Raw genomic sequence first — 56662 nt, forward strand, 5'->3', positions numbered from 1 at the left:
CCCGCCGTATCGGGTCCACCCCGACCGCCGCGTTCACCATCGCCAAGCTGGCCTGGGTCGCACACCACGAACCCGCGGTGCTGGACCGGACGGCGGCCATGCTGCTGCCGCACGACTACCTGACGCACTGGCTCACCGGCCGGCGGGTCACCGACCGGTCCGAGGCGTCGGGCACCGGGTACTTCGACATCAGCACCGGCGAGTGGATCACCGACTACCTCGACATGGCGGCGGGCCCGCGGGACTGGGCCGGCATGCTGCCGACGGTACTCGGCCCGTGCACGCCGGCGGGTCTGCTGCGCAGTACCGCCGCCGAAGCGCTGGGCCTCGACGGCGACATCCTGGTCGGCCCCGGCGGCGGCGATCAGCACACCGCCTATCTCGGCCTGGGTCTGCGCGACGGCGACCAGTACATCGGCATCGGCACGTCCGGCGTCGTCGCCACCGCCTCGCGCACACCGGTTTTCGACGAATCCGGCATGGTCGACGGGGTCGCTGACCTGACCGGCGGTTACCTGCCGCTGGTCAGCACGCTCAACGCGGCGCGGGTCAGTGACGTCGCCGCCCGGCTGCTCGGTACCGATCTGCCCGGGCTCGCCGGGCTGGCGCTGGCCGCCGGGGACACACAGGGGCCGGTGCTGGTGCCGTTCCTCGACGGCGAACGCAAACCCGACCGGCCCGACGCCCGCGGCGCATTCGCCGACCTGACGTCGCACACCACCCGCGAGGAGCTCGCCCGGTCCTTCGTCGAGGGTCCGCTGCTCTCGCTGATGAGCGCCCGCGACCACCTGCTCGACTGCGGAGTCGACGTCAGCGGCGCGGCGACCGCGGTCGGTGGCGGCACCCGCTCGGCCGCGACCCTGCAACTGCTGGCCGACCTCCTCGGCGAGGAGGTCACCGTCCTCGACGCCGACGAGGCCACCGCCCGCGGCGCATGCGTCCAGGCCGCGGCCGTGGCCACCGGGGCCGACGTCGCCGGCCTGACCGACCTGGCCAAGCGGTGGCAGCCCGAGGTGCGCCACCGGGTGGCGCCGCGGCGTACCGGGCGTGACCTGGGCGCGCTGCGCGCGCGCTGGGCCGAACTGGCCGCCTCACCGCTGCTGGACGCGGGGGACCGGTCGTGACGGCCCCCGCCGCGCTGGCGTCGTGGCACCACGACTACCCGGGGAAGCTGGCCGGAAGCCTCTATGCCGTGGCGCCCGGACAGCGCATCGCCACCGCGCGCGCGATGGCCGAGGCCGGCCTCGACATCCACCTCGACGTGATGGCCGCCGCCGAGGGACTGCCCGCCGGGGTGAGCCCGACCGAGCTGGCCGGCATCACCGAGACGGTCGGCCCGGCGGTGGCCGACGTGCACCTCATCGGCTCGCCGGACTTCGTCGACGCCACGCTGCCCGGCGTGCTGGCACACCGCCCGGGCAAGGTGTTCCTGCCCTGGGCCGCGTTCACCGACCACCGCGCCGCGCAGATCCGGGACGCGGGCAGCGCGGCGTGGATCACGCTGTGGCAGGAGTGGAACGGGATCACCACACCGCACTGGCCGGCCGCCGTCGACGGGGTGCTGGTGATGCTGATCGAACCCGGCACGCGCGGCCGCTGCCGGCTCGACCGGCTGGCCATCGTCGCCGCGTGTGCGGCCGAACTACCGGTGATCGTCGACGGGGGCGTCACCGAGGACATCGCGCCGCTGTGCCTGACGGCCGGCGTCGCCTCGATGGTGGTCGGGCGCGCCCTGCTGCCATCCTCAGGAAAGGAAGCGACATGACAACAACAGTCGACGGCACGATGCGGGCCAGCGTCATGACCGGGCCCGGCACCCTGCGCATCGAAGAGCGCCCGGTGCCCACGCCCGGACCACACCAGGTGCTCGTCGAGGTGGCCGCGGTCGGGGTGTGTGGCTCGGACGTGCACTACTACCGGCACGGCCGGATCGGGGACTTCGTCGTCGAGGACCCGATGATCCTCGGCCACGAACTGTCCGGGCGCATCGCGGTGGTCGGCGACGGCGTGGACCCGGGCCGGGTCGGCCAGCGGGTCGCCGTGGAACCCCAGCACCCGTGCCGTCGTTGCCGGCAGTGCAAGGCGGGGCGTTACAACCTCTGCCCGGAGATGAAGTTCTACGCCACCCCGCCGATCGACGGGGCATTCTGCCGCTACGTCCTCATCGACGACGACTTCGCCCACGCCGTCCCGGACTCGATGTCCGACGACGCCGCCGCACTGCTCGAACCGCTGTCGGTGGCGATCACGACGATGCGTAAGGCGGGGATCGTCCCCGGGTCGTCGATCCTGATCGCCGGCGCCGGCCCCATCGGGGTCATCTGCGCGCAGGCCGCCCGCGCTTTCGGGGCCTCACGCATCGTCGTCACCGATCTGGTCGCGTCGCGCCGCGAGAAGGCGCTGAAGTTCGGCGCCACCGAGGTGCTCGACCCCACCGTCGTCGACGTCTCGGCCATCGAGCCCGTCGACGCCTTCGTCGACGCCACCGGCGTGCCGGCGGCCGTCGTCAGCGGCATCAAGGCCGTCGGGCCCGCAGGCCGGGTAGTGCTGGTCGGGATGGGCGCCGACGAGTACGCGCTGCCGGTCAGCCACATCGCCAACCTCGAGATCACCGTCACCGGCGTGTTCCGCTACACCGACACGTGGCCCGCGGCAATCCATCTCGTGCAGTCCGGCGCCGTCGACCTGGACGCCATGGTGACCGGCCGCTACGACCTCGAGCACGTGGCCGAAGCCCTCGACAGCGATACCGACCCTGCCAGCCTCAAGTCGATTGTGAACCCCTCATGACGCGTAACAACCCGTTCGACCTCTCCGGCCGCACCGCCCTGGTGACCGGCGGTAACCAGGGCCTGGGCCGGGCCTTCGCCTTCGGGCTCGCCGAAGCCGGTGCCCGCGTGGCCATTTCGGGCCGCAGCGCCGAACGCAACGACAAGACCGTCGCCGAAGCGGCGGCCGAGGGCCTGACCCTGCACCCGATCACCGCGGACATCACCCGGCAGGCCGACGTGGACCGGATGACCGCCGAGGCGATCGATGCGCTCGGCCACCTCGACATCCTGGTCAACAACGCCGGCACCTGCTACCACGCCGAGTCCTGGGACGTCACCGAAAAGCAGTGGGACGACGTCTTCGACCTCAACGTCAAGGCGCTGTGGGCGTGTTCGCTGGCCGCCGGCGCGCACATGCGCGAGCGGGGCAGTGGGTCGATCATCAACATCGGCTCGATGTCCGGGATCATCGTCAACCGCCCGCAGATGCAGCCGGCCTACAACGCCTCCAAGGCCGCCGTCCACCACCTCACCAAATCGCTCGCCGCCGAATGGGGTCCGCTCGGCATCCGGGTCAACGCCGTGGCCCCGGGCTACTGCAAGACCGAGATGGCCCCGGTGGACCGCCCGGAGTTCAAGCAGCACTGGATCGACGACACCCCGATGCTGCGCTACGCGATGCCCGAGGAGATCGCGCCGAGCGTGGTGTTCCTGGCCAGCGACGCGGCATCGTTCATCACCGGTTCCGTGCTGGTCGCAGACGGCGGGTACACCGCATGGTAGAGACCGCCGCTCTCAACAGACGCGTCGTCGTCAGCGCGCTCGATGACATCACCATCGAGACCGTCGACGAGGAGCTGCCCGGCGCCGGCGAAGCGCGGGTGCGCACCAGCATCGTCGGCATTTGCGGTTCGGACCTGCACGCCGCGTGCGGCCGCCACCCGTTCATCGACCTGCCGTACCGGCCGGGTCACGAAGCCGTCGGCGTGGTCGACGCGGTGGGTGAGGGCGTCGACGCGTCCTGGGTCGGCACCCGCGTCGTGGTTGAACCGAACCTGGCCTGCGGCCGGTGCGCGCAGTGCCTCGCCGGGCGCTACAACATCTGCAAGGACCTGCTGGTGCTGGGCTGCCAGACCCCCGGCGCGCTGGCCGACTCGTTCACCGTCGCCGTCGACCGGTTGATCCCGCTGGCCGACGACTTCGACGACCGGCACGCCATCCTGGTCGAGCCGCTGGCCACCCCCGTGCACACCGTGCGGCGGGCCGCCGAGGCGGTGGGCGACCTCGCCGGCCGCCCCGTCGTGGTGATCGGCGCCGGCCCCATCGGGCTGTTCGTCCTGCTGGCCGCCCGGCACGCCGGGGCCAAGGTGGTGGTGGCCGACCTGCTGGCCTCCAAACGCGAGCGGGCCGAACGGCTCGGCGCCGCAGGCACCTTCGATCCCGCCGCCCCCGACGCCGTCCAGACCGCGCTCGAACTGCTGGGTGCTCCGGCGGCCGTCGTGATCGACTGCGTGTCCCGTGAGTCGTCCGTGGCCCAGGCCGTCGATCTGGTGGACAAGGGCGGCGCGGTGATGATCGTCGGTGTCGCCGAAGGGGCCACCCCGGTGCCGCTGGGTCTCATCCAGGACCGTGAGCTGGCGCTGATCGGCAACCTGATGTTCGTGCGGGAGGATTTCACCGCCGCCATCGACCTGCTCGCCTCCGGCGCCGTGCCCATCGACGAGATCATCAGCGCCGAGTTCGAGATCGAGCAGTCCGCACAGGCGTTCGCCGCCTCGGCCGATCCGGAGAACGTCAAAGTGCTCGTGACCGTCGGGGCCACAGGAGGTGGGGCATGACCCAGGCACTGCTCGAATGCGCCGGCATCGAGAAGAGTTTCGGCGGGGTGCCGGTGCTCAAGGGCATCACGTTGAACCTCGAGCCCGGCACGGTGACCGCGCTCGCGGGGGAGAACGGCGCAGGCAAGTCGACGCTGATGAAGATCATCAGCGGTCAGTACACCGCCGACCACGGCACCGTCACGGTCAAGGGCGCCCACCTGACGGCGGGCAACACCAAGGATGCGGTCAAGCACGGGGTGGCCATCGTGCCCCAGGAGCTCGCCTCCATCGAGGACATGACGGTCTACGAGAACCTGTTCGTGGGGCGGGAGATCAAGACCGGCCCGTTCCTCAACCGGCGGGCGATGATCGACGAGGCCCGCGACGCGCTGGCGGTGTTCGGCGTGGCGATCGACCCATCGGCGCGAATGGGCAGCCTGCCCGTCGGGCTGCGGCAGATCGTCGAGATCGTCAAGGCCGCCCGCACCGGCGCCCAGGTGGTGATGCTCGACGAGCCCACCTCGGCGATCTCCGAACGCGAGGTCGAGGGCCTGTACAAGATCGTGCGTCAGCTCAAGGAGCACGGCGTGGCGATGGTGTACACCACCCACAAGATGGCCGAGATCCGCGCCATCGCCGACCGGGTGGTGGTACTGCGCGACGGTGGCCTGATCCTGGACAAAGGCATCGCCGACGTCACCGACGACGACATCGTCACCGCGATGATCGGCCGCGAACTCGATGCGTTGTTCCCCGATCGGCCCGAACCCGGTGCCGAGACCGTGCTCGAGGTCCGCGACCTTCAGGTCGAGGGCGCCTCGGGTCCGGTGTCGTTCACCGTCAAGTCCGGTGAGATCGTCGGCCTGGCGGGGCTGGTCGGCGCCGGGCGCACCGAACTGCTCGAGGCGATCTTCGGCGCCCGGCATTCCTCGGCCGGCGAGATCACGGTGCGCGGCAAGCTGGTCAAGCGCAATCATCCGGCCGCCGCCATCACCGCCGGGATGGCGATGGTGCCCGAGGACCGCAAGTTGTCCGGCGTGGTGCTGTCGATGAACGTGCTCGACAACGGTTCGCTGCCGCGGCTGTCGTCGTTCTCCGTCGCAGGCTGGCTGAAGGGCAAGTCCCGCACCACCGCCGTCTCCGACGTCATGAAGTCGGTGCGGCTGCGCAGCCGCGGCCTCGGCCAGGAGGTCGGCACGCTGTCCGGCGGCAACCAGCAAAAGGTGGTGCTGGCCCGCTGGCTGACCGGCACCGTCAACGTGCTGCTGCTCGACGAACCGACCCGCGGCGTCGATGTCGGCGCGCGCAGCGAGATCTACCGCATCATCACCGAGTTCGCCGCGCAGGGGATGGCCGTGGTGATGGCCTCCTCGGACATGCCCGAGGTCGTCGGCCTGTCGCACCGCGCGTTCGTGATGCGGGGCGGTGCCCTGGTCGGCGAGCTCGACCGCGACGCCCTCGACCACCCCGAGGTCCAGGAGTCGGTGTTCCGCATGGCCACCGCGCTGGACACCCGAACCGACAGCACCGCCCAACCGACCGAGAACGCACAGGAGACGACGACGTGACCACCCAACTCAACAAAGACGGCAAGGGGTCGGGCGGCGCCACCACGGTCGCCTCCCCGATGACCGGCGAACCGGTGAAGCTGTTCTCCCGGGACTGGTTCGCCGGCCTGGCGCTGCGTTACGCAATGGTCATCATCCTGCTGATGGTCATCGCGTACTTCAGCTACCGCAGCGCCCGGTTCTCCACCATGGACAACCTGGTCACCATCCTGGTCGCCGCCGCACCGTTCGCGCTGATCGCGCTCGGGCAGACACTGGTCATCCTGACCGGCGGCATCGACCTGTCGGTGGGCAGCGTGATCGCGGTGTCGGCGATGGCCGGTGCGGCGACCGCCGCCGCCAACCCGGGTCAGGTGTGGATGACCGTGACGGTGGCGATGCTGGTCGGCCTCGCCGTCGGCGCCCTCAACGGGATCCTGGTGTCCCGGTTGAACGTCCCACCGTTCATCGCGACGCTCGGCACACTGACCGCCGGATCCGGCATGGCTTATGTGATCGGCGGCGGCGCGCCCATCAACGGGCTGCCCGCGGAGTTCGGCTCGATCGCCAACACCAAGATCCTCGGCCTGCAGATCCCGGTGCTGCTGATGATCTTCGGCATCATCGCGCTGGCCATCATCATGAAGCGCACCACCTACGGCATGCGCGTCTACGCCGTCGGCGGCAACCGCAACGCCGCCGAGATCGCCGGTATCAACACCAAGAACGTGCTGTTCAGCGTCTACGCGTTCTCCGGTCTGCTGGCCGGCCTGTCCGGCGTGATGCTGGCCTCCCGCGTCATCTCCGGACCTCCGAACCTGGGACAGGGCTACGAACTCGATGCGATCGCCGCGGTGGTGATCGGCGGCGCCAGCCTGATGGGCGGCCGCGGCTCCATCTGGGGAACGGTGCTGGGCCTGTTCATGATCCAGACCCTCAACAACGGCCTCGACATCCTGGTGGTGCCCGCCTATTGGCAGAACGTGATCATGGGCGCCCTGATCGTCGCCGCGGTCGCGATCGACGTGTGGTCCTCCAAGCGCCGGACATGACCACCCACGCAGCTGTTTCACCCACACCGGAAATCAACGAGAGAGAAGGCACATGAAACTGGGGACAAAGACGTTCGCCATCGCCTCCGCGGCCGTGCTCGGCCTGGGGCTGACGGCGTGCGGCGCGGGTGACACCGCGGCCAACGGCGACACCACCCGCATCGGCGTCACGGTGTACGACATGAGCTCGTTCATCACCGCCGGCAAGGAGGGGATGGACCAGTACGCCAAGGACAACAACATCGAACTGATCTGGAACTCGGCCAATCTCGACGTGGCGACCCAGGCCAGCCAGGTCGACTCGATGATCAACCAGGGCGTCGACGCGATCATCGTCGTTCCGGTGCAAGCCGATTCGCTCGGCCCGCAGGTCGCCTCGGCGAAGGCCAAGGGCATCCCCCTGGTTCCGGTGAACGCGGCACTCGACAGCCCCGACGTCGCCGCCAGCGTGCAGCCTGACGACGTGGCCGCCGGCGAGCAGGAGATGCAGATGATGGCCGACCGCCTCGGCGGGCGCGGCAACATCGTCGTGCTGCAGGGTCCGCTGGGCCAGTCCGGCGAGATCGACCGCACCAAGGGCATCAACAACGTGCTCGCCAAGTACCCGGACATCAAGGTGCTGGCGATGGACACCGCGAACTGGAAGCGCGATGAGGCCGTCAACAAGATGAAGAACTGGATCTCCGGTTTCGGCGACCAGATCAACGGTGTGGTGGCCGAGAACGACGACATGGGCCTCGGTGCCCTGCAGGCGCTCAAGGAGGCCGGCCGCACCGGTGTCCCGATCGTCGGCATCGACGGCATCGAGGACGGCCTGAACGCCGTCAAGAGCGGTGAGTTCATCGGCACCTCGCTGCAGAACGGCACCGTCGAGCTGTCCGCCGGCCTGGCCGTGGCCAACAAGCTGGCCAAGGGCGAAGAGGTCAACACCAAGCCCGTCTACATCATGCCGGCCATCACCCAGGAGAACGTCGACGTCGCCATCGAGCACGTCGTCACCAAGCGGGCCGACTTCCTGGCCGGCCTCACCGAACTGACCAACAAGAACCTCGAGACCGGCGACATCGCCTACGAGGGCATTCCCGGTCAGACGCAGTCCTGATCAACCGAACGAGAGAATGAGTGACCATCCGATGAGACTGACGAAGAAGATCGGCGTCCTGGCCGCGGCCGGCGCGCTGGGCATGGGCCTGACGGCCTGCGGCGCGGGTGACACCGCGGCCAACAGCGACACCACCCGCATCGGCGTGACGGTGTACGACATGAGCTCGTTCATCACCGAGGGCAAAGAAGGCATGGAGACCTATGCCAAGGCCAAGAACATCGAGCTGGTGTGGAACTCGGCCAACAACGATGTCGCGACGCAGGCCAGCCAGGTCGACTCGCTGATCAACCAGGGCGTCGACGCGATCATCGTCGTTCCGGTGCAGGCGGATTCGCTGGGCCCGCAGGTGGCCTCGGCGAAGGAGAAGGGCATCCCGCTGCTGGCCGTCAACGCCGCGCTCGACACCCCCGACCTGGCCGGCAACGTGCAGCCCGACGACGTGGCCGCCGGTGAGCAGGAGATGCAGATGATGGCCGACCGCCTCGGCGGCCGCGGCAACATCGTGATCCTGCAGGGCCCGCTGGGCGGTTCCGGGGAGATCAACCGCGGCAAGGGCATCGACAATGTGCTCGCCAAGTATCCGGACATCAAGGTGCTGGCCAAGGACACCGCGAACTGGAAGCGCGATGAGGCCGTCAACAAGATGAAGAACTGGATCTCGTCGTTCGGCAACCAGATCGACGGCGTGGTCTCGCAGAACGACGACATGGGTCTGGGCGCCCTGCAGGCACTCAAGGAGGCGGGCCGCACCGGTGTCCCGATCGTCGGCATCGACGGCATCGAGGACGGTCTGAACGCCGTCAAGAGCGGTGAGTTCATCGGCACCTCGCTGCAGAACGGCACCGTCGAGTTGTCGGCGGGTCTGGCCGTGGCGAATGCGCTGGCCAAGGGCGAAGAGGTCAAGACCGATCCGGTCTACGTCATGCCGGCCATCACCCAGGAGAACGTCGACGTCGCGATCCAGCACGTCGTCACCGAGCGGCAGAAGTTCCTCGACGGGCTCGTCGAGCTGACCGAGAAGAACCTCGAGAGCGGCGACATCGCCTACGAGGGCATCCCCGGTCAGACCGAAGCGCAGTCCTGACGGTTCCCCCCAGACGGCGGGGCCGGTCACCATTGCCTCGAGCTGGTGACCGGCCCCGCTTTCCATGTTGAGCTTTTGGCGAGGCGCTAGCAGCCCAGCGGCCGCCGGGCCAGCTCAAGCACCTCCTCGGTGGTGGGCGGGCTCTGCGGGTGGTGCGACAGCGACCACGGCGCCCGGATGCGGTGAAACGCGTTGCCTTCCAGCGCCACATAGAAGTTGCCGGCCCGCAGCTTGCTGATGTCGGGGACGTCGCCGCCCTTGGCGCGGGCCATCTCCCGCGCCACGGTGATCTGGGCGGGCGCGTTGAGCAGTCCGTAGAACTGGGTGGCGGCGTTGCCCGGGATGAAGTTGTGCAGGCCGCGCGGGGACTGGGTGGCGAACACGAGCCCCAGGCCGTACTTGCGGGCCTGCGACACCAGCGCCAAAGTGCTTCTGGTGCAAGCGGTGTAGCGGTCCGATGGCGCGAAGTTCTGCGCCTCGTCCATCACCAGCAGACCGCCCAGCGGGCGGTCTGCGGCCGGGTGGCGTTTGATCCAGGAGAACAGCGCCATCTGTAACTGGTTGACGAACCCTTCGCGCTGCTGATCACTGGTCAGCCCGACCATGCTGATCACCGACACCCGGGCCCGGCAGCCCGGCGACGGCGTCAGCAGCAGCCCCGGGTCGACGGGGTCGCCGTGGCCACCGAACATCGGGTCGTTGACCATTGCCGCGTGCAGGTTCGCCGACAGCTCGGCGGCCAGCTTCGGCGCCTTGGGCAGTTCGCTCACCCCGTCGGGCAGTTCGGCGAGCATCCCGATGAACCCGGGCAGCGTGGCGGGGGACCCGCGACGGGCTTCCTGACGCGCATGATGCCGCAACGCTTCCCGCAGCACCGCCCGCGACTGGTTGGCCTTGGCGGTGTTACCGGCGATCAGCGCGCGCGGCTCGAGCGCGCCCACCGCGGAGTCGACGGCCTCCTCGAACTCGTCGTGGTCGTCGAGCACCCCCGCGAAGTCGGGCAACGGCTGGAACGACAGCGGGCGCCCGGCGTTGCGGCGCGGCGTCCACACCACGACCTCGGTACCCGCGTGGTACTGCTCGGCGCGGGCTTCGTCGGCGGTGTTCCAGCCGCCCGGCGGCGTGGGCCACCGGTCACCCAGCCGCGACAGGTCGTTGTTCGGGTCGAGCACGATCGCCGACACACCGCGCAGTGCGCACTCCTCGATGAGCCGCCGGATCATCACGGTCTTGCCCGAACCGGAGCCGGCGAAGATCGCGGTGTGCTTGCGCAGCGCGGCCAGGTCGACCGTCAGCGGACGGTCGGCGGTGTCGAAGCCCAGCGGCACGTCGCGGGGGGAGTCCTCGACGCCGGCGTAGGCGGGCAGGCTCGAATCATGTTGTTCGACAACAGGTTCGTCAACCGTCGTGTCGCCGCCCCTCGGGAGTGGGCCGGCCACCTCACCGAGCGCCTCGCGCAGGAACGCCACGCCGTGGGCGGGTCGGCGTTGCTGCAGCCACTCCGGCAGGTCGGGGTGGTTCTCGTCGAGCAGATCGCGCAGTGCGGTGAGCGTGCGGAGGTCGGCCTCGCTCATCGGCAGCGTCCGCCCACCCGCGGCCTCCACCTCGGCGATCAGGGCCGCGGTCTTCGTGCCCGACGGCCAGCGGCCGTTGCGCAGCAGCACCAACCGGCGTCGGTCCGGGTCCGATCCGATACCTGTTGCATCCCAGGCTTTCCTGATGCGGTTCTGCACGGCGAGCGGGTGGGAATGCGCGATCGCCCGGAACGCCCAGTGCCGCTCGTCGTCGGTGGTGGCGTCCAGGCTCTGCCGCAACCGGGCGTGCAACACCACCCGGGTGCCGGGCGGTGAGTCGATGCGGAAGCTCTGGCCGTCGTCGCCGCGTTCGGTGATCCAGGCCTCCAGCCCGGCGGCCAGCAGCGCAGGCATCGCGGTGTCCTCGCCGTCGGGGTCAAGAGGGGCGGCCACGACCGCCTGGCGGGTGTAGGCGGCGAACCGGCGATCCAGTTCACTGACGTCGACCGGGCCGTCGTCGGCGCCCTTGTCGTCGATGCCCTTGTCGTCGGTGTCACGGGGCGTCTCGTCGGTGAGGTGGGCGAGTTCGACCAGCGAGCCACTTCGCAGGCAGTCGCGGATGTGTTCGTCGGCGCGCTGCAACAGCCGGCGCGGCGTGTACTCGGGGGCGTCGTCGAACGCCGACGGCAGGATCGGCCACGACGGGTAGGGCGGGGTGAATCCACTCGCGTGGTAGCCGGCGGCAAACCTGCGCTCGAGGATCGCCCGGCCGACGTCCGCGCTCGGCAGCCGCTCGAGCACCCGGGTTTCGCGGAACCGGTCGGACACGGTCGCCGTCGCCCGTTCCCGGATCAGCTCCCACACGCTCGGCAGGCACGCCACCACGGGCACGGTGCGCCGCATCGCCTCCTTGATCGCCATCAGGCCATGGGCGACGTGTTCGAGGTCGCGGTTGTCGCCGGACTCGGGAGCCTCGGTGCGAGAAGCGGATTGGGCGAGCAGCGTGTCGATCTGGTCGACGCCCAGCACCGCAGGGCCGGCCAGTGCCACCAGCCGCGAGATGTCGCGCACGGTCTCCTGCGGGGTCTTGCCGGCCACCCGCAGACCCCATTCGGCGCGATCCTCGCCGCCGGCGTCGTCGCTCGAGGTCAGGTAGGCCTCGCCGATGTCCTGCAGGCCCATGTCGGTGGCGCCCAACAGGACCAGCGCCCGCAACGTGTGCCGGTACTCGCGGGACTCGCGGTGTGCCTTGACCATCGCGACGACGAACTCGTCGAGGATTTCCGGCGTCAGGTCCTCGTCGCCGATGACCGCACGGCGCGCCGCCCGCGAGATGTGCGCGATCGACGACAGCCGCCAGAGCAGGTCCTTGAGTTGGGTCTCGCGTTCGGCGCCCGGCCGGCCCAGGCTCTCCAGGATGCCGCCGCGCGCGGACTGCCAGAAGCTCACCGCGTCGAGCAGTTCGATCATGAAGAAGAATCCGCCCGCCGCCTGCACCCGCTCGCGCACCTGACCGAGCAGGTGCGTCTTGCCGGATCCGGCGCGGCCGCGGATGACGACGCCAAGCGGCTTGGCTCCGGGGTCGCGTTCCGCGTCGCCGTACGCGGCCATCACGTCGGCCAGCGCATGCTCGTGCAGCCCGCCGATATGGGAGCTCTGGGCGTGCCAGATGTCGTCGAGGCTCATGACGAAGTTGAGCCGCAGGGCGGTGAGCGCGTCGTGGTGTGTGGATTCCATCAGGCTTCGATCGCGATCAGGTGGTTGTCCTCGTTGCCGATTCGCACCGCTGCCGCGCGGTCCGCGCCGGTCAACGTCTTTTGGTTCTCCTCGGGGATCAGGCTCACGCCGGGTGTCCGCTCCAGCCGCAGCAGCGCCGCGTCGAGCGCTCCGCGGCCCACGTCGGCCAGCTCGTCGCGCAGCGCCGCCAGGCCGACCCAGCCACCCGCGCGCGACGCCAACCGGCCGTATGCGGCACGGATTCGGCCCTCGACGTCGTCGCCCGGGGCTTGGTCGGAGGCGGAGTCGACCGGCGTGGCGACAGAGTCCGGCGGCGCAGGGGCGAACACGTCGGCCGGCGCGAGATCGGCCCGGTCGAAGTAGCGGCCCAACCCCTTCATCAGCGTGTAGAGCGCCTTGTTCTGCCCGCGCACGCCCAGCGGCGGCTCGGTGCCGAACAGCTCCCGGCACAGCCGCCAGCCCTCGTCGGTGAGTTCGAGCACCATCGGCGTGCCCGACGACACCTCGATCAGCTTCTTGTCGCGGAGCCGGTCGCGGTAGGACTTCTTCAGCTCGGGGCCGAGCGTCTTCAATTCGGGGTTGGGCACCGGCCGGCATTCGGCCATCAGCACCAGCAGCACCGCCTGTTCGGTGCCGGTCAGCTCATCGGGGGCCACGGTCACGCGGGTCGCCTCTCTGCTGTCGTCGTGCGCTGGATCTCCGTCGTGCATTCAACAGTGCCTCGATAGTGCCCAACACCCGGACGGGGTCGTCGGCCACCTCCTCGTTCGTGAAGCGCAGCACGGCGAATCCGTCGAGGGTGAGCGCGTTGTCGCGGCGGCGGTCGTCGGCGTACTTCAGCGCGCCGCGGTGGTCGGGGCCGTCGATCTCCACGACACAGCGTTCGTCGGGCCACATGAGGTCGACCCGGATGAGCGGTACCAGCGGATGCCCGCTGCGGGTCTGGTTCCACTGCCGGCCGACCGCCCAGTCACAGCGAGACAGCGCCCGCTCCAGCGCCTGCTCGGCCGCGCTGGCCGGGTGCGGGCGGCCGACCGGCGCGGGGAAGTCGGCGGCCGGTCCCGGCGCGCCGGCGCGGGAGAGCCCGGTCGCCACCGGCGGCGCGGTCAGCGTGACGGTGCCGATGCGGTCGACGTCGGCCAGCGCGTCGGCGGCCAGCCACACCCCGACGCCGCCGTGCTGGGTCAGCCACTCCAGCGCCGCGGCGATCCGCTGCTGATCCACGGATTCGAGGTCGGACGGGCACTCGGCGAGCAGGACGAGCGCATCGCGTCCGTAGGCGTCGGCCAGGATGCGCACCAGGCCTCGCGTCCGCGTGTCGGGATCGAATCGCGACAGACACGGTTGCGCGCACAGCGCCGCATCGGCCATCGCGGCGAGGTACGGGCCGAAGTGCGCGCTGTGAGCGGCCCGCCGGTGGGCGAGCATCCGCAGCACCCGACGGTCGTGGTCACTGGCCGAGGACAGCAGCTCGGCGTCGGGCAGCCAGGCCGGGAACAGCGCGCGGGCGACCTGCTCGAGGCGGTCGAGGGCAGCGTCGACCACGGCGGCCGTGGTGGGGAGGCCCGGCGGCACCCGGTAGCGGATCACCACCGGCGCCCCGGGCGGCTGCGGGTGCAGCACGACCGCGAGCTGTTCGAACGTCACGCCGGCGATCCGCACCACCCGGTCGACGGGCAGGCCCGGGACAGCCGGCCCGGCTGCTGTCCCGTCGGGCATCGGCTCTCCCGGTGTGGTGACCGTCGGCTATCCCGTGGCCGTGGTGGTCGTGGGCGGTGCGATGGGGGCGCCGGGCGGCACCTCGGTGTAGGTGGGTGTGAAGCCCTCGGTGGAGAAGCTGAAGCCGCGGCGGGTCAGCTCACTGAGGCACGACACCCCAGAGACCTCCTGGATGTTGCAGCGGAATCCGGCGGCGGCGAGCACCTGGTTGAACTGCAGCACGTTGGCCGGTCCGGGGTCCGGCGTGAACGGGGTGTCCGCGAGGGCGAGGAACATCGGGTCACCCTCGCGGCCGATCACGACCGCATTGGGTTCGGTCTCCTCACCGGCGGCGTCGAGCACCGTCTCCGGCGCTCCGGTGACCCCGAGGCCGCCCCCGTCGGTGGCCTGGCAGCCCGCCTGCACCCGCGGGATGATCGCGCAGTCCCATCGGCCCGACGGTGTGGTGAAGAAGTAGCGCGTCAGCCCGTCCACCGGGGCGGCGAAGTAGAACGCATTGACCAGGTTGGTGGTGTTCAGCGGCGGCGGGGCGGGCGCTGGCGGCGGCCCGGACGGGGTGGGTCGGGGCTCGTCGGTGTTGACCACGACGGGACCGCCGCAGCCGGCGAGCACCATCGCGGCGGCGACGGCAACGGTAATCCGGGTCAGCACACGCATAACGGTGTTCAAGGGTGCCGCAACGCCTTCGGGCGGCCGCAGGCGGGTCGCGTTCAGGAGCCCATCAGGGTGCGCAACGTGTGCGCGTTGCGCACAGCGTGGCCGCCGAGGTCGTTGTTGAAGTACACGAGCACGCGACGGCCCTCGCCGTCCCAGGCGCGGACGCGGTCGGCCCACCACTGCAGCGCGTCGTCGGGGTAGTTGCCCGCGTACATCGAGTCCTGGCCGGGCCCGTGCAGGCGGACGTACACCAGGTCGCTGGTTGCGACCGGCTGACAGGGCAGCCCGGGCCCGCTCATCACCACGTACGCGGCGCGGTGGCGTTCCAGGAGGTCGAACACCTCGCGGGTGTGCCACGAGTCGTGCCGGAACTCGACGGCGACGGGGATCCAGTCCGGCATGAGCGTGAGGAAGTGCTCGAGGCGGGCGTCGTCGCGTTCCAGGGCGGGGTGCAATTGGACGAGCAGGGCTTCCCGGCGTTCGCCCAGTGCGGTCCAGCAGCGTTCGAACCGCTCCACCCACGGCTCGGGGTTCTGCAGCCGGCGGTAGTGGGTGAGGCCGCGGTGCGCCTTGACCGACATCGTGAATCCCTCGGGCAGTCGCTGCCGCCAGCCGGCGAACGTGTCGTCGCGCGGCCAGCGGTAGAAGCTCGCGTTGAGCTCCACGGTGTCGAACGCCTCGACGTAGCGGGCCAGCCGCTTGGCCACCGGCGTACCCGCGGGGTAGAGGACGTCGGTCCAGTGGTCGTAGGACCAGCCGGACGTGCCGATGCGGATCATCGCCGGCCGGCGTCGCGGACCCGGTCGCGCACGTCGTCGTCGAGCGACACGCGCACCAGCGCCGCCGCGAGCTCGGCCGTCCGCTCGCCGGCCATCCGCTGCAGTTCCTCCGGGTCCCCGGGCAGTCCGAGCGAGGTGGCGGTCGTGGTCGCGCGCTCGTCGAAGTACGGCCGCACCCAAGTCCAGGTGTCCTGCACTTCGCGCAGAAAGATGTCGGCCCCGGTGTCGCCGATGCCCTTGAACCGCTTGAGCAGTCGGGTGACCGTCGCGACGTCGCGCGATTCGCCGAGCCGGCGCAGATCGCCGCCGTAGTCGTCGTGCACGGCCCGGGCCATGTCGGTCAGCCGGGTGGCCGAGCTCTCGTCGTAGCGGGCGTATCCCGCCCGGCCGAAGGCGTCGATCATGGTCCTGCGGTCGGCGCCCAGCACCGCGTCGGGCGTGCGGAGTTTCCCGGCGAATACCTCTCGGGCGGCCCGCACCGCGACACCGGCGTCGATCGGCTTGCTGGCCAGCATGCACAACACCAGCAGTTCGAACAGCGGCATGGGTTTGTCGTCGAGGTGGATGCCCGCCTCCCGGGCGTAGGTGGTGCCGGCCTCGTCCAGAAGGCGGCGCACCGTGCCCTTCTGCTCCGTCGTCGCCATGGTCTGCGAGTTACCCGGGTGGCGGCGCGGCGAACCGGCTCACTTGGGCGGCAGCGTCTTCGCGTACCCGACCCCGCGGTCGACCCAGCTGCGCAGCTGCCGCGCCGTCCGCACGCCGTCGCCGGCCACGCGCAGCCACCCGCGGGTCTCGCGGCCCGACATGATCATCGGCTCGACATGGTCGCGCGCCACCAGCGTCTCGGTGTCATCGGGCGGCACGCGCACCAGCAGCCCGCCCTGACCGCTGGCCGCGACGGCCAGGTGACCGTCGATCAGGAACGCCAGTCCACCGAACATGCGCTTCTCGGTCAGGCCGCGCTCGGCGGCGACGAGTTCGCGGATGCGGTCGGCGAGGTCGGCGTCGTAGGCCACGCCCCATTCTGTCCCGCCGAGCAGACACAGACTCGCGTTCTGCGGCCGCGGATCGCGCGGGTGTGTGTCTGCTCGCGCTCAGTCGGCGTCCGCGGAGACCGACCAGTCGCCGACGCGGGCGTAGTTCGAGTCGTAGATGTCCTGTTTGTCACCGGGTTCGAGTTCGGTGAGGTCCTTCATCGCCCCGCCCCAGTACCGCAGGATCCGGCCGAGCTCGGCGTTGGCGTCGGCGTCGTCGGGCAAGTTCACTTCGAGCACGAATCTCACATGCGCTACATACCCCGAAATTGCGCTGAGGGTCGTGATCCGGCACAGATCACGACCCTCGGTGCGATATTCGGCCCGTCAGGCGGCCGCGGTCACCTCGGCCGCCGGTTCCAGCGCCTGCGCGACGATGTCGGCCACGTCGGTCATCGGCAGCACCTCGAGCCCGTCGAGCACCTCGGCAGGCACGTCGTCCAGGTCGGCCTCGTTGCGCTGCGGGATGAACACCGTCGACAGTCCGGCGCGTTGCGCGGCCAGCAGCTTCTGCTTGACGCCGCCGATCGGCAGCACCCGCCCGTTCAGCGTGACCTCACCGGTCATGCCGACGTCGGAGCGCACCTGCCGCCCCGTCGCCATCGACACCAGCGCGGTGACCATCGTGACACCGGCCGACGGCCCGTCCTTCGGGACGGCGCCCGCGGGCACGTGCACGTGGATCTTGCGGTCCAGTGCCTGGCGGTCGACGCCCAGTTCGGCTGCGTGGCTGCGCACGTAGGACAGCGCGATCTGCGCCGACTCCTTCATCACGTCGCCCAGCTGACCGGTCAGCTGCAGGCTCGGCTCGCCCTCGGTGGACCCCGCCTCGATGTAGAGGACGTCGCCACCCATGCCGGTGACGGCCAGACCGGTCGCCACGCCGGGCACCGCGGTGCGCTCGGCCGACTCCGGGATGAACCGCGGCCGGCCGAGGTAGCCGACCAGGTCTGCCTCGTCGATCGTGATGGGCTCCTCCGAGGCGGCCAGCTTGGTGGTGGCCTTACGCATCGACTTGGCCAGCAACCGCTCGAACTGCCGCACCCCCGGTTCGCGGGTGTAGTCGGCGGCGATCTTGCGCAGCGCGTCGTCGGTCACCGTGACTTCGTCCTCGGTGAGCGCGGCCCGCTCCCGCTGCCGGGGCAGCAGGAAGTCGCGGGCGATGGCCACCTTGTCGTCGGCGGTGTAGCCGTCGATCTGCACCAGTTCCATCCGGTCCAGCAGCGCCTGGGGGATGTTCTCGATGACATTGGCCGTCGCCAGGAACACCACGTCGGAGAGGTCGAGGTCCAGATCCAGGTAGTGGTCGCGGAACGTGTGGTTCTGCGCCGGGTCCAGCACCTCGAGCAGCGCGGCCGCGGGATCGCCGCGGTAGTCGCTGCCGACCTTGTCGATCTCGTCGAGCAGCACGACGGGGTTCATCGAGCCGGCCTCGCCGATCGCCCGCACGATGCGGCCGGGCAGCGCGCCGACGTAGGTGCGGCGGTGACCGCGGATCTCGGCCTCATCGCGCACGCCGCCCAGGGCGACGCGCACGAACGTGCGGCCGAGTGCGCGGGCGATCGATTCGCCCAGCGACGTCTTGCCGACGCCGGGCGGGCCGGCCAGCACCATCACCGCGCCGGAGCCGCGACCGCCGACGACGGCCATGCCGCGCTGGGCGCGACGCGCCCGCACCGCCAGGTACTCGACGATGCGGTCCTTGACGTCGTCGAGGCCGTGGTGGTCGGCGTTCAGGATGTCCCGGGCGGCCTGCAGATCGGTCGAGTCCTCGGTGCGCTGGTTCCACGGCAGGTCCAGCACGGTGTCCAGCCAGGTGCGGATCCAGCCGCCCTCCGGGCTCTGCTCGCTGGACCGCTCCAGCTTGCCGACCTCGCGCAGCGCGGCCTCGCGCACCTTCTCGGGCAGGTCCGCGGCCTCGACGCGGGCGCGGTAGTCGTCGGACCCCTCTGGCTCACCTTCACCCAGCTCCTTGCGGATCGCGGCCAGCTGCTGACGGAGCAGGAACTCCTTCTGCTGCTTGTCCATCCCCGAGCGGACGTCCTCGGCGATCTTCTCGTTGACCTCGACCTCGGCGAGGTGCTCGCCCGTCCACTCGATGAGCACCCGCAGCCGCTCGGCGACATCGGGCGTCTCCAGCAGCTGGCGCTTCTGCACCTGGCTGAAGTAGCTGGCGTAGCCCGCGGTGTCGGCCAGCGCCGACGGATCGGTCAGCTGGTTGACGAAGTCGATGATCTGCCACGCCTCGCGGCGCTGCAGCATCGCCAGCAGCAGCTTCTTGTAGTCGGCGGCCAGCGCGCGCACCTCGTCGGTGATCTCGGACTCGGTCGCCTCGGTCACCTCGACCCACAGCGCGGCGCCGGGGCCGGTGGTCCCGGTGCCGATGTGCGCGCGGGTGGTGCCCCGCACGACGGCCGCGGTGCCACCGCCGCCGGGAATGCGCCCGACCTGCACGATGGTCGCGAGCACGCCGTGAGTGGGGTAGCGGTCGTCGAGCCGGGGCGCGATGAGCAACTCGCCGGAAGCGCCGGGGGCGGCTGCTGCCTGAGCTGCTTCGACGGCGGCGCGGGCCGCGTCGTCGAGTTCGATCGGCACCACCATGCCGGGCAGCACGATCGCCTCGCTGCTGAATAACACCGGCACTGATTTGGCTTCAGCCATGTGATCCTCCAAAGTTCAGTCGCATCGACTCAACCTTGGTGTGCAGTGGTTTGTTCCCCGGCTACATCCTGGGTGGTGCGCCGCCGCGCCGGGGGCGGTCCAGCCACCGCGCCACGCGCGGTTCACAGACGGCGAGCACAGTCGCGACAACGAACCACAGCACCGACAGCACGACGGTGGTGTGCCAGGCGTCCAGGGAGTAGCCGTCGAGGTCCTCGCGGTGGAAGAACGGGCCGACGATGCCGAACTGAATGGCCGGTGCCATCGCGATACAGGCGGCCAGGCCGGTGGTCGCACCGAAGGCCGCCCGCAGGAACACCGAGCGGGGCGTGCCGCCCGGCGGTGCGGCGCGGTGGTGGGCCAGCAGGATGGTCAGCAGCATCAGCCCGACCACCACGGCCAGCCCGTCCCACTCGCCGTCGCCGAAGATGAACGCCACCGCGCCGGCCACGGTGGCCAGCGCCAGCGCGCCGGGATCGACGCGCGGATGCTCCTCGTAGCGGGTGCGGTGGTCCTCGACAGCCATGGCGTCACTGTAAGGGCGGGTCACCGCCCTTCGGGCACAAAGCAGGGAGCCTGCCGCGGGGGTGACGGCAGGCTCCCTGGTTGTGGGTGGCTCTATGCAGCGCCCTGGGCGCCCAGCACCCGCTGGATGTCCGGCTTCATCTGCTGGAGCTGCTGGCCCCAGTAGCCCCACGCGTGGGTGCCGTTGGACGGGAAGTTGAACACGCCGTTGGTGCCACCGGCCGCGATGTAGTTGTCGCGGAAGGTGATGTTGGTCCGCAGAGTGAACCCTTCGAGGAACTGGGCGGCCATCAGGTTGCCGCCCGTGGCGCCGGCGTCGAGCTCCGACGGGGTGCCGGTGCCGCAGTAGATCCAGACGCGGGTGTTGTTGGCGACCAGCTGGTTGATGTTGACCATCGGGTCGTTGCGCCGCCAGGCCGGGTCACTGCTGGGGCCCCACATGCTCTCGGCGTTGTAACCGCCCGAATCCTGCATGGCCAGCCCGATCAGCATCGGCCACCAGCCCTCGGAGGGGTTGAGGAAGCCCGACAGCGAGGCCGCGTAGATGAACTTCTGCGGGTGGTAGATGGAGTAGGTCAGCGCGGTGCTGCCCGCCATCGAGATGCCCACCACCGCATTGCCGTTGGGCGACACACCGCGGTTGGCCTCCAGCCACGCCGGCAGCTCCTGGGTCAGGAACGTCTCCCACTTGTAGGTGTAGTCCTGCCCGTTGCCGCGCGAGGGCTGGTACCAGTCGGTGTAGAAGCTGGACTGCCCGCCGACGGGCATCACGACCGACAGGCCCGACTGGTGGTACCACTCGAACGCCGGGGTGTTGATGTCCCAGCCGTTGTAATCGTTCTGCGCACGCAGACCGTCGAGCAGGTACACCGCGTGCGTGCCGCCGCCCTGGAACTGGACGCGGATGTTGCGGTTCATCGACTGGGAGTAGATGTCGAGGTATTCGACCGGCAGACCCGGCCGGGAGAACGCACCGGCGGTCGCCGCACCCCCGGCGAACCCGATGAGCCCGGGCAGCATCGTCGCCGCGACCGCGATCACCGCCAGCCGGCGTCTCCACGTCCGAACCGCTGCACCGCCGAACCCCTTGAGGAACGTCATAACGGCAACCCACCCACCTTTCTTCGCATGCCACAAGCAATTGCCGTCGCTTATCGGTCACCATGAAACACGCGCAACTTCTGTCACACGGGTACCAACACGGGGATGGCGTATCGCGGTCTGCTAACGATTGGGCTGCGCGCCGTTACGAACCGGACGACGACCCGCTGCGGCCCGTCAGTCTGCGCCGATGGCGGCCAGCGCCCGCCGGACCTCGGCCTTGCGCTCCTCGATGGCACGGCCGATGTCGTTGAGCAGCAAGGGCTTCCGAGATACCAGCTCTTCGAGATGCGCTCGCTCGACCAGTACCACGGTGACCTCGCCGACGGCGTAGGCGCCCGCGCTCACGGGTTCACGGCTCAGCGTGGTCTGCCCGAGGAAATCGCCGGGTTCCAGGACGCGGATCGGCACCACCGTGCCGTCATCGCCGACGGCCACCAGGCGGATCAGGCCGTCGACCACGAACGTCATCCGCCGCGGCACCTCGTTGGGGGACTGCACGGTCTCGTCGGCGCCGTAGCGGGTGATCCTGGTGTGCGGCAACAATTCCTGCTGGTCGGTGTGGGACAGCCGCAGCGTCGGCGCGATGATGCGCAACGCCTTCTCCAGGCGCTCAGCGGTCGCGAAGTCGTCGGCAGCCTCGTCGAGGTGAAGTTCGGCGCGCCTGGCGGCGTACCAGATCCAGCGCAGGAATGTCGACCTCGCGGTGAAGTCGTCGGCGGGGGACCGCAACGGGATCGACGTCGCGTACCCGGTGGCGCCGGTGCGCACCGAGGCGGGCGCGGCGTGCCCGGCCAACTGGGGAAGCCGACCGGCCACGGCCGTCAGCACCTCGCACACCGCGTCGGGCGGATCCTCGCGCGCGAACACGGTGGTCACCGTGATCGAGTGCGTCCCCGGCGGCCGACTCAGGTTCGTGAACGACGCCGCCGCCAGCACCGAGTTCGGCATGATCTGCAGGCCGCTGCCGGTGTCGATGTGCGTGGCCCGCCAATTCACCTCCACCACACGGCCTTTCGCCGACGGCGTGTCCACCCAGTCGCCGAGTTGGAACGGCTGCTCGAACAGCACCAGCAACCCGGAGATGATCTGACCCACCGAGTTCTGCAGCGCCAGCCCCAGCACGATCGACGACACCCCGAGCGCGGTGAACAACCCGCCCACGTTCGCGCCCCAGATGTAGGCCAGGATCAGCCCGACGCCGATCGCGATCAGCGCGAAGCGGGCGACGTCGAGGAAGATCGACGGGACCCGCCGCCGCCACGACCCTTCCGGCGCCCCCTGGAACAGGGTGGCGTTGAGCCCGGACAGCAGGAGCACCAGCACCACGAAGCCGAAGACGGTGGCCACGACGCGCACCGGCGTGGTCTCGCCGGAGATCTGGTTGGCCCCGACCAGCAGGACCAGCAGCGCCCCCAGCGGCAGGATGTAGGTGCGCAGCAGATACACCGGCCGGGTCAGCGCGCTGCCGCGCCGGCGCAGCGCGTTGTGCACCTCGGTGAGCGCGACGAGCAGCAGCGGGAAGCCGACCGCGACACCGACGGCCCAGTAGAACCAGTTGTCCTCCCACACGGTGTTCACGACTGCCGTTCTGCCAGCCGCCAGATCGGTTGTTCAGCGCCGTCGATGAGGATGTCACCGGCCGGGGTGAAGCTGCGGCTGTCCCGCATCACCTCGTAGATCTGCGCGGTGACGTACACGCCGGGCTGCGGTGACCCGCTCTTGACCTGGTAGGCGAGGTTCACCGCGGCGCCCCACATGTCGTAGGCGAGGCTGTTGCGGCCGACCAGTCCGCTGATCACGGTCCCGGTGTCGATGCCCGCGCGCAGGGTCAGCGCGCTGCCGGTCTCCCGGTTGAACCGCGCGACGATGCGCGCCATCTCCACCGCGAAGTCCACCGTGCGCCGGACGTTGTCGATCCGCGGCACCGTCAGACCGCAGCTGGCGAGGTAGCCGTTGTGCAGGGTGCGGATCCGCTCGACGCCCAGATTATCTGCGGCCGCGTCGAACTGGCGCACCAGGGTGTTCACCATGCCCAGTGCCTCATCCGACGAGAGGTCGGCGGTGACCTCCTCGAGCCCGACGAGGTCGGCGAAGATCACCGTGACGTTCTGGTGGTCCTGCGCGATGGTCTCCTCGCCGTCGCGGTAGCGGGCCACCACCGGTTCGGGCATCAGTGAGAGCAGCAGCCGGTCGTTCTCGCGGCGCTGCTCGGTGAGCAGTTCGTCCTTGATCGCGAGGTTGCGGCTCATCTCGTTGAACGCCACGGTGAGATCACCGAATTCGTCGCGGGACTGCACCGGAAGCGTGACGTGATAGTCGCCGGCGCTGATCTGCTGCGCACCGGCCTCCAGCCGGCGCAGCGGCCGAACGAACAGCCGGGCCAGCAGCATCGCGGCGACACTGACCACGAAGATGATCGCCGCGGTGGACAGCACCAACCTGCGGGTGAACGCCGACACCGGCGCGAACGCCTCGGCGGTGTCGATCTTGGCGACGATCGACCAGTTCAGCCCGGGCAGGTTCACCGGCGCATACGCCTGCAGCGTCTCCTGCCCCAGGTAATCGGTGTCGACGATGGTGCCGGTCTGGCCCCGCTGGGCCTCGCGGGTCGCCTCGGTGGCCACCGGCTGCACGAGGGTGGTGCCGCCCTGACGCAGGGACTGGTCGGCCACCTGCGGCGGCGTGCCCGCGTCGACGACGTCGCGGCGGAACTGGTCGGGATACTCGAGGAACAGCCGCGAGTCCGACCGCATGAGGTCGTCGGGCCCGACCAGAAAGGTCTCGCCGGTGCGGCCGAGACCCGCTCCCTCCCACTGCTTGTCGAACGTCATCAGCCGGTTGATCTTGGAGATCGGGAACTGCAGCGCGAGCACGCCGTCGACCTGCCCGGGTGAGCGGACCGGGGAGACCAGCCAGGCGGTCGGCTCGTCGGCGGGGATGTAGTCGCCGAAGTCGGTGACACCGACGTAGTCGACGGCGTTGGAGGCCATCGCCTTCTGGTAGGCGCCGCGCAGGTCCCCTTCGCGGTAGGGGCCGGTGACGACGTTGGTACCGAGGTCCACGCCCTTGAACGCGCTGTAGACGACGGTCCCGCGGTCGTCGATCAGCAGTGCGTCCTCGAACCCGAACAGCAAGACGATCTGGCGGAAGAAGTCGTTGAACCGGGCATTGGCTGCCGACCAGGCGCTGCCGTCGCGCGCGTCGTCCATCCGGATCGAATCGTTCCAGTCGCGAAACGGCGCGGTGTAGAGCGCCTGCAGGTAACGCTGCGCGTTGGAGGTCGGGATCAGGGCCCGCGCGTCGAGTTGCTGACCGGTCTGCTCGCGTTTCGCGGTGGCGAACTGGCCGGTGTAGTAGTCGTCGAGCGACTGCTGCTGCTGCGGGCTGACCGGCGCGTCGCCGAGTTCGGCGAACGCGGTGGTGAACGCCGCCATCGCCTCTGTCGTGGTGGCGCCGCGTGTGTAGACCAGCAGCGAGTTCTTCAGGTCGTTGAACTGCGCCTCGAGCTGGCGGGCCTGTGACCCGCGGATCTCGGTCAGCGCGTCGAACACCGCCGCCCGCAGCGACGACCGGCCGGACTGGTAGCCGATGAAGCCCACCACGGCCGCCGACAGCACGCTGGTGAGCAGCAGCATCACCAGCAACTTGGACTGGATGCTGATGCGGGAGAGCAACGGGGCACGCATGTTCCGCAGCCGGCCCAACGGTGCGGAGTGGTCGTGTGGCGGCTCGTCGCCGGTGGCGGGCTGACCCGCCGGTGGGCCCGGCTCGACGCGCGTCGTCATCGATTCCCTTCCGGCTGCACGCCTCCGGCGGGCCCGAGCCAGCAACGACACTAGCGGCAAATCCGGCGGCCAGCGAAGTATTCCGGCGCGGATGGGTACCCGTCGACGATGACCGACAGCCGCGCCGATCCGGATGACCTCCAGCGCTTCGTCGACGCCCAGGACCCGGTGTACGACACGGTGTTGGCCGAGCTGCGCCGGGGGCGCAAAGAGACACACTGGATCTGGTTCGTGTTCCCGCAACTACGCGGGCTGGGGCGCAGCGCCACCGCCGCGCACTACGGCATCGCCTCGCGCGAGGAGGCGGCCGCGTACCTCGCGCACGAGGTGCTCGGCCCGCGGCTGCGCGAATGCACCAGGGCGGTACTGGACCTCGAGGGCCGCTCGGCCCGGCAGGTCTTCGGGTCGCCCGACGACGTCAAGGTGCGGTCCTCGATGACGCTGTTCGCCCGCTGCACCGACGACAACGCCGACTTCCTGGCCGTACTCGACCGGTTCTACGGCGGCGAGCAGGACCCGTTGACCGTCCAGCGGCTCGAGTGAGGCCGCCTCAGGCGGGGCCGACCACCAGCCAGCCGTGTGGTGGCACGCTCACCTCGTCGGCCTCCTCCTGGGGTGGCGCGCCGGAGCCGGCCAGCACCCGGCCGCGGCCTAGCCGGGTTCCGGCCAGCGTCACGGTCAGGGGGGTGTCCTCGAGGTTGAGCGCCACCAGCAGCGCGTCGTCGTCGCGGCGGGTCTCGTACACATAACTGCGGTTGTCCAGCCGCACCGGTGTCGTCGTGGCGCGGTGCAGCCAGGGGTGCCTGCGCCGCAACCCGATCAGGAACTGGTGGCTGCGGTAGACGTCATTGTCCCGGGGCGCTTCGGCCGCGGGTCCGAATTCGGGCCGGACCGCGTCGTCCCCGCCGGCCCTGTCCTCCTTGACGCCGAGGTAGCCGAACTCGTCGCCGGCATAGATGCTGGGCACCCCGCCGAGGGTGAACAGCAGCACCAGCGCGTGTTCGAGGTGGCGCGGGTCGGTCAGGCGGCTGGCGATGCGCGTCACGTCGTGGTTGCCGACGAACGTCAGCGGTGCGAACGTCGCGAGCAACTCGTTGTGCCGGATGAGCGCGTGGTCGAGTTCGTGGAAGTTGCCGTCGTTGAGGCTGCTCCACACCGCCTTCCACAGCTCGTACTGGGTGACCGAGTGGAATCCGGCGGCGACGCGGGCGGCGTAGTCGCCGTGAATCACCTCACCGACGAACCACGCGTCGGGGTGGGCTTCCCGCACCCGCGGCAGCACCTCGGCCCAGAACCGGTCGGGGACGGCGTACGCGGCGTCGAGCCGCCACCCATCGGCGCCGCGGGCCAGCCAGTGCGACATCACCTCGACGGTGTAGTCGACGACGTCCGGCTCGCGGTGGTTGAGCGCGATCAGCTCGCCGTGCCCCTCGAAGGTGTCGAACTCGCCGTGGCGCCGGCGGAACCACGCCGAGGACGGGTGGTCGGGGCCGCCGTCGAGCGCCTCGCGGTAGCGCGGGAAGTCGGTGCCGACATGGTTGAAGACGCCGTCGAGCAGGACCCGGAGGCCGCGCCGGTGCGCTTCGGCGATCAGCGTGTCGAGGTCCCCGTCGTCCCCGAGACGGGGGTCGACGCGGTAGTGGTCGGTGGTGTCGTAGCCGTGCGTGCGGGAGGCGAACACCGGCCCCAGCGCGATACCCGAGGCGCCGAGCGCGACGGCGTGGTCCAGCCAGTCGACGAGGCGCAGCAACCGGTGCTCATCGGGCGTCGGCGCCGGGTCGGCCGGGAACGCGCCGACGAAGCCGAGCGGGTAGACATGCCACCAGATCGCGTGCCGCACCCAGTCCGGTTCGCTCATGAGCCGAACTTCGCCTGGTAGAGGGCCTTCATCTCGTCGGCGAACTCCGGCGCAGGCCCGTCGGTGGGCACGTCCGGCGCGACGACCGAGATCGGCAGCGTGGCGACCGGCGGCGCGGGTGCGCCCCATTCGGCCAGCCATTCGCGCAACTGCAGCGAGGAGGTGGCGTAGACGATGCGGCCCAGGCCGACCCACGCGTGCGCCGCCGAACACATCGGGCAGTGCTCGCCGGAGGTGTAGACGGTCGCGGCGGCGCGCTCGGCTGGCGGCAGGTTCTCCGCGGCCCACCGCGCGATCGCGAACTCGGGATGGCGGGTGGCATCACCGCCGCTGACCCGGTTGTGGTCTTCGAACCTGCGCTGCCCGTCGCGGTCCACCAGGACGGAGCCGAACGGCTCGTCGCCCTCGTCGAGGGCTTCGCGGGCCAGGTCGACGCAGCGGCGCAGCTGCTCGAGGTCGGACGCGCTGATGGCCATCAGCGGGAGTCTACGCAGGACGTCACGACCCGCAGCACGGGTCGGCGACGTCGAGTCGGCACGCACACGATGCCGCGACCGGCACGTCGGCGCGGGCCCTGGCCAGGTCGAGCTGCTGGCCGATGATCGTGGCCTCGGCGGTGCGGCCCAGCCGCTGCAGACATTCGTGGTAGCCGTGCAGGCTCCACACGTTGCCCGGATGCTGCGACGACCGCCGCAGTGTGGGATCGAGCCCGAGGTCGGCGGCGTACACCCCGGCGGCCTCCTCGACCCGGCCCTGTTCGAGCAGCAGCGCCCCGTAGGCGTGCCGGGTCGGTTGCATCCAGCCCCAGGGCTCGTCGTAGGGGAGGTTGTCATCGAGGTCGATGGCACGCTGCAGCAGCGCGAACGCCTCGTCGAATCTGGCTTCGCGATAGGCGATCTCACCGTCGAGCATGGCCTCGGCGATAGCCAGGATGTCGCGGCTGCTGTTGTTGAACAGATAGCGCGAATCCGGGATGCGGGTGTAGGCGGCGGCGAACGCGTCGCGTTCGGCGCGGGCCTGCTCGAGTTGCCCCTTGGCGGCGTGCGCGACGCCGCGGCCGTAGTGGATGGTCGCGGTGGTGGTGCAGTACAGCTGCTGGTCGGCGGGCAGTGGTTCGGCGATCAGCTCATCCCAGCGGCCGAACCGCACCAGCACGTGCACCCGCAGCGGGACGAACGCCTCGAGCCAATCAGCCATCGGCGGTGACTCGATGGCCAGCAGTTCCGGCGTGAGCTGGCCGGCGAGTTCATCGGCGGCCTGCAGCGCCACCCGCGAGGAGCCCTCGAACATCGCGGAGTACACGACGAAGTGCAGATCGTGGGCCCGGTACAGCGAGTAGAAGTTCAACGGTCCCGCACGCTCGACGAAGCGCCGATCCGCCTGCACCGCCGTCAGATTCGCGGTCACCGAAGCGCGGTAGTCGCCGCACAGTACGTCGATGTGGCTGGGCATGTGCCGCAGGTGGCCGGCGTCGGGCACCAGGTCGCGCAGCAGGTCGGCGGCGGGCAGCGCGTCCTGCGGGGTGCCCGACATCTCCATGGTGTGCACGTAGAGGTGCAGGATTCCGGGATGCTCGCGTCCCGCGGATGTCTCCAGCGCGGCGTCCAGGATCCGTTTGGCCTCCAGGACGCGGGAGCCGGGCGCGGGCTCGCCGGTGCGGGTGTCCCACAGCGCCCACGCGGTGATGTTGACCAGCGCGTCGGCCGCCAGCGCCTGGATGTCGACGTCGTCGGGGAAGGTGGCCGCCAGCTCGGCCATCGCGTCGGCGTAGACGGCGTGGCGCTCTTTGAGCGCATCGGTGTCGCAGGGATCGTCGGTGGGAAAGCGGTTCTGCAGGGCCTTGATCAATCCCAGTTCGGCTGCGGACGCCCGCCCGCGCACCGCCAACCCGAGTTCCATGCGGGCCCGGGCCAGCGAGGCGCTCAGGTCCACGGGGTCGAACGCCTCCCACGGCTTGTTGTAGTTGGGGCCGATCGAGTAGGCCACGCCCCAGCGGGCGATGGCCAGGTCGGGGTCGAGTTCCAGCGCCCGCTCGAAGCAGCGGATCGCCTCCTCATGGTTGAACGCGTAGGCCCACACCATGCCGCGGTCGAACCAGATCTGCGCCTGCGGCGACGGCGTCTCGATCGGCCGGTGATAGGTCCCGAGGTCGTAGTAGGGCTCGGCGTCCCGGCCGAGCGAAACCGTCATGGCGCCGACGATAATCCAGCCGGACCACGGTGGCGAGCACCGCGAGCACGCAGCCGGCGACCGCCCAGACCGCGAGCGTCACCAGGGGGGTGCGCGCGCCGTGGCCGTCGAAGTACTGCAGGTCGCGCAGCAGCTCGACTCCCGAGCCCTGCGGCACGATGTGGGTGAAGGTGGCGTAGAAGCCGGACAGCAGCGGCCGCCCAACCGGCCCGGCAGCGGCGGCGTTGCCGACGATGACCAGGAACAGGGTCAGCGCGAGCGAGGCGAGCGTGCCCAGCGCGGCGGCCACCCCGGTCACGGCGCCGCCGACCGCCATCGCATAGAGCCATAGCGCGCCGAACAATGCGAGAGGGTGTCCGGTCAGCGCGCCGAGGCCGAGGTCGACGTAGGCGGTCACCGCCGCGGCGAGCAACGCGGAGTAGCCGGCCAGGCTCAAGGTGCGCAGCGCCAATGTCTTCGGGGTCCGGACCGTGCCCATGACGCGGCCGAACACGGTGGCGCCGATCGACGCGCCGATCGACAAGAAGATGACGGCGTAGAACTCGACTGTGCCCGACGGGTCGGCGGCCGAGGTCGGTGCGACGTCGGTGACGACCGGCGTCAGACCGGCGTGGGCGGCGAGCTCGCGGCCCACCGTCTCCGCGGCCGTCACGACGCTGCGCCCACCGCCGCCGGCCACATAGACGGTCAGGTCCCGGCCGGGGCCGACGGCGAGGCCGGCGTCGACATGACGGTCGTAGACCAACTGCCGGGCCGCGGCGCCGTCCGCGACCTCGGTGACGCCGAGGGCGGGCTGGGCGTGCACCGCGTCGAGGACCGCCGGCGGTGCGGCCACCGCGACGTCGAGATGGCGCAGGGTCGGCTTGGCGAAGGCGCCGGAGTAGCTGGCGATCATCGCGACCACGAACAGCGTGAGCGCGACCATCGCGAGCGCCATCGTGCGGACGCGGGAACGCATCCCGGGGCCTTCGGTGAACAGGGCGGGGTTGACCGCGGCGTGTTTTGCCATGAGAGATCGAGCCTTTCGTGGGTCAGAGGCCGAGCAGCGCGTAGACGGTGCCGAGTGCGGCGGTCACCCGGGTGTCGAGGTCCTCGCTGTCGGGGTCCTCCATCCAGGAGCGCAGAACTTCGACGAAGCCGCCGACCAGGAACCGGCTGACGGCATCGGGGGACAGGGCGGCGACCGCGGGCAGGGCGGGAGCGGCGTCCTCGGCGATCCGCCGGCACGCGGGCAGAAGCTCGTCGCGGAACGCCGACACCACGCGCTGGGCGACCGTGCTGCCGACCACGTTGCGGTACATCGCGCGGTGATCGGCGGCGAAGTCGAACAGGCGCAGGATGCGGGTGCGCCCGTCACCGGACAGGCCGTCGGTGGCCGCGGCGAACGCCGCGGTGAACGCGGTGGCGATGGCCTCGTCGCGGTCGGTGAAGTGCTGGTAGAAGGCCTGCCGGCTGACTCCCGCGCGGGCGACCAGGTCGGCGACGGTGAGGTCGTCGACCGCACGGACGGCCACCAGTTCGAGCGCCGCGTCGCGGATGCGGGTGCGGACCCGTTCGGCGCGGGGGTCGGCGCTGTGGGTGCGGGCGGGCATGACGCCGAGCCTAAGCCACTTCGTAGACACATGTCCACGAAATCGGCCGGTGTCGTCCACCACGTCGACACGCCGTCTGTGACGGCCGCGCGGTGGCGGCGTGTCCGGTGGTGCTCGCCCTGCTCAGCGCCGGTGCGGGCTCTAAGGTGACGTGATGATCCGGTGCGTGCGGCTGTGGACCGGCGACGACGACGCGTCGCACTTCGAGGTCGGCCGCCTCGACATGCGCCCCGGCCGCAACGACGACCTGGTCTCGGCGGTCATGCCGACCACGCACGTCACCGTCGAGGAGACGGCGACCGGCGGGGCGCTGGCGTGGCACACCGCGCCGGTGCGCCAGCTCGTGGTGACGCTGGCGGGATCGCTGATCTTCTGCACCCGCGACGGCAAGGAGTTCGGGCTCGGCCCCGGCGACGTACTGCTCGCCGAGGACACCGCGGGGTCGGGCCATCAGTGGCGGCTGGAGGGCAGCGATCCGTGGCGGCGCCTGTACGTCGTGCTCGCCGACAACGTCGAGGTCGCGTTCATCGCCGCGTGAGGACGCCCGCGCGTCGCCCGTCGCCGTCGACTTCTACCGGAGGGTCGTTCGGACCGCTCCGGCGCAACCGTGATGCAGAAGTCGACGCCCCGCGCCGCGATTCGACACCGGCGGCTGGAACGTGTTCTAGTGCCAGGATGCCGGAGTTCACCCACGTCGAGGGCCTGACGTCGGCGGATGCCGCCACGTTGCGCGCGCTGTACGAACCGCTGACCCGCTCGGTGCGGGAGTTGATCGACGCGACCATCCGCACGGAAGCCGACGCCGAGACGGTCGCGGCCGCCACCGCCGAGATCGACGCCGTCACGGCCCGTCTGCGCGACCGGCAGCTCGACGGTCCGTTCGGATTGCAGGTCACCGCCGACGGCCAGCAGATGCCATGGGGCAATCCCGTGATCGGGGTGCGCAACCCGATGGCGCCGCCAGTGACGATCCACAAGGACGGCGACGGCCGCGTGGTCACCGACTTCCACCTCGGCGCCGCCTACGAGGGCCCGCCCGGCCACGTCCACGGCGGCATCGCCGCCCTCGTGCTCGACCACCTGCTGGGTGAGGCGGCCAGTCACGGCCGCACCCCGCGCCTCACCGGCACGATCAGCCTGCGCTACTTGCGCCTGACCCGGCTGGGCGCGTTGCACGCCGAGGCCCGGATCGCGCGCACCGAGGGCGTCAAGGCCCTCGTCACCGGGCATCTCGCCGACGAGGACGGCGTCACCGTCGAGGCCGAGGGCGTGTTCATCGTGCCCAGGTGGGCTCGGGAATCACCGTGATCGCCGCGAGGCTGCGGGTGATCGCGCTCAGCTCGCTGACCAGCACCCGCACCCCGCTGCTGTCGGCCACGCTCGGCGCCACCTCGCGCACGTGCCGGTCGGCCGCCGTCAGCTCTGGGAGGTCCACGGTCCACGGTGTCGCCGCGGTGGGCGGTGCACCGCGCAACGCGTCGACGTAATCGTCGACGGCCGCGACGAATTCCGGGCTCAGCGCGGTGCCGGGCCGCGCGGGCAGGTTGTTCTCCAGCGTGGTGCAGGCGCCGGTGATCGCGTTGAGCGCGGTGCGCAGCGACCGCAGCCACTGCCGCAGCGCCGGATCCTCGAGCCGGGTCGTGCCCGAGGCCGCCTCGAACGCCGCGCGCGCCCGGAACGCCCGCTGCCAGGCGGCGGCCAGCGCGTCGGCGGGCCGGTCGAGCTCGTGCACGAACGCGCGGACCACCATCGCGGCGTAATCGATCTCGGTCATCAGCAGTTCACCGGCGCGCTGGCGCAGCCGGATCAGCGCATCGTCGGGCAGCACGACGTGCGCCACCACCGCGAGGCCGCCGCCCACCGCGACCGCGAGCAGGCGGTGCATCACGTCCATGCCGTCGACCGGATGCGCGACGCCGAGCAGGAACACGATCGCCGCGGCCAGCGCGGCGCTCACCGCGATGTACCCGAAGCCCAGCACCGCGTAGGCCAGACCGACGAACGCGGCGGCGCTGATCGCGGCCACCATGCCCGTCGGCGGCCACAGCATGCTCAGCGCGGAGGCGACCAGGATGCCGCCGGCGATACCGGCCAGGCGTCCGGTGCAGCGGGTGTAGGTGTGGGCGGTCTCGGGCCGCAACACCAACAGCACCGTCAGCGCCACCCAGGGACTCTCGGCCGGGCCGCCGTAACGGGCGACCGCCACGGCGGCGGCGGCCGCCGCGGCGAACCGCAGGGCGTGCCGCAGCACCGGCGAGGTCCAGGACAGGTGGCGGCGCAGCACGCCGGCCGATCCGGACAGCGACCCGAGAAGGTCGGGTCCGCGCATCCGGCCGAACCGCAGCACCGCCGCTTCGTGCAGGTGCTGTGCGACCCGCTGCGCCGCGCCCGCGCCGGCCCCGGTGATCTCCGCGGCGGCGGCGTCGACCCGGTGCAGCGCGCGGTCGGCGTCCCGGTGGGCGGCCACCCCGTGGCGGGCGATCGCGTCGAGGAAGTCCGCGGCCGCCGAGGACAGTTCGGTGAGGTCGGCATCGGACCGGCGCAGCCCGGCCAGGGTGGCGGCGATGCGTTCGGGCAGCCGGTATCCGACCTGGTAGGACTTCGGCCGTTGATGTTCGGGGATGTCGACGAAAACTTCCCGCAGCCAGGCGAGTTCGGCGGGATCGAGCGCCGCGTCGGAGGTTGCGGCCAGGTTGCGCGCGTCCTGCGCCAGCGTGCGGTGCGCGCGGGTCAGCGCGTTCTGCTGAGCGCGCCACCGCCCGGGCGGCCGCAGCCAGACCAGCGCGGCCTGGACCAGGCCGGCGGCGACGGTGAGCACGGTGGCGAGCAGGATGTCGGGCAGCGTGGGTGTGGCCGGCGGAGTGATGACCAGCATCGCGGCCGCGGCGGCGGCGACGAAGCCGGCGTTGGCGCCCAGCGCCCACTGCAATCCGGCGATGAGGCTCCACCCCGCGACGACGGCGACGAACAACGCGTCGTGGGCGGTGCTCAGCGCGCCGAGCAGGACCGCGACGCCCACCTCCACCGAGGCGATGACGACGATGGGCAGGCGCCGGCCCGGGACGTCCTGCAGCGCGATCGCCCCGGTGACGATGCCCGCTCCTGCGGTCCACATCGCCACGACCGGCGACACCCAGTGCAGCGCAAGGAAGGTCATCGCCAGCACGCCGAGCAGACTGCGGCTGACCGCGCCGATCCCCGGCGTGGTCAGCCGAACCGTGTCCATCACCCGGGCACCGACGAGCACCCGATCATTCTCACCCCGCGGGGGTCGAACACCGCTCGTGACCCGCGCGGGAGTCGGCGGTGAGTAGGTTGCATGGCGTGGAGAAGGTCATGATCACCATGCGTGCGGCGCGCGCGGACGATGCCTGGTGTGTCCGGCTGCGCACCGACGTCGCGTCGCGTCTACTGGACCACGGGGTGCCGGGTCTGACGGTGAACGTGCGCGACGAGCCGGTGCGGGAGTCGCTGATGACGCTGACGACGCTGGACCCGCCGGTGGTCGCGGTGGTGAGCCTGTGGACCCAGCAGTCCTACGGCCACGACGTGCGGACCGCGACGGAGGTGCTCGCCGCCGAATGCGACGCGTTGGCCGCGTATCTGGTGACCGAGTCGGTGCCGTTACCGCCGCCGGCCACGGCGGCGGGGGCACGCACCGACGGCCTGGCCAACATCGCACTGCTGCGCCGGCCCGCCGACCTCGACGAGCCGACGTGGCGGCACCGCTGGCACCACGACCACACACCGGTGGCGATCGCGACACAGGCGACCTTCGGCTACGTGCAGAACACGGTGGTGCGGGCGCTCACCCCGGACGCCCCCGGCATCGCGGCGATCGTCGAGGAGCTGTTCCCGCTCGCGGCGGTGTCGGATCTGCACGCGTTCTTCGGCGCCGCCGACGACGACGATCTCAGCGATCGCATGCAGCGAATGCTGGCCAGCACCGAGGCTTTCGGCGCCAACCGCGACATCGACACCGTGCCGACCAGCCGGTATCCGCTGCGGAGCCCGTTCGCGGCGTAGGGGTTACCCGACGGCGCCCACCGCGTACGCTGCAGCCGTGACCGTGCAGATCAGCGACGCGGGCGGGGTGCGTACCGTCACGCTCGACCGGCCCGAGGCGCTCAACGCATTCAACGAGGCGCTCTACGACGCCACCACGGTGGCGCTGCGGGACGCGGACGCGGATCCTTCGGTGGCGGTCGTCGTGCTCACCGGAACCGGCCGGGCGTTCAGCGCGGGCAACGACCTCAACGAGATGGCCGCCCGCGTCACCGATCCGGACTTCACCCCGGGTGAGCACGGGTTTCCCGGCCTGATGGAGGCGTTGCTCGAGCTGCGCAAGCCGTTGTTGTGCGCGGTCAACGGGCTCGCGATCGGCATCGGCGCCACTGTGCTGGGCTACGCCGATCTGGTCTTCATGGCCTCGACCGCCCGGCTGAAGTGCCCGTTCACCAGCCTGGGCGTGGCGCCCGAGGCGGCGTCGTCATATCTGCTGCCGCAGCTGATGGGCCGGCAGAACGCCGCCTGGCTGCTGATGTCCTCGGAGTGGGTCTCGGCCGCGGAGGCCGAGCGAATGGGCATCGCGTGGCGGGTGTGCGAACCCGACGAGCTGATGGCCGAGACCCGCCGCCACGCCGAGGTGCTGGCCTCCCGGCCGGTGGCCAGCCTGATGGCGGTCAAGCACACGATGGTCGAGCCGGTCCGGGACCAGGTCAGGGCCGCCCTGGTCCGCGAGTACGCCCAGTTCGAGGTGCTGCTGGGCAGCGCGGCCAACGCCGATGCGCTGGCCGCCTTCGCCGACCGCCGCGAGGGATGACAACCCGCTCGGCACGACTCCGCCTCGCCGACCGGCAATTCCGGCCGAAATGCCGCGCGACCGCACGGCTCCCCGTTACGGTACCGCGCGTAGCGTAATTGACGTCACGCTCCGACGTCGCGCCGGAAGGATCTGTCATGCGGAGTCGCTATGCCGGCACCCCGTTCACGACCGCGACCGAGGACATCGCCGCGGCACTCGCCGACGTCAGCGTCCCGACGCTGCTGCTCAGCCTCGTCCACATCACCGGCGACACCCGATTTCTCGAGGAGTTCACCCAGGCCGGGCTCTTCCTCAACGAGATCCAGGGCTTCATGTCCGACGACGACAAGGCGCGCGCCCGGGCCGTCGCGCTCGACGTCATCACCGACTACCGCGACCGCGGATGCCCCGAACCCGCGCCGCTGTCCCCGGCGGTCATCAAGACGATGATGGACTGGGCCGCCTGCGAACCGGTCGGCGAGGAGTACCTCCCGCTGCTCACCGAGGAACTCGACCTCGAGGGCGCCGATCCGCGCCGCCCCGTTCCGCTCGACCCGGCCCGCGCCGCGACGTGCCCGGTGCTGGTGATCGGGTGCGGGGAGTCCGGTCTGTTGGCCGCGATCCGGCTCAAACAGGCCGGCCTGCCGTTCACCGTCGTGGAGAAGAACGCCGGGCCCGGCGGAACCTGGTGGGAGAACGCGTATCCCGGGGCGCGGGTGGACGTGGCGAACCACTTCTACTGCTACAGCTTCGAACCGAGCAACGACTGGAGCCACTACTTCGCCGAACAGCCCGAGCTGCGGCGGTACTTCGCCGACGTGCTGGTCAAACACCGTATCGCCGACCACGTCCGGTGGCGCACCGAAGCCGTGTCCGCACGGTGGGAGGACGGGCCTGGCCGCTGGCGCGTGGTGCTGCGCACGGCCGACGGCGCGCTCAGCGAGGTCACCGCCCGCGCGGTGATCAGCGCGGTCGGCCAGCTCAACCGGCCCCACCTGCCCGACATCCCCGGCGCGGACAGTTTCGCCGGCCCGGCGTTTCACTCCGCCGCCTGGGATCACGATGTCGACGTCGCGGGACGGCGGGTCGCGTTGATCGGCGCGGGCGCCAGCGGATTCCAGATCGCCCCGGCGATCGCCGGGGACGTCGCCGCGCTGACCGTGTTCCAGCGCACCGCCCAGTGGATGTTCCCCAACCCGATGTACCACGACCGCGTCGGCGACGGCGTCCGGTGGGCCATGGACCACCTGCCGTTCTACAGCCGCTGGTATCGGTTCCTGGTGCTGTGGCCCGGCGCCGACAAAGGCCTGGACGCGGCGCTGGTCGACCCCGGCTACGCCGAGCAGGATCACGCGGTCAGCGAGATCAACGCGATGGCACGGATGATGTTCACCGAGTGGATCACCGGCCAGGTCGGTGACGACACCGAGCTGCTCGACAAGGTGCTGCCCGACTATCCCGCCACCGGTAAGCGCACACTGCAGGACAACGGCAGCTGGATCGCGACGCTGCGGCGCGACAACGTCGACCTGGTCCGCACCCCCATCGAACGGATCACGCCGTCGGGCCTCGTCACCGCCGACGGGCACGAACACCCGGCCGATGTATTGGTGTACGCCACCGGGTTCCGCGCGACCGAGCTGCTGTGGCCGATGACGATCACCGGCCGCGACGGTGCCGACCTGCGCCGGGTGTGGGGGGAGCGCCCGTACGCCTACCGCGGGATCACGGTGCCCGGATTCCCCAACTTCTTCCTCACCTACGGGCCCGGCACCCATCTGGCACACGGCGGCAGCCTGATCTTCAACTCCGAACTGCAGATGCGCTACATCGACCAGTGCCTGGCCCGGCTGGCCGACGGCGTGCACGCGATGGAGCCGACGCCGCAGGCCACCGAGGAGTGGCGGCGCCGCTCGCAGCGCGCGATCGCGCAGACGGTGTGGGCGCACCCGTCGATCACCCACTCCTACTTCAAGAACTCGCTCGGCGAGATCCACACCGTCAGCCCGTGGAAGCTCTACGAGTACCACGCCGCGGTCCGCGAGCCCGACTGGTCGGATTACGTGCTGCGCAGCGCCGCCGAGACCGCGCAGGAGACGAGCGTGCGCCATGCGTAGCGTCCTGATCGACGGCCCGGCCTCGGTCACGGTGGGCGAACGGCCCGATCCGGTCCTGCCCGGGCCCGACGGCGCCGTCGTCGCGGTGACCGCCTCGGCGATCTGCGGATCCGATCTGCACTTCTACGACGGCGACTACCCGATACTCGAACCGGTCGCCCTCGGCCACGAAGCCGTCGGCACCGTCGTCGAGCTGGGGCCCGACGTGCGGTCGGTACGCCTCGGGGACCGGGTGATGGTGTCGTCGGTGGCGGGCTGCGGCCACTGCGCCGGATGCGCGACCCGGGACCCGATCCGGTGCTTCTCCGGGCCGCGGATCTTCGGGACCGGGGCGCTCGGCGGGGCCCAGTCGGAACTGCTGGCCGTGCCGGCGGCGGATTTTCAGCTGCTCTCCCTGCCCGAGGACATCGACGACCACCAGGCCCTGCTGCTCACCGACAATCTGCCGACCGGCTGGGCCGCCGCCCAGCGTGCCGATCTGCCGCCCGGGGGCACCGTGGTGGTGATCGGGCTGGGCGCCGTCGGTCTCTGCGCGGTGCGCAGCGCACTGACGCTGGGTGCTGCGACGGTGCTTGCGGTCGATCCGGTGCCGGACCGCCGGGCGCGCGCGGCCGCCATGGGCGCCACCGTCGCGGCTCCGTCGGCCACCGCGGCCGCGATGGAACACACCTCCGGGCTGGGCGCCGACGCCGCCATCGACGCGGTCGGTTCGGACACCACGATGAGCGACGCGCTGACCGCCGTCCGCGCCGGCGGCACGGTCTCGGTGGTCGGCGTGCACGATCTGCAGCCGTTCCCTTTCCCCGCGACCATGGCGCTGGTCCGCAGCATCACGCTGCGGATGACGACCGCGCCGATCCAGCAGACGTGGCCGCAACTCATCCCGCTGCTGCGCTCGGGCCGGCTGTCGGTCGAGGGCATCTTCACCACCGACCTGCCGATGGAGCGGGCGCCGGAGGCCTACGCCGCGGTGGCCGCCCGCTCCGGCGATGTCGTCAAGACCGTGCTGAGAACCTGAGGAGGTCCGCGATGGCGGGTGTGATCGTGACGGGAGGCGCCTCGGGCATCGGCCGCGCCAGCGCCGAGGCGCTCGCCGCCGACGGCCGCCGGGTGATGTTGTGGGACATCGCCCCTGAGGTCACCGCGGTCGCGAAGTCGATGGGGGTCGAATCGGCGGTCGTCGACGTCTGCGACGCAGGGCAGATCACCGCCGCGGCCGACGCCGCGGCGGCGGCCATGTCGGGCATCGACGGCCTGGTGCACGCCGCCGGGCGGGTGATCCCCGAACCGGTGGGCACCTACACCGAGCAGTCGTGGGACGCGGTGCTCGACGTGAACCTGCGCGCCCATGCCCTGCTGACCCAGCTGCTGCTGCCGCACCTTCAGGAGGCGGCGCGCGCGGGAAGCGGCCCGGCCATCGTGGGCATCTCGAGCATCGAAGGGCTGCAGGCGAATCCGTTCATCCCGGCCTACTGCGCGTCGAAGGCCGGGTTACTCGGGCTGACCCGGTCGATGGCCGCCCAACTCGGCCCCGAGGGCATCCGCGTCAACGCGGTGTGTCCCGGCTTCATCGAGACGCCGATGCTGCAGATCGCGCTGGACGTCGAGGAGGTGCGTCAGGGATTCATCGACGCGGCGCCGATGGGCCGGCTCGGGCGACCCGGAGACATCGGCGCCGCGGTCGCGTTCCTGATGTCGGCGAAGGCGTCGTTCATCACCGGCGCCCATCTGGTGGTCGACGGTGGCGTGACCTGCCGCCACCCGTAGCACCCGCGGGTTCGTCGGCCGTCAGTCGGTCGCGACGGACCTGACGCCGACCCGGGACGGGCAGCCGTTGAACTGCGCCGGGCAGCCGCCGCCGATCTTGTGAGCGGCGATGATCGCCCGCAGGGTGCGCCGGCACCGGCCACAGTCGCTCCCCGCCCCGCAGGCTTCGGCGATCTCCTTCGACGTCGAAGCGCCGGCGGCGACGATGTCGTTGACGTGCTGGCTGGTGACTCCGGTGCACAGGCAGACGAACATGTGTGCCCGCTATCCCTGCTCGTCCACGGACATGATGTGAGCGAGCGTGCCCACGAATACGGTGGGGTAGGCGCCGAAGCCGGCCTTCGACATCCATTCGGCGGCGGCATCCGGATGGTCGATCCACTGCCGCGCACTCAGTTCGCTCTCGATCTCCTGCAGGATCATGACCTCGTGCCCATCGTCGAGGGCCCGGTACACCCAGACCTTGCGGACGCCGGCCTGCCGGAACCTGTCGAGGCCGTCGTGCACCTTGACCATCAGCGCCTCGACGTCGTCGACCGCGGCCATCGCCCCCACGATCACGCCCGCGACGTGGCGTTCGGCCGACGGGCCGTCGAGGTCGATCTTCTCGACCACCTCACCGCCGAAGACGGGCGGGATGTCGTCGGCGCCGGAGATGTCGAACCAGTCGAACAGCGCCGGCGACCGCAATACTTCGCGAACCGAATGCGGATGGCGAATTCCAATTGTGGAGAGCACCCGGCCGGGCTCCCAGATCGATTTGTACAGCACCACGTGATGGGCGCCGATCGACTGCAATCCAGCGCGTTGTTTATGGAGCCAATTCCACATTCGATCGAGGTCGTCGACCCGGAAGTCGCACGCCAGAATCAATGAGTGGAGATTGTACTCACCCATTGTTTCCTGCCTGTCGGACGTGCTCGCGTGCATGTTAGTGCAGTCTAACCTTACTTAGGACAGCCAGTCCAGACTTCCCCCCGCGGGCGGCCCGCCAAGGCCGTCGGGAAGCCCAAAACACGCCGATCACATGCCCAAACGAGTCGCTTCGCGGGCGTTGCGGGACTAGATTCGAAGGCGTACGGCAAACATCCGACCAGAGCAGCCCTCACGGTCCCTAGGAGCGATCCATGCAAGGCGATCCCGACGTCCTGAAATTGCTCAATGAGCAGTTGACAAGCGAATTGACCGCTATCAACCAGTATTTCCTGCATTCCAAGATGCAGGAGAGCTGGGGCTTCACCGAATTAGCCGGGCATACTCGCGATGAATCGTTCGAAGAAATGCGCCACGCCGAGGCGATCACCGATCGAATTCTCCTCCTCGACGGCCTGCCGAATTATCAGCGGCTGTTCTCGCTGCGCGTCGGGCAGACGTTGCGCGAACAATTCGAATCGGATCTCGCCATCGAGTACGAGGTGGTCGAACGGCTCAAACCGGGCATCATCATGTGCCGTGAGAAGGGCGACGCCACGAGCGCCAACCTGTTCGAGATGATCCTCGCCGACGAGGAGAAGCACATCGACTACCTCGAGACGCAGCTGCAGCTGATGGACAAGCTCGGCGATCAGCTCTTCGCCGCGCAGTGCGTGTCACGGCCGCCGGGCGGCGGCACCGGCGAATAGCTGCCGTACCGCTGACTGACCCGCGCCAACGGGGGTAACCGGGGCGCGGGTCAGTTCGCGTTCGAGGGCGGATTCCGGAATACCCGGCGGCCGACTGTAACTTTTGTAGCCTAGCTAACGACATACTGCGAGGCGTCGAGAGAAAGGCAGGCATGACGAGTTCACCGGCAACCACGGCCGCACCCCCGGAGTCCGGCGGCGCGATGATCAGCCCGCAGCGGCGCAACCTCATCTTCGTCGCCGTCCTGCTCGGCATGCTGCTGGCCGCGCTCGACCAGACGATCGTGGCCACCGCGTTGCCGACCGTGGTCGCCGACCTCGGCGGCGCCGGCCACCAGAGCTGGGTGGTGACGAGCTACCTGCTGGCCTCGACGATCGTCACGGCGGTCGTCGGCAAGCTGGGCGACCTGTTCGGCCGCAAGACCGTCTTCCAGGCGGCGGTGGTGTTCTTCCTCGCCGGGTCGGTGCTGTGCGGGCTGTCGAGCTCGATGAGCATGCTGGTGGCCTCCCGCGCCCTGCAGGGCATCGGCGGCGGCGCACTGATGGTCACCGCGATGGCGGTGATCGGAGAGGTGATCCCGCTGCGCGAACGGGGCCGCTACCAGGGCGCGCTCGGCGCGGTCTTCGGCGTCACCACCGTGGTGGGACCGCTGCTCGGCGGGTTCTTCACCGACCACCTCACCTGGCGCTGGGCGTTCTGGATCAACGTGCCCGTCGCGATCGTGGTGTTCTTCGTGGCCGCCGCGGCGATCCCCGCGCTGGCCCGCAGCGGAAAGGCCGTCATCGACTACGCCGGCATCCTGTTCGTCGGCCTCGGTGCGTCCGGCCTGACCCTGGCGACCAGCTGGGGCGGCGGTGAGTACGCCTGGTCGTCGCCGGTGATCATCGGGCTGTTCATCGGCTCGGCGATCGCGTTGGCCATCTTCGTCTGGGTGGAGCGGCGGGCGGCCGAACCCATCCTGCCGATCCGGCTGTTCGCCAGCCCGGTGTTCACCGTCTGCTGCATCCTGTCGTTCATCGTCGGGTTCGCGATGCTCGGCGCGCTGACGTTCCTGCCCACGTTCATGCAGTTCGTCGACGGCGTCTCGGCCACCGAATCCGGTCTGCGCACGCTGCCGATGGTCGTCGGGCTGCTCGCCACCTCGATGGGCAGCGGCATCATCGTCGGGCGTACCGGGCGCTACAAGATCTTCCCCGTCGTCGGGACCGCGGTGATGGTGGTCGGGTTCGTGCTGCTGTCGCGGATGAACGAGACCACGCCGCTGCTGCAGCAGTCGCTGTACCTGTTCGTGCTCGGCACCGGAATCGGGCTGTGCATGCAGGTGCTGATCCTCACCGTGCAGAACACCTCGAGCTTCGACGACCTCGGCGTGGCCACCTCCGGCGTCACCTTCTTCCGGACCATCGGCAGCTCGTTCGGTGCGGCGATCTTCGGGTCGCTGTTCGCCAACTTCCTCGACGACCGCATCCGCGCGGCGCTGATCGCCAGCGGGGCCCCACCGGTGGCCGCAGAGTCACCGCAGGCGCTGCACGAACTGCCGGCCGACGTCGCCGCGCCGATCGTCACCGCCTACGCCGACTCGCTCGGGCTGGTCTTCCTGTGCGCGGCCCCGGTCGCGGCCATCGGGTTCTTCGTGGCGCTGACACTGCGCGAGGTGCCGCTGCGCGAGATGGAGACCGGCGTCGCGGTCGACCTGGGGGAGGGCTTCGGGATGCCGGGCAACGAGTCCTCCGAGCAGATGATGGAGGTCACCGTCGGGCGACTGATGCGCCACTCGCCGGAGATCCGGCTGCGCGCCGTGGCCGGCCGGCCGGGCTGCGAGCTCGACGTCGCCCGGCTGTGGGCGCTGCTGCAGATCTACCGGCACAACCAGGTGTTCGGCGCCGCCCGGCTGACCGAGATCGCCGATCGGCTGCGGGTGCCGTGCGAAGTGCTCGAGCCCGTGTTCGAGCAGCTGGTGGCCACCGGGTACGCACTGCGCACCGGAGATCGGCTGTGGCTCAGCCAGACCGGCGCACGGCAGGTGGACGCGGTGTCCGCGGCGCTGGTCGGGATGATCGTCGACAAGCTGGCGAAGTCGCCGACCTTCGAGGGCCGGCCGGACCGCCTGCAGGTGGAGGCCGCGCTGGAACGCATCGCCCACCGCATGCTGGTGCAGCGCGACTGGGACGACGAACTAGAACGCGTTCCAGAACCGGCCGCCTCGGCGTAGCATGCGGCCATGAGCCGCATCGGAGACGCCACGCAGGATTTCGCCGACGACGACGTGACGGCGTTCGCCGTGCGGTCGCCGGACCTCGGTGCCGCGATGGCCGGGTTCAGCCACGCCGTGTACACCAAGGGCCGGCTGCCGATGCGCGTGCGCGAGCTGGCCCGGGTGGTGATCGCCGACGCCAACCAATGCGTGGTGTGTCAGAACACCCGCGACTCCGAGGGGCCCGCCGCCGGCGTCGACGAAGACCTCTACGCCCACGCCGATCAGTGGCGCACCTGGCCCGGGTACAGCCCCGCGGAGCGCATCGCCGCCGAGTTCGCGCACCGGTTCGCCACCGACCACACCGGGTTGCGCGACGACGACGACTTCTGGGCCCGGGCCGCCGAGCACTTCGACGCCGACCTGCTGACCGACCTCGCGCTGTCGTGCGCGATGTGGCTGGGGATGGGGCGGGTGCTGCGCACCCTCGACATCGGACAGAGCTGCAAGATCACGCTGTAGTCGGGCGCGTTCACGCCGCGGGTGGACACTCCGGCGAGGCAGAATGGCTCATGGCCGCCAAACCCCTTGCCGCAGCCGCCATCGCCCAACTGGAGTCCGACGGCGTCGCGACCCTGATCGGCACCGTGGTCAACCCGGCGGGTCTGGTCCACGCCAAAACCGTGCCGCTGCGCCGGATGGGCGCGTTCGCCGAACCGGGCCTGGGGGCCAGCCCTGTGTGGCACGCCTTCACCATCGACCAGTCCGGCATCGTGTTCAGCGACGCCATCAGCGTCGTCGGCGATCAACGCGTCCGCATCGACCTCGGCGGACTGCGCATCCTCGGGGACGGCCTGGCCTGGGCACCCGGTGCGTTCTTCGATCAGGACGGCGAACCGGACCCGTACTGCTGCCGCGACGCGCTGCGCCGCGTCGAGGACCGGCTGTCCGCCGCCGGACTGACCGCATCGGTGGGACACGAGATGGAGTTCATGCTCGTCGGACCCGACGGCAGCCGGCTGCCGTCGCGGCTGTGGGCCCAGTACGGCCTGGCCGGCGTCCTCGAGTACGAGGGGTTCGTCCGCGACGTCACCGACGCCGCGACCAGTTCCGGCGTGCCGATCGAACAACTCCACCCCGAGTACGGCCCGAACCAGTTCGAACTCTCGCTGCCGCCGATGTCACCGGTCGCCGCCGCCGACCTGCTGATCCTGATGCGCATCATCGTCGGCCGGGTCGCCCGCCGCTACGGCATGCGGGTCAGCCTGTCACCGGTGCCGTTCGCCGACAGCGTGGGAAACGGTGCCCATCAACACTTCTCGCTGCATCGCGTCGGCGCGCCGCTGTTCTCCGGTGGTCCGGGCGCACACGGTATGACCGCCGAGGGCGAACATGCCGTGGCCGGTCTGGTCGCCGGTCTGCCCGAGGCCCAGGGGGTGCTGTGCGGGTCGGTGCTGTCCGGCCTGCGGATGCAGCCCGGCCACTGGTCGGGTGCCTACATCTGCTGGGGCACCGAGAACCGGGAGGCGGCGGTGCGGTTCCTGCGGGGTTCACCGGGGAACGTGCACGGCGGCAACGTCGAGGTCAAGGTCATCGACCCTTCGGCCAACCCGTATCTGGCCTCGGCGGCGGTCCTGGGCCTGGCCCTCGACGGCATCGAACGAGAGCTGCCGCTGCCCATCGAGACCACCGTGGACCCGGCGACGCAGACCGACGCCCAGCGCGCGCAGTCCGGCACGGTGCTGCTTCCGGCCGGACAGGCCGATGCGCTGCGCGCGCTGGAGGGTTCGGCGCTGATGCGCCGGATCCTCGGCGACGAGGTGGTGGATTCGGTGGTCGCCGTGCGCCGCTACGAGGTCGAGAAGTTCGGCGCCCGCTCGCCCGAGGAACTCGCCGACACCTTTCGGATGGCTTGGAGCGTATGACCTCGGCGCTGGCGGAGCACCTGGCGGCCGTGCCGCTGATCGACCATCACGTGCACGGATGCCGGCTCACCGACGGGGACCGGACCCGCTTCGAGAACGGGCTCAACGAGGCCAACACCGAACCGCTGGCCGCGTTCGACTCGGGCTTCGACACCCAGTTGGGGTTCGCGGTGCGGGCACACTGCTCGGAACTACTGGGGCTACCGCGGCATGCCGAGCCCGACGACTACTGGGCGGGCCGACAGCGGCTCGGGGAGGCGGAGGTGGCGCGGCGACTGCTCCGCGCCGCCGGGGTCACCGACTGGCTGGTGGACACCGGATTCGCCTCGGGTGTGGCCGATCTCGACGAGATGGCGGCCACCTCGGGCGGCCGGGTGCACGAGATCGTGCGCCTGGAGTCGATCGCCGAGGAGGCCGTCGCCGCCGGCGATGACTATGCGTCGGAGTTCGCGCGATTGCTGGACGAGCGCTCGGCACACGCCGTCGGGACCAAGTCGATTCTGGCCTACCGCGGCGGGTTCACCGGGGAACTGTCGGAGCCGTCGCCGCTCGAGGTGCGTGAGGCCGCCGCCCGGTGGCGTGACAGCGGACCGTCCCGGCTGACCGACCGGGTGCTGCTGCGCTTCGGCCTGCATCAGGGGCTGCGGCTCGGCAAACCCCTGCAGTTCCACGTCGGGCTCGGGGACCGCGACTGCGATCTGCACACCACCAATCCGCTGTTCCTGCTTGACTTCCTGCGCGCGTCGGGGGACACCCCTGTCATGCTGCTGCACTGTTACCCGTTCGAACGCGAGGCCGGGTATCTGGCGCAGGCGTTCAACAACGTCTATCTCGACGGTGGGCTGGCGATCCACTTCCTCGGCGCGCGATCCGGCGCGTTGATCGGCCGGTTGCTCGAGCTCGCACCGTTCCGCAAGATCGTCTACTCGTCCGACGGCTTCGGCCCCGCCGAACTGCACTATCTCGGCGCATTGTTGTGGCGCAACGGGTTACGACGGGTACTGCAGGGTTTCGTCGATGCGGACGAGTGGAGCGAGCGCGATGCGGCGCGCGTCGCCGATCTGATCGCGCACGGCAACGCCCGACGCGTCTACCGGCTGGACTGACTCAGATGAGCCCGGTGGCGTCGAACACCCAGGAGGTGTCTGCGGTGGCGAGGTCCGCCAGCCACGTCGGCGGTGCGGTCGCCGTCAGACCGGACATGTCCCAGTAGTCCTTCCAGAGCGTGATCCTGCCGTCCTCGACGCGGTGCACGGTGACGAACCGCAGCAGCGCCGTCTCACCGGTGGCCCACCGCCACGTCTCGGAGTGCTCGTACATCGCGTCGGCGCCGTTGGTCAGCAGCACGCCGTCGTGGTTTTCGTACCCGGTCAACGGTTCCAGCCCGACCTTGAGCCGTTTGACGATGTCCTCGGGACCGCGCGCGGCCAGGGCCGGACCGACCGGCATGTCGGCGTAGATGCAGTCGTCGGCGAGGTGGCTCTTCACCGCGTCCCAGTCGCGCGCCGACAGTGACTTCCACAGTCCGCGCACCGCATCCTCAACCGACACTGACCATCTCCTTGTCCGGCACGGCGGGGGAGCGGTGCGCCGCCCGCAGGAAGCGGCCGGTCCGCCGCCGTCCCACGGACTCACTGGGCACGCCCTCGCGGAACACCGTGTGGCCGCTGACCAGCACGGCGCTGACCGTGGCGTTGTTGCGGTTGACCATCCGCGGCAGGCCGCCGTAGAAATCGACCGGCTCCTCGGCGTAGTGGTCGAGCGTGTCATCGAGGTGTGCCGGGTCGATCACCACGACGTCGGCCCGGTCACCGACCCGCAGGTGCCCGGCGTCGAGCCGGTACCAGTCGGCGAGCTCGCCGGTGAGGCGGTGCACCGCCTGTTCCACGGTCATGAACGGGCGGCCCGCCTTCTGCGCGTCGTACACGTGCCGCAGCAGGCGCAGACCCATGTTGTAGAACGCCATGTTGCGCAGGTGCGCCCCGGCGTCGGAAAAGCCCATCTGGATCCCGGGTTCGCGCGCCATCTTCTTCAGCACGTCGGGCCGGTGGTTGGAGATCGTCGTGCGCCAACGTAACCGGCGTCCGTGCTCGAGGACCAGATCGAGGAAGGCATCCACGGGGTGCAGCCCACGCTCGACGCCGACCTGGCCGAAGGACTTACCGACCAGCGACGCGTCGGGGCAGCCGACGATCTCGGCGTCGAAGAAGTCGCGGTGCCAGACCCGCACACCCAGTCTGCTCTCGTAGTCCTTGCGGAACCGGCGGCGGTACTGCTCGTCGCGCATCAGCGCGTTGCGCTCCACTTCGTCGCGCAGGTGCAGCGCCGCCGCGCCCGCGCCGAACTCCTCGAACACCACCAGGTCGATACCGTCGGCGTACACCTCGAACGGCACCGGCAGATGCTGCCAGCGGAAGTTGCCGCCCAGCCGGTTGACGAAGCGGGCCACCGGACCCATGGCCCGGATGGCATACGGGTTGGACTTGACGTCGGCCGCCGAGAGCAGGCTGGTCTTGAGCGGGTTGCGGAAAAGGCCGAGCGACTGCACCACCTGCGAGCCGACGTTGAGCGGGTTGGCGATGTCCGGGCCGGACTGCAGCACCCGGCCGGCCCGCCGCAGCAGCGCCTTGAGTCGGCGCAGTTCGCGCGGCCGGGCGTAGGTCGACGGCAGAGTCCGCGACCGGCACGTGTCGCCGTCGAGCTTGTCGAACAACAACTGCTGGGAGGACATCCCGACGAATCCGGCGGCCAGCGCCTGCCGCAGCATGTCCTCCATCCGCGACTGTTCGGCGCGGGTGGGCCGCTCGATCTTGCGGGTGGCGCGGTCGAGTCCCATGACGGCGGTGCGCATGTCGCTGTGCCCGATGAACGCGCACACGTTGGGTCCCAGCGGCAGTGATTCGAGCGCGTCGACGTACTCGTCGCAGGTGCGCCAGGTTTTGTGCTTGTCGACCGCGGCGATGACGTGTTCGCGGGGGATCGCCTCGACCCGGCCGAACAGGTCGCCGGCGTCGGCCCCGTCGACGTGGATGGTCGACAGCGAGCAGGAGCCGAGCATCACCGTCGTCACGCCGTGACGGAGCGATTCGGTGAGCGCCGGGCCTTCGAGGACCTCGACGTCATAGTGGGTGTGGATGTCGAGCATGCCGGGCAGCACCCACTTGCCGGTGGCATCGATGACCTGCGGGCATCCGGTGGCGTCGAGTTCGTCGGGGGTGATGGTGACGACGTGGCCGTCGCGGATGCCGATGGAGCGCACCGCCGATGGGCCGCCGGTGCCGTCGAACCAGCGGCCGTTGCGGATGATCGTGTCGTAGGTCACTCCGCCATAGAACAGGCCGCGACGGCCGGGTGTCAACAGATTTCGAAGATTGTCTACTCGAGTCCGTGAGCTGGTGATTTACTCGGCCCACGCGTCCGGTTGACGGCCGTCGAGATCGGTGAACCCGTACTCGCGGGCCAGCTGCGCGGAGGTGACCGACCGCTGGTTCCACCGCTGCCGCGCCGCGTCAGCGGCGATCGCGGCGATGCCGCGGCCGACGTAGCGGGGCGTCTCCGATTCGGCGAAGCCCGGCGGAGCGGTGGGATGGCCGGGACGGCCGGGGATCAGCGCGGTGCGCCAGGTGGCCTCGGTGACGCCGTAGTTGGCGAGCATCATCTCCGAGCGCAGCCAGCCCGGAGTGACCGCGACCGCCGTTGCGCCGTAGGGCGCGAGTTCATGCCCGTGGCTGAATGCCAGCCGGTTCACCGCGACCTTCGCCAGGTCATAGAACACCGAGAGGCGGTAGTGCGCCGCGTTGTATTCGGCCGTGCCGTCGGTGACCTCGACCAGCAGGCCACCCGGGCGGGAGACCAGCAGCGGTAGGAGGGAGTGCGAGGTGATCAGGTGGCTGTCGATGCCCAGCCGCAGGATGCGCAGGCCGTCGTCGAGGTCGTGGTCCCACATCGGACGACCCCATGTCGCCGGAGGGCCCTTGAGTGCCTCGGCGCCCCAGAGGTCGTTGACGAGGATGTCGATGTGCCCGTACTCGCGGCGCAGCCGATCGGACAGACCTCGGACCTGCCGAGCATCGAGGTGATCGACCTGGTGGGCGATGCCGCGGCCGCCGAGCTCGGAGGCGAGTTCGGCGGTGTCCTCGATGGTTTCCGGCCGGTCGTAGTCGGAGCCGGCGTTACCGGCGCGGCTGCTGCGTCCGGTGCACACGACGGTCGCGCCCGCCTCGCCGAGCGCGGCGGCGATGCCGCGCCCCGCGCCGCGGGTGGCTCCGGCGACGACGGCGATCCGGCCCTGTAGCGCGGGTGGCCGCGGATCCATGACGCGAGTATGGCGCGGCCGGGCATTCGGGGACGCCGCTTCGGCGGACGGCGCATACTCACGAAGGTGACTCCGCTACAGCGCTACATCGCCGAAGAGATCGCGACCGACCACGTCGACGGGCTGCTGTCACGCCGGGAAGCGATGCGCCGGTTGTCCCTGCTCGGATTCGGTACGGCGGCCGCGACGGCGTTGATCGCCGCCTGTGGGGACAACAGGCAGCCGGAGGTGGCGGCCCCGGTGACATCCAGCGATCCGGCCACCTCGAGCGCGCCGCCGCCCGGCTCGGAGAACGCGGTTCCCACCTCGCCGGTGACGTGGGCCGGGCCTCGCGGGGAACTGCAGGGCGCGTGGGCGCCGGCCGGGGATCCGCGCGGTGCGGTGTTGGTGATTCATGAGAACAAGGGACTCAACGACTACATCCGTTCCGTGGCTGGGCGGTTCGCCGGCGCCGGCTATTCCGCACTCGCGATCGATCTCCTGTCCGCGCAGGGCGGTACCGGGACCTTCACCGATCCGGCGGAGGCCACCGCGGCGCTGAGCAAGCTGCCGCCCGAGCAGGCCGTCGCCGACCTCAGGTCGGGGATCGACGAACTGGCCCGGCGAGTGCCCGACCGCAAGCTCGCGGCGGTGGGTTTCTGCATGGGCGGCGGGATGGTGTGGCGCCTGCTGGCGGCGGGGGAGCCGCGGCTGGCGGCCGCGGTGCCGTTCTACGGCCCGACTCCGGAGAACCCGGACTTCTCCGGATCCAAAGATGTTGCAGTTCTGGGAATCTACGCCGCGCAGGATCAGCGGGTGAATGCCACCGAGCCCGTCGCCCGGGCGGCGCTGGAGAAGGCCGGTCTGGACTTCGAACTGGTCACCGAGCCCGACGCCAACCACGCGTTCTTCAACGACACCGGCGAGCGGTACAACGCGGTCGCCGCCAATGACGCGTGGATTCGCGTGCAGGACTGGTTCAGCCGCTACGTCGCCTAGCGCAACCGCACGCGCGCGACCGGACCCGAGTCCCCGACGGCGCCGTCGGTGCGTGAGGTTTGCGGGGCGCTAGTCATCGTCTTCACCCTCATCGTCCTCACCGTCGTTGTTGGTGGTGGTGAGGTAGCGGTGGGGGTGGTGGTTGTGGTTGATGCGGTGTTGGCCGGTGTCGAGGTGGGGTGGGGGGATCCATTCGGTGCGGCCGTTGTGGCGTTGGGTGGTGTAGCCGGTGTGTTCGATGAGGTGGTTGTCGGGGTGGCAGGCCAGGGCGAGGTCGGTGATGTCGGTGCGGCCGCCTTGGGCCCAGTCTTGTTGGGCGTGGTGGGCGTGGCAGTTGTAGAAGTTGGCGGTGCAGCCGGGGCGGGTGCAGCCGAGGTCGCGGGCGAATAGGGCGAGGCGTTGGGCGGTGGTGGCGCAGCGTTTGGCGCGGCCGAGGTAGAGGGGTTCTTCGGTGTGGTCGTCGAAGACGGCGAGGTAGTGGCGTGCGCCTGCGGCGTAGCGGATGAGGTCGCGGACGGGCAGGCGGGTGCCGCCGGCGGTGCGGGCGTAGCCGGCGGCTTTTTCCAGGTCGTCGAGGGTGGTGGTGACGACGATGCTGGCGGGTAGGCCGTGGCGGGTGCCCAGGGCGCCGGACGCCAACGCGAGCCGCAGGCCGGTTTTCAGCGCGTCGTAGTCGCGTTGGCTTTTGGTTTCGCGCTCCAGCCACGGCGGTATGGGGGCGTCGGGCGGGTCCGGCGGCGCTGGCTCGGACGGGGCCGGGTCGTCGGCCACGGTGTGATCCGGGTCGTCGTCGGTCACGGTGTGATCCGGCGCGCTGTCGACCGGTGGCGCTGGTTCGTCGACTGGCTCGTTGCTGCTGGTGCCGTTGGTGTTGCCGTTGTAGTGGGCGATGAGGGCGTCGAGGAGGGCGCGGCCTTCGGGGTCGAGCAGGCCGGTCAATGGGCTCATGCCGTCGCGTTGTTGGCGGCCGATGCGGATGAAGCGTTTGCGTTGTTGTTCTTCGTAGTCGGGTTCGGCGCCGTCGGGGTCGATGCAGTCGAGGATCTGTTGGGCGGCGGCGCGTAGTTGGTCGGGGCCGAGCCGGGCGGCGAGGCGGGCCAGGGTGTTCTCGGTGTCGGTGCGGGTGGCGTGATCGGTCCAGCGGGGCAGTTCTTTGAGGAAGGTTTTGATGTGGCGGACGTGGGCGGGGCTGATGTCGCCGCGGGCCAGCGCAGCGGCGGTGGCGGCCATGTCGGGGTCGAGTTTCTCCCCGGTCAGGGTGTGGCGGGGTCCGAGGAGGGCGGCGTCGTTGATTCGGGCGGCGGCCGCGTCGGGGGCCAGGTGCAGCAGTTCGACCAGGACGTTTTTCGCTGAGGCGCCGTCGAAGTCGTGGTAGGTGAGGTTGTCGCGCAGGGCGGCGACCACGGTGTGGCCGAGGGCGTGTTGGCGGTTGAGGGCGCGTTCGTAGCGGGCGGCCAGGTGGCCGAGTTGGCGGCCGGTGAGGGTGTGGTAAGGCAGGGCGGCCAGGGCGTCGGTGGCGCGTTCGAACGCGCTCACCGTGGCGTCGACGTCCTCCCACTCCATGCCTCGAACACTAGTTCGAGGGTCCGACAAAACCGGGCCGCCGAGTGACTACAGGAACCAAAGTGAGACAGGATTTTTCGCCACATCACCCGCGGGCGACGAGCGTGCGCAGAATGCCGCGAAACACCGGCGTGTCGAGGATCAAACACGCACGCTCGCGCGGATAGGGAAGAGGCAGGGATAATGGGAGTCAACGAGGCGGTGACTGCCTGTACCCACCCTCATTTTATCGCGCACCCCGGGGCTTGCGGCAAGGCCGGGGTGCTGCTGCACAATCGCTGACCTCGACCGATACGCGGCCGAGGCGATCAAGACCAGGGAGCACATGCCCACAAGCGACCACCACGCCGAACTGCAGTCCGAACAGGACTACGTGACCGAGCTGTATGCGCGCCTCGACGCCGAACGTGCGCGCCTCACGGGTCGGCACAGCGCGGCGCTGCGCACCACCATCGACGCCCAGGACGGCGGAACGCTCGTCGCGCGCGACGCCGAGGTCCGGGCAGCGACCGACGGCCTCAAGCGCCTCGACATCGCCGACAACGGGCTTTGCTTCGGTCGGCTCGACAGCCTTGCCGGGGAGCACCTTTACATCGGACGCATCGGTCTGTCCGACGACCACCACGAGACCCTGCTGCTCGACTGGCGGGCCCCGGTGGCGCGCGCGTTCTACACCGCCACCGGCGCGAATCCGGAAGGCATGCGCCGGCGACGCCAATTTCGGACCCGCGGGCGGAGGGTGCTCGACTTCACCGACGAGATTCTCGGCCGCCCCGACGGTGCGGACGCCGACGGGCAGCCCGACGGGTCCAGCGACGCCGCCCTGCTCGCGGCGGTCAACGCGCCGCGCGGCGAGGGCATGCGCGACATCGTCGCGACCATCCAGGCCGAGCAGGACCGCATCATCCGGCTCGACCATCCGGGCGTGCTGGTCATCGAGGGCGGACCGGGCACCGGTAAGACCGTCGTCGCCCTGCACCGCGTCGCCTACCTGCTGTACACCCAGCGCAAGCGTTTCGAAACCCACGGTGTGCTCGTGGTCGGGCCGAATCCCGCGTTCCTCAACCACATCAGCCGGGTGCTGCCCTCGCTCGGCGAATCCGACGTGGTCTTCACCACCGTCGGCGATCTGGTCCCCGGTATGCGCGTCACTGCCGAGGACGCGCCGGAAGTGGCTCGGATCAAGGGTTCTCGGGACATCCTCGGCGTACTGTCGGCGGCGGTCGCCGACCGTCAGCGCCAGCCCGAAGAGCCGATGCCGATCGAACTCAACGACGTGACCGTCCGCATCGACGCCCCGACCGCCGAGTGGGCCATCCAGGAAGCGCGCGACAGCGGCCTGCCGCACAACGAGGCCCGCGACGTCTTCGCCGACATCGTGACCTACGTGCTCAGCGAGCGGGCGGTCGCCCGGGTCGGGAAGGGCTGGTTGACCCGCGAGGACGGCAACGCCTGGGAGGAGGTGCGGTCCGACCTAATCGAGGAGATCGCCGACAACGCCGGCTTCATCGCCGCGCTCGACGAACTGTGGCCCGTGCTGACCCCGCAGCAACTGCTGGCGTCGCTGTACGAATCCCACGACCGGTTGAAGGCCGCGGGCGCCGATGCCGCACTGTGGCGGGAGGACGGCGAGGCGTGGACCGTATCCGACGTGCCGCTGCTCGACGAGCTCGTCGACCTGCTGGGCCGGCATGGGCCCACTGACGCGGCCGCGGAGCGGGAACGGCTCGAGGAGGCCGCCTACGCCGAGGGTGTGCTGGACCTGATGGTCGACCGCGAGGACCTGATGGACGACGAGGACCGGCTGCTCGCCAGCGACCTCATCTACGGCGAAGAGCTGGCGGAGCGCTTCGAGGAGCGCGACACCCGCGACGTCGCGGAACGCGCGGCGGCCGACCGGGATTGGACCTACGGGCACATCGTGGTCGACGAGGCGCAGGAGCTCTCCGAGATGGACTGGCGGGTGCTGATGCGCCGCTGTCCCGGCCGGTCGTTCACCGTCGTCGGCGATCTCGCACAGCGCCGCTCCGCCGCAGGCGCGACCTCATGGGATGAGATGCTCGAACCGTACGTGCCCGGGCGCTGGCTGTACCGGACGCTGACGGTGAACTACCGCACCCCGGCGGAGATCATGACCGTCGCCGCCGCGCTGCTTCGTGAGTTCGCCCCCGGCGCAACGCCTCCGGACTCGGTCCGCGCGTGCGGGGTACAGCCGTGGGCCCGGCAGGTCACCGAGAACGAACTGGCTACCGCCATCGAGGCGTTCGTCGACGACGAAGCCCGCCGGGAGGGCACCAGCGTGGTGATCGGGCCACCCGGGTTCCCGGGCACGGTAGCGCCCGCGGACACCAAGGGCCTGGAGTTCGACGCGGTCCTGGTGGTCGCGCCGGAACAGATCCTGGCCGACGGGCCGCGCGGGGCGGCCGAACTGTACGTCGCGCTCACCCGCGCCACCCAGCGCCTCGGCGTCCTGCACCTCGGTCCGCTGCCGCAGGCGCTGGCCGGGATGGCCGGCGCGGGCACACCGGCGCGGGCCTGATCACAGCGCGGGTAGCACCTCGGCGGCCAACCGCTCCAGCTGCTCGCGGTCCTCGGCGACCGTCGCGCCGAGGGGGTTGCACAGCACCATCTCGGCGCCGGCGTCGATGACCGCGCGCAGGCCGTCGGCCACCTGCTCGGGCGGGCCGGACACCGGCACCGCCTCGATGCCCGCCATGGCACCGTAGAAGTCGTGCAGCCCGGCGAGCACCCGCTCGCGCGCCCGCGTGGGGTCGTCGTCGATCATCAGATACACCCGCTTGCCGATCGTGAAATCGGCTGCGGCGACGCCTTGTTCGTCGATCTCGCGACGCACGGTGCGTACCGCCTCGGCGAATTGCTCGGTGTTCGACGAGCCGGCGCCCAGGAACGCGTCGCCGTGGCGGACCGCGCGGGCGAGCGCGGCAGGGGCGTTGGCGCCGAACCAGATCGGCGGATGCGGGCGCTGCACCGGCTTGGGTGCGATCGGCAGGTCGTCGACGTCACGGAAGCGGCCGTGGAATGTCACGCGCGGATCGTCGGACCACGCCGCCTTCATCAACGCCAAACCCTCGGTGAAGTAGCCGACGAAGGTCTCGGGCGCCACCCCGAACGCCGCGAACTTGCGCCGGCCGCCGCCCGGTGCGATCCCCAGGTCCAAGCGGCCGTGGCTGAGCCGGTCGACGGCGGTGGCCGACGCGGCCAGCTGCAGCGGGTCGTGCAACGAGGACACCAGCACGCCGACGCCCAGCCGCAGGCGGGTGGTGCTGGCCGCAGCCCAGGCGAGCATCTCCAGCGGGGCGATCACCGGGGTGGGACCGATGGGTTGCTCCAGCACCCAGCCGCCGTGGAAGCCGAGCGCCTCGGCACGCACCAGGTAGTCACGCACCCCGTCGGCGTCGAAGCCGTCGACGTCACGCTGGGGAATCGAGATCGAGAACCTCACGCGATCACGGTACGGCGGCGCCCCCGGCCGGTTCCCGCGCGTCGGTAGTCTCGGTGACATGTTCGCTTTCCTGCCTGGCATCCCCGGTCCCGACGATGTGCGCGCCCTGGTCCGGCGGGTCGACACCGCCCGACACAAGGGCGTTCCGAACGGGGTCGTGCTCGAACTCGATCTGATGTCGGTGCCGCCCGAGACGGCCGGCTTCGATCCGTTGGCGATCATTTCGACCGGCGGCCGGCCGATGGTGCTGCGCCAGGCCGTCGCGGCGATCCACCGGGCGAAGGACGACGACCGGGTGGCGGGCCTGATCGCCCGCGTGCAGCTCACCGCGGCCCCCACCGCGCCGGTACAGGAACTGCGCGACGCCATCGCGGCGTTCAGCGCCGTCAAACCGTCGGTGGCCTGGGCCGAGACGTATCCCGGCACCCAGTCGTACTACCTGGCGTCCGCGTTTCGCGAGGTGTGGATGCAGCCGTCGGGCACCGTGGGCCTCGTCGGCTTCGCCACCAGCGCGCTGTTCCTGCGGGACGCCCTGGACAAGGCGGGTATCGAGGCGCAGTTCGTCGCCCGTGGTGAATACAAGTCCGCGGCAAACCTTTTCACGCAGGACCGCTACACCGAACCGCACCGCGAGGCCGACGAGCGGCTGATCCGGAGCCTGCAGGAGCAGGTGCTGGCCGCGGTCGCGGAATCCCGCAAGCTCGACGCCGCGGCGGTCGACGCGCTGGCCGACCAGGCGCCGCTGCTGCGGGACGCCGCGGTCAGCGGGGGACTGGTCGACCGCATCGGATTCCGCGACGAGGCCTACGCCCGCATCGGTGAACTCGTTGGCTCGAAAGGCATTTCACCCGAAACCGGCAGCGCGGACAGCGAGGACGCCCCGCCGCGGCTGTACCTGTCGCGGTACGCCCGCGCAACGGCGCCCGGATCCGGACCGTCGATCCCCGGCCGCAAGGGCAAGCCCACCGTCGCGGTGGTGACGTTGCACGGTCCGATCGTCAGCGGGCGCGGCGGTCCCGGTGTGCTGCCGCTGGGCGGTTCGAGCGCGGGCGGCGACACCATCGCCGCGGCGCTGCGGGAGGCCGCCGCCGACGAGGACGTGTCGGCCATCGTGCTGCGGGTGGAGAGCCCGGGCGGCTCGGTCACCGGGTCGGAGACCATCTGGCGTGAGGTGCTGCGGGCGAGGGAGAGCGGGACGCCGGTGGTGGCGTCGATGGGCGCGGTCGCCGCGTCGGGCGGGTACTACGTGTCGATGGGCGCCGACGCCATCGTCGCCAACGCCGGCACCATCACCGGATCGATCGGTGTGGTGACCGGCAAGCTGGTGGCCCGTGAACTCAAGGACCGGCTCGGTGTCGGCTCGGATTCGGTGCGCACCA

General features: G+C 70.5%; 50 protein-coding genes and 1 pseudogene (2 of these 51 only partly in view). 25 read left to right on the plus strand and 26 right to left on the minus strand.

Annotated elements, in window-relative coordinates:
* The 9 genes in view from E4P42_RS13265 to xypA are tightly spaced (at most 59 nt apart) and all read left to right on the plus strand, a layout consistent with a single transcriptional unit that may run on beyond the window.
* Positions 1-1124: the 3' portion of an FGGY family carbohydrate kinase gene (locus E4P42_RS13265; RefSeq protein WP_135126528.1), read on the plus strand. The gene continues 364 nt to the left of window position 1, outside the view; only the last 1124 of its 1488 coding nucleotides appear in the window; its start codon lies beyond the left edge, outside the window; its stop codon occupies positions 1122-1124.
* Complete coding sequence (locus E4P42_RS13270; protein WP_135126529.1) at positions 1121-1765, plus strand: ribulose phosphate epimerase; 645 nt, start codon at positions 1121-1123, stop codon at positions 1763-1765. Before E4P42_RS13265 ends, E4P42_RS13270 begins: the two co-directional genes overlap by 4 nt.
* On the plus strand, positions 1762-2790 hold the full coding sequence (locus E4P42_RS13275; RefSeq protein WP_135126530.1) for an NAD(P)-dependent alcohol dehydrogenase: 1029 nt from the start codon (positions 1762-1764) through the stop codon (positions 2788-2790). The genes E4P42_RS13270 and E4P42_RS13275 overlap by 4 nt, the downstream gene beginning before the upstream one ends.
* Positions 2787-3554, plus strand: coding sequence for an SDR family NAD(P)-dependent oxidoreductase (locus E4P42_RS13280; protein ID WP_135126531.1), 768 nt, complete (start codon positions 2787-2789; stop codon positions 3552-3554). Before E4P42_RS13275 ends, E4P42_RS13280 begins: the two co-directional genes overlap by 4 nt.
* Complete coding sequence (locus tag E4P42_RS13285) at positions 3548-4609, plus strand: zinc-binding dehydrogenase (RefSeq protein WP_135126532.1); 1062 nt, start codon at positions 3548-3550, stop codon at positions 4607-4609. Before E4P42_RS13280 ends, E4P42_RS13285 begins: the two co-directional genes overlap by 7 nt.
* A complete protein-coding gene (locus tag E4P42_RS13290; RefSeq protein ID WP_135126533.1) occupies positions 4606-6159 on the plus strand; it encodes a sugar ABC transporter ATP-binding protein in 1554 nt (517 codons plus the stop codon). Before E4P42_RS13285 ends, E4P42_RS13290 begins: the two co-directional genes overlap by 4 nt.
* Before the next feature lie 59 nt (positions 6160-6218).
* A complete protein-coding gene (locus E4P42_RS13295) occupies positions 6219-7190 on the plus strand; it encodes an ABC transporter permease (RefSeq protein ID WP_245234011.1) in 972 nt (323 codons plus the stop codon).
* A gap of 52 nt (positions 7191-7242) precedes the next feature.
* A complete protein-coding gene (locus E4P42_RS13300; protein ID WP_135126535.1) occupies positions 7243-8292 on the plus strand; it encodes a substrate-binding domain-containing protein in 1050 nt (349 codons plus the stop codon).
* A 31-nt stretch (positions 8293-8323) separates the two neighbouring features.
* Positions 8324-9379 carry a sugar ABC transporter xylitol/L-sorbitol-binding protein XypA gene (gene xypA, locus E4P42_RS13305; RefSeq protein WP_135126536.1) on the plus strand — a complete coding sequence of 352 codons (1056 nt, stop codon included), beginning with the start codon at positions 8324-8326 and terminating at the stop codon, positions 9377-9379.
* 86 nt (positions 9380-9465) lie between these two features.
* Here the strand turns inward: xypA and E4P42_RS13310 are convergent, their stop codons facing one another.
* From E4P42_RS13310 to E4P42_RS13370, 13 genes are all read right to left on the minus strand, one after another.
* Complete coding sequence (locus tag E4P42_RS13310; RefSeq protein ID WP_135126537.1) at positions 9466-12630, minus strand: helicase HerA domain-containing protein; 3165 nt, start codon at positions 12628-12630, stop codon at positions 9466-9468.
* Positions 12630-13292 carry a hypothetical protein gene (locus E4P42_RS13315; RefSeq protein ID WP_167759480.1) on the minus strand — a complete coding sequence of 221 codons (663 nt, stop codon included), beginning with the start codon at positions 13290-13292 and terminating at the stop codon, positions 12630-12632. Before E4P42_RS13315 ends, E4P42_RS13310 begins: the two co-directional genes overlap by 1 nt.
* Positions 13273-14349, minus strand: coding sequence for an endonuclease domain-containing protein (locus tag E4P42_RS13320; protein WP_245234009.1), 1077 nt, complete (start codon positions 14347-14349; stop codon positions 13273-13275). Before E4P42_RS13320 ends, E4P42_RS13315 begins: the two co-directional genes overlap by 20 nt.
* A 27-nt stretch (positions 14350-14376) precedes the next feature.
* Complete coding sequence (locus tag E4P42_RS13325; protein ID WP_135126538.1) at positions 14377-15006, minus strand: hypothetical protein; 630 nt, start codon at positions 15004-15006, stop codon at positions 14377-14379.
* A 53-nt stretch (positions 15007-15059) separates the two neighbouring features.
* On the minus strand, positions 15060-15785 hold the full coding sequence (locus E4P42_RS13330; protein WP_135126539.1) for a DUF72 domain-containing protein: 726 nt from the start codon (positions 15783-15785) through the stop codon (positions 15060-15062).
* On the minus strand, positions 15782-16429 hold the full coding sequence (locus E4P42_RS13335; RefSeq protein WP_135126540.1) for an endonuclease: 648 nt from the start codon (positions 16427-16429) through the stop codon (positions 15782-15784). The genes E4P42_RS13330 and E4P42_RS13335 overlap by 4 nt, the downstream gene beginning before the upstream one ends.
* Before the next feature lie 39 nt (positions 16430-16468).
* Positions 16469-16801: a TfoX/Sxy family protein gene (locus E4P42_RS13340; protein WP_135126541.1), complete on the minus strand. Its 333-nt coding sequence runs from the start codon at positions 16799-16801 to the stop codon at positions 16469-16471.
* 78 nt (positions 16802-16879) lie between these two features.
* Positions 16880-17059 (minus strand): hypothetical protein, encoded by a 180-nt coding sequence (locus E4P42_RS13345; protein ID WP_209305767.1) that lies wholly within the window; start codon positions 17057-17059, stop codon positions 16880-16882.
* An 87-nt stretch (positions 17060-17146) separates the two neighbouring features.
* Positions 17147-19480: an endopeptidase La gene (lon, locus tag E4P42_RS13350; protein WP_135126543.1), complete on the minus strand. Its 2334-nt coding sequence runs from the start codon at positions 19478-19480 to the stop codon at positions 17147-17149.
* 61 nt (positions 19481-19541) lie between these two features.
* On the minus strand, positions 19542-20006 hold the full coding sequence (locus tag E4P42_RS13355; protein ID WP_135126544.1) for a hypothetical protein: 465 nt from the start codon (positions 20004-20006) through the stop codon (positions 19542-19544).
* A 92-nt stretch (positions 20007-20098) separates the two neighbouring features.
* Complete coding sequence (locus E4P42_RS13360) at positions 20099-21106, minus strand: esterase family protein (RefSeq protein WP_135126545.1); 1008 nt, start codon at positions 21104-21106, stop codon at positions 20099-20101.
* Positions 21107-21283: 177 nt separating this feature from the next.
* The gene (locus E4P42_RS13365; protein ID WP_135126546.1) at positions 21284-22687 is read right to left on the minus strand and encodes a mechanosensitive ion channel domain-containing protein; all 1404 of its coding nucleotides are present in this window, start codon (positions 22685-22687) and stop codon (positions 21284-21286) included.
* Complete coding sequence (locus E4P42_RS13370) at positions 22684-24795, minus strand: adenylate/guanylate cyclase domain-containing protein (RefSeq protein WP_209305770.1); 2112 nt, start codon at positions 24793-24795, stop codon at positions 22684-22686. Before E4P42_RS13370 ends, E4P42_RS13365 begins: the two co-directional genes overlap by 4 nt.
* 207 nt (positions 24796-25002) lie before the next feature.
* Here E4P42_RS13370 and E4P42_RS13375 point away from each other — a divergent pair, with 207 nt between their 5' ends.
* Positions 25003-25437 (plus strand): DUF1810 domain-containing protein, encoded by a 435-nt coding sequence (locus tag E4P42_RS13375; protein ID WP_135126547.1) that lies wholly within the window; start codon positions 25003-25005, stop codon positions 25435-25437.
* 7 nt (positions 25438-25444) lie between these two features.
* On the opposite strand, the gene E4P42_RS13380 is transcribed toward E4P42_RS13375, so the two are convergent.
* From E4P42_RS13380 to E4P42_RS13400, 5 genes are read right to left on the minus strand one after another with little or no spacing between them, the layout of a single operon-like run.
* Positions 25445-26752 (minus strand): alpha-amylase family protein, encoded by a 1308-nt coding sequence (locus tag E4P42_RS13380; RefSeq protein ID WP_135126548.1) that lies wholly within the window; start codon positions 26750-26752, stop codon positions 25445-25447.
* Positions 26749-27228: a nucleoside deaminase gene (locus E4P42_RS13385; RefSeq protein ID WP_135126549.1), complete on the minus strand. Its 480-nt coding sequence runs from the start codon at positions 27226-27228 to the stop codon at positions 26749-26751. The genes E4P42_RS13380 and E4P42_RS13385 overlap by 4 nt, the downstream gene beginning before the upstream one ends.
* 22 nt (positions 27229-27250) lie before the next feature.
* Positions 27251-28879, minus strand: coding sequence for a tetratricopeptide repeat protein (locus E4P42_RS27705; RefSeq protein ID WP_371287033.1), 1629 nt, complete (start codon positions 28877-28879; stop codon positions 27251-27253).
* Positions 28806-29951, minus strand: coding sequence for a hypothetical protein (locus tag E4P42_RS27710; RefSeq protein ID WP_371287032.1), 1146 nt, complete (start codon positions 29949-29951; stop codon positions 28806-28808). Before E4P42_RS27710 ends, E4P42_RS27705 begins: the two co-directional genes overlap by 74 nt.
* Positions 29952-29973: 22 nt before the next feature.
* Positions 29974-30534 carry a TetR/AcrR family transcriptional regulator gene (locus tag E4P42_RS13400; protein WP_135126551.1) on the minus strand — a complete coding sequence of 187 codons (561 nt, stop codon included), beginning with the start codon at positions 30532-30534 and terminating at the stop codon, positions 29974-29976.
* A 154-nt stretch (positions 30535-30688) separates the two neighbouring features.
* Here E4P42_RS13400 and E4P42_RS13405 point away from each other — a divergent pair, with 154 nt between their 5' ends.
* Positions 30689-31072, plus strand: coding sequence for a hypothetical protein (locus E4P42_RS13405; RefSeq protein WP_135126552.1), 384 nt, complete (start codon positions 30689-30691; stop codon positions 31070-31072).
* A gap of 137 nt (positions 31073-31209) precedes the next feature.
* Positions 31210-31842 carry a PaaI family thioesterase gene (locus E4P42_RS13410; protein WP_135126553.1) on the plus strand — a complete coding sequence of 211 codons (633 nt, stop codon included), beginning with the start codon at positions 31210-31212 and terminating at the stop codon, positions 31840-31842.
* Here E4P42_RS13410 and E4P42_RS13415 read toward each other — a convergent pair.
* Positions 31808-33760, minus strand: coding sequence for an FUSC family protein (locus E4P42_RS13415; RefSeq protein ID WP_209305771.1), 1953 nt, complete (start codon positions 33758-33760; stop codon positions 31808-31810). The two genes, E4P42_RS13410 and E4P42_RS13415, sit on opposite strands and share 35 nt — an antisense overlap.
* 98 nt (positions 33761-33858) lie before the next feature.
* Here E4P42_RS13415 and E4P42_RS13420 point away from each other — a divergent pair, with 98 nt between their 5' ends.
* The 5 genes from E4P42_RS13420 to E4P42_RS13440 all read left to right on the plus strand — a co-directional run bounded on the left by E4P42_RS13420 (position 33859) and on the right by E4P42_RS13440 (position 39222).
* Positions 33859-34560 (plus strand): EthD domain-containing protein, encoded by a 702-nt coding sequence (locus E4P42_RS13420; protein WP_135126608.1) that lies wholly within the window; start codon positions 33859-33861, stop codon positions 34558-34560.
* A gap of 37 nt (positions 34561-34597) precedes the next feature.
* Positions 34598-35356: an enoyl-CoA hydratase/isomerase family protein gene (locus tag E4P42_RS13425; protein WP_135126554.1), complete on the plus strand. Its 759-nt coding sequence runs from the start codon at positions 34598-34600 to the stop codon at positions 35354-35356.
* 137 nt (positions 35357-35493) lie between these two features.
* Positions 35494-37455, plus strand: coding sequence for an NAD(P)/FAD-dependent oxidoreductase (locus tag E4P42_RS13430; RefSeq protein WP_135126555.1), 1962 nt, complete (start codon positions 35494-35496; stop codon positions 37453-37455).
* Positions 37448-38473: an alcohol dehydrogenase catalytic domain-containing protein gene (locus E4P42_RS13435; protein ID WP_135126556.1), complete on the plus strand. Its 1026-nt coding sequence runs from the start codon at positions 37448-37450 to the stop codon at positions 38471-38473. Before E4P42_RS13430 ends, E4P42_RS13435 begins: the two co-directional genes overlap by 8 nt.
* Before the next feature lie 11 nt (positions 38474-38484).
* Positions 38485-39222, plus strand: coding sequence for an SDR family NAD(P)-dependent oxidoreductase (locus E4P42_RS13440; protein ID WP_135126557.1), 738 nt, complete (start codon positions 38485-38487; stop codon positions 39220-39222).
* Positions 39223-39243: 21 nt separating this feature from the next.
* Here E4P42_RS13440 and E4P42_RS13445 read toward each other — a convergent pair whose 3' ends face one another.
* Together E4P42_RS13445 and E4P42_RS13450 are read right to left on the minus strand one after the other, a co-directional pair.
* Entirely contained in the window at positions 39244-39477 is a 234-nt protein-coding gene (locus tag E4P42_RS13445) for a bacterioferritin-associated ferredoxin (protein ID WP_135126558.1), read from the minus strand.
* A 9-nt stretch (positions 39478-39486) separates the two neighbouring features.
* Positions 39487-40119 carry a fatty-acid--CoA ligase gene (locus tag E4P42_RS13450; protein WP_135126559.1) on the minus strand — a complete coding sequence of 211 codons (633 nt, stop codon included), beginning with the start codon at positions 40117-40119 and terminating at the stop codon, positions 39487-39489.
* Positions 40120-40349: 230 nt separating this feature from the next.
* Here E4P42_RS13450 and bfr point away from each other — a divergent pair, with 230 nt between their 5' ends.
* The 5 genes from bfr (at position 40350) to E4P42_RS13475 (ending at position 46070) form a co-directional block, all read left to right on the plus strand.
* Positions 40350-40844, plus strand: a complete 495-nt coding sequence (gene bfr / locus E4P42_RS13455; protein WP_135126560.1) for a bacterioferritin — start codon at positions 40350-40352, stop codon at positions 40842-40844.
* 152 nt (positions 40845-40996) lie between these two features.
* A complete protein-coding gene (locus E4P42_RS13460; protein WP_135126561.1) occupies positions 40997-43057 on the plus strand; it encodes an MDR family MFS transporter in 2061 nt (686 codons plus the stop codon).
* A 9-nt stretch (positions 43058-43066) separates the two neighbouring features.
* Positions 43067-43561, plus strand: a complete 495-nt coding sequence (locus E4P42_RS13465) for a carboxymuconolactone decarboxylase family protein (RefSeq protein ID WP_135126562.1) — start codon at positions 43067-43069, stop codon at positions 43559-43561.
* Between the two features lie 50 nt (positions 43562-43611).
* Positions 43612-44964: a glutamine synthetase family protein gene (locus E4P42_RS13470; RefSeq protein WP_135126563.1), complete on the plus strand. Its 1353-nt coding sequence runs from the start codon at positions 43612-43614 to the stop codon at positions 44962-44964.
* Positions 44961-46070, plus strand: a complete 1110-nt coding sequence (locus E4P42_RS13475) for an amidohydrolase family protein (RefSeq protein ID WP_135126564.1) — start codon at positions 44961-44963, stop codon at positions 46068-46070. The genes E4P42_RS13470 and E4P42_RS13475 overlap by 4 nt, the downstream gene beginning before the upstream one ends.
* A gap of 1 nt (position 46071) precedes the next feature.
* Here the strand turns inward: E4P42_RS13475 and E4P42_RS13480 are convergent, their stop codons facing one another.
* The 3 genes from E4P42_RS13480 to E4P42_RS13490 all read right to left on the minus strand — a co-directional run bounded on the left by E4P42_RS13480 (position 46072) and on the right by E4P42_RS13490 (position 49279).
* Positions 46072-46515, minus strand: coding sequence for a nuclear transport factor 2 family protein (locus E4P42_RS13480; protein WP_135126565.1), 444 nt, complete (start codon positions 46513-46515; stop codon positions 46072-46074).
* Positions 46505-48286: an amidohydrolase family protein gene (locus E4P42_RS13485; protein ID WP_135126566.1), complete on the minus strand. Its 1782-nt coding sequence runs from the start codon at positions 48284-48286 to the stop codon at positions 46505-46507. The genes E4P42_RS13480 and E4P42_RS13485 overlap by 11 nt, the downstream gene beginning before the upstream one ends.
* 78 nt (positions 48287-48364) lie before the next feature.
* Positions 48365-49279: an SDR family oxidoreductase gene (locus E4P42_RS13490; protein WP_135126567.1), complete on the minus strand. Its 915-nt coding sequence runs from the start codon at positions 49277-49279 to the stop codon at positions 48365-48367.
* A 66-nt stretch (positions 49280-49345) separates the two neighbouring features.
* On the opposite strand from E4P42_RS13490, the gene E4P42_RS13495 reads away from it, so the two are divergent.
* A complete protein-coding gene (locus E4P42_RS13495; RefSeq protein ID WP_135126568.1) occupies positions 49346-50257 on the plus strand; it encodes a dienelactone hydrolase family protein in 912 nt (303 codons plus the stop codon).
* 69 nt (positions 50258-50326) lie between these two features.
* Here E4P42_RS13495 and E4P42_RS13500 read toward each other — a convergent pair whose 3' ends face one another.
* The gene (locus E4P42_RS13500; protein ID WP_135126569.1) at positions 50327-51820 is read right to left on the minus strand and encodes an HNH endonuclease signature motif containing protein; all 1494 of its coding nucleotides are present in this window, start codon (positions 51818-51820) and stop codon (positions 50327-50329) included.
* Between the two features lie 325 nt (positions 51821-52145).
* On the opposite strand from E4P42_RS13500, the pseudogene helR reads away from it, so the two are divergent.
* A pseudogene (helR, locus tag E4P42_RS13505) lies at positions 52146-54387 on the plus strand (RNA polymerase recycling motor ATPase HelR); the annotation flags it as partial.
* Here the strand turns inward: helR and E4P42_RS13510 are convergent.
* Positions 54360-55283 carry an LLM class flavin-dependent oxidoreductase gene (locus E4P42_RS13510; RefSeq protein ID WP_135126570.1) on the minus strand — a complete coding sequence of 308 codons (924 nt, stop codon included), beginning with the start codon at positions 55281-55283 and terminating at the stop codon, positions 54360-54362. The pseudogene helR and the gene E4P42_RS13510 sit on opposite strands and share 28 nt — an antisense overlap.
* Positions 55284-55341: 58 nt before the next feature.
* Here E4P42_RS13510 and sppA point away from each other — a divergent pair, with 58 nt between their 5' ends.
* Positions 55342-56662 carry the 5' portion of a signal peptide peptidase SppA gene (gene sppA / locus E4P42_RS13515; RefSeq protein ID WP_135126571.1) on the plus strand. Its footprint extends 467 nt past the window's final position, so only the first 1321 of its 1788 coding nucleotides appear in the window; it begins with the start codon at positions 55342-55344; the stop codon falls past the right edge of the window.

Source organism: Mycobacterium sp. PS03-16, assembly GCF_004570325.1.
Classification (GTDB): Bacteria; Actinomycetota; Actinomycetes; order Mycobacteriales; family Mycobacteriaceae; genus Mycobacterium.

Excerpts from the sequence above, each read along its gene's own strand:
- E4P42_RS13320 (WP_245234009.1), bottom strand. The coding sequence starts at position 14,349 with ATGCCCGACGGGACAGCAGCCGGGCCGGCTGTCCCGGGCCTGCCCGTC.
- E4P42_RS13360 (WP_135126545.1), bottom strand. The coding sequence starts at position 21,106 with ATGACGTTCCTCAAGGGGTTCGGCGGTGCAGCGGTTCGGACGTGGAGA.
- E4P42_RS13285 (WP_135126532.1), top strand. The coding sequence starts at position 3,548 with ATGGTAGAGACCGCCGCTCTCAACAGACGCGTCGTCGTCAGCGCGCTC.
- E4P42_RS13450 (WP_135126559.1), bottom strand. The coding sequence starts at position 40,119 with ATGGGTGAGTACAATCTCCACTCATTGATTCTGGCGTGCGACTTCCGG.
- E4P42_RS13405 (WP_135126552.1), top strand. The coding sequence starts at position 30,689 with ATGATCCGGTGCGTGCGGCTGTGGACCGGCGACGACGACGCGTCGCAC.
- E4P42_RS13445 (WP_135126558.1), bottom strand. The coding sequence starts at position 39,477 with ATGTTCGTCTGCCTGTGCACCGGAGTCACCAGCCAGCACGTCAACGAC.
- E4P42_RS13435 (WP_135126556.1), top strand. The coding sequence starts at position 37,448 with ATGCGTAGCGTCCTGATCGACGGCCCGGCCTCGGTCACGGTGGGCGAA.
- E4P42_RS13400 (WP_135126551.1), bottom strand. The coding sequence starts at position 30,534 with ATGCCCGCCCGCACCCACAGCGCCGACCCCCGCGCCGAACGGGTCCGC.
- E4P42_RS13310 (WP_135126537.1), bottom strand. The coding sequence starts at position 12,630 with ATGGAATCCACACACCACGACGCGCTCACCGCCCTGCGGCTCAACTTC.
- E4P42_RS13410 (WP_135126553.1), top strand. The coding sequence starts at position 31,210 with ATGCCGGAGTTCACCCACGTCGAGGGCCTGACGTCGGCGGATGCCGCC.
- E4P42_RS13280 (WP_135126531.1), top strand. The coding sequence starts at position 2,787 with ATGACGCGTAACAACCCGTTCGACCTCTCCGGCCGCACCGCCCTGGTG.
- E4P42_RS13355 (WP_135126544.1), bottom strand. The coding sequence starts at position 20,006 with ATGGCTGTCGAGGACCACCGCACCCGCTACGAGGAGCATCCGCGCGTC.
- E4P42_RS13300 (WP_135126535.1), top strand. The coding sequence starts at position 7,243 with ATGAAACTGGGGACAAAGACGTTCGCCATCGCCTCCGCGGCCGTGCTC.
- E4P42_RS13375 (WP_135126547.1), top strand. The coding sequence starts at position 25,003 with ATGACCGACAGCCGCGCCGATCCGGATGACCTCCAGCGCTTCGTCGAC.
- xypA (WP_135126536.1), top strand. The coding sequence starts at position 8,324 with ATGAGACTGACGAAGAAGATCGGCGTCCTGGCCGCGGCCGGCGCGCTG.
- E4P42_RS13380 (WP_135126548.1), bottom strand. The coding sequence starts at position 26,752 with ATGAGCGAACCGGACTGGGTGCGGCACGCGATCTGGTGGCATGTCTAC.
- E4P42_RS13275 (WP_135126530.1), top strand. The coding sequence starts at position 1,762 with ATGACAACAACAGTCGACGGCACGATGCGGGCCAGCGTCATGACCGGG.
- E4P42_RS13290 (WP_135126533.1), top strand. The coding sequence starts at position 4,606 with ATGACCCAGGCACTGCTCGAATGCGCCGGCATCGAGAAGAGTTTCGGC.
- bfr (WP_135126560.1), top strand. The coding sequence starts at position 40,350 with ATGCAAGGCGATCCCGACGTCCTGAAATTGCTCAATGAGCAGTTGACA.
- E4P42_RS13430 (WP_135126555.1), top strand. The coding sequence starts at position 35,494 with ATGCGGAGTCGCTATGCCGGCACCCCGTTCACGACCGCGACCGAGGAC.
- E4P42_RS13415 (WP_209305771.1), bottom strand. The coding sequence starts at position 33,760 with ATGGACACGGTTCGGCTGACCACGCCGGGGATCGGCGCGGTCAGCCGC.
- E4P42_RS13475 (WP_135126564.1), top strand. The coding sequence starts at position 44,961 with ATGACCTCGGCGCTGGCGGAGCACCTGGCGGCCGTGCCGCTGATCGAC.
- E4P42_RS13330 (WP_135126539.1), bottom strand. The coding sequence starts at position 15,785 with ATGATCCGCATCGGCACGTCCGGCTGGTCCTACGACCACTGGACCGAC.
- E4P42_RS13440 (WP_135126557.1), top strand. The coding sequence starts at position 38,485 with ATGGCGGGTGTGATCGTGACGGGAGGCGCCTCGGGCATCGGCCGCGCC.
- E4P42_RS13385 (WP_135126549.1), bottom strand. The coding sequence starts at position 27,228 with ATGGCCATCAGCGCGTCCGACCTCGAGCAGCTGCGCCGCTGCGTCGAC.
- E4P42_RS13335 (WP_135126540.1), bottom strand. The coding sequence starts at position 16,429 with ATGGCGACGACGGAGCAGAAGGGCACGGTGCGCCGCCTTCTGGACGAG.
- E4P42_RS13325 (WP_135126538.1), bottom strand. The coding sequence starts at position 15,006 with ATGCGTGTGCTGACCCGGATTACCGTTGCCGTCGCCGCCGCGATGGTG.
- lon (WP_135126543.1), bottom strand. The coding sequence starts at position 19,480 with ATGGCTGAAGCCAAATCAGTGCCGGTGTTATTCAGCAGCGAGGCGATC.
- E4P42_RS13470 (WP_135126563.1), top strand. The coding sequence starts at position 43,612 with ATGGCCGCCAAACCCCTTGCCGCAGCCGCCATCGCCCAACTGGAGTCC.
- E4P42_RS13295 (WP_245234011.1), top strand. The coding sequence starts at position 6,219 with ATGACCGGCGAACCGGTGAAGCTGTTCTCCCGGGACTGGTTCGCCGGC.
- E4P42_RS13465 (WP_135126562.1), top strand. The coding sequence starts at position 43,067 with ATGAGCCGCATCGGAGACGCCACGCAGGATTTCGCCGACGACGACGTG.
- E4P42_RS13460 (WP_135126561.1), top strand. The coding sequence starts at position 40,997 with ATGACGAGTTCACCGGCAACCACGGCCGCACCCCCGGAGTCCGGCGGC.
- E4P42_RS27710 (WP_371287032.1), bottom strand. The coding sequence starts at position 29,951 with ATGGCAAAACACGCCGCGGTCAACCCCGCCCTGTTCACCGAAGGCCCC.
- E4P42_RS13490 (WP_135126567.1), bottom strand. The coding sequence starts at position 49,279 with ATGGATCCGCGGCCACCCGCGCTACAGGGCCGGATCGCCGTCGTCGCC.
- E4P42_RS13500 (WP_135126569.1), bottom strand. The coding sequence starts at position 51,820 with ATGGAGTGGGAGGACGTCGACGCCACGGTGAGCGCGTTCGAACGCGCC.
- E4P42_RS13370 (WP_209305770.1), bottom strand. The coding sequence starts at position 24,795 with ATGCGTGCCCCGTTGCTCTCCCGCATCAGCATCCAGTCCAAGTTGCTG.